The 50,723-nt window shown below is 35.0% G+C and carries 45 protein-coding genes (1 of these 45 running past the window's edge); 34 read left to right on the top strand and 11 right to left on the bottom strand.

The genetic code is table 11. The features are described from left to right. Positions 1 to 268 precede the first annotated feature (268 nt). The 3 genes from LACWKB10_RS04125 to LACWKB10_RS04115 are packed head-to-tail and all read left to right on the top strand — an operon-like array spanning position 269 to position 4,702. Positions 269 to 1,018 carry an ABC transporter ATP-binding protein gene (locus LACWKB10_RS04125; RefSeq protein WP_034979027.1) on the top strand — a complete coding sequence of 250 codons (750 nt, stop codon included), beginning with the start codon at positions 269 to 271 and terminating at the stop codon, positions 1,016 to 1,018. A gap of 11 nt (positions 1,019 to 1,029) precedes the next feature. Further along, positions 1,030 to 2,835: an FtsX-like permease family protein gene (locus tag LACWKB10_RS04120; protein WP_034979022.1), complete on the top strand. Its 1,806-nt coding sequence runs from the start codon at positions 1,030 to 1,032 to the stop codon at positions 2,833 to 2,835. 52 nt (positions 2,836 to 2,887) lie between these two features. Further along, on the top strand, positions 2,888 to 4,702 hold the full coding sequence (locus tag LACWKB10_RS04115; protein ID WP_034979019.1) for an FtsX-like permease family protein: 1,815 nt from the start codon (positions 2,888 to 2,890) through the stop codon (positions 4,700 to 4,702). A gap of 250 nt (positions 4,703 to 4,952) precedes the next feature. Here the strand turns inward: LACWKB10_RS04115 and LACWKB10_RS04110 are convergent, their stop codons facing one another. Continuing rightward, positions 4,953 to 6,203 (bottom strand): MFS transporter, encoded by a 1,251-nt coding sequence (locus LACWKB10_RS04110; RefSeq protein ID WP_034979017.1) that lies wholly within the window; start codon positions 6,201 to 6,203, stop codon positions 4,953 to 4,955. Positions 6,204 to 6,303: 100 nt separating this feature from the next. Here LACWKB10_RS04110 and LACWKB10_RS10110 point away from each other — a divergent pair, with 100 nt between their 5' ends. Together LACWKB10_RS10110 and LACWKB10_RS04100 are read left to right on the top strand one after the other, a co-directional pair. Beyond that, on the top strand, positions 6,304 to 6,495 hold the full coding sequence (locus tag LACWKB10_RS10110; protein WP_152560557.1) for a helix-turn-helix domain-containing protein: 192 nt from the start codon (positions 6,304 to 6,306) through the stop codon (positions 6,493 to 6,495). Between the two features lie 17 nt (positions 6,496 to 6,512). Further along, on the top strand, positions 6,513 to 7,136 hold the full coding sequence (locus LACWKB10_RS04100; RefSeq protein ID WP_081945339.1) for a hypothetical protein: 624 nt from the start codon (positions 6,513 to 6,515) through the stop codon (positions 7,134 to 7,136). Between the two features lie 137 nt (positions 7,137 to 7,273). Here LACWKB10_RS04100 and LACWKB10_RS04095 read toward each other — a convergent pair whose 3' ends face one another. Beyond that, positions 7,274 to 7,528 (bottom strand): hypothetical protein, encoded by a 255-nt coding sequence (locus LACWKB10_RS04095; RefSeq protein ID WP_034979012.1) that lies wholly within the window; start codon positions 7,526 to 7,528, stop codon positions 7,274 to 7,276. A 671-nt stretch (positions 7,529 to 8,199) separates the two neighbouring features. Here LACWKB10_RS04095 and LACWKB10_RS04090 point away from each other — a divergent pair. From LACWKB10_RS04090 to LACWKB10_RS04050, 9 genes are all read left to right on the top strand, one after another. Beyond that, on the top strand, positions 8,200 to 9,792 hold the full coding sequence (locus LACWKB10_RS04090; RefSeq protein WP_034979011.1) for an ABC transporter ATP-binding protein: 1,593 nt from the start codon (positions 8,200 to 8,202) through the stop codon (positions 9,790 to 9,792). A 139-nt stretch (positions 9,793 to 9,931) separates the two neighbouring features. After that, a complete protein-coding gene (locus tag LACWKB10_RS04085) occupies positions 9,932 to 10,780 on the top strand; it encodes a helix-turn-helix domain-containing protein (RefSeq protein WP_052060280.1) in 849 nt (282 codons plus the stop codon). 525 nt (positions 10,781 to 11,305) lie between these two features. Next, complete coding sequence (locus LACWKB10_RS04080) at positions 11,306 to 12,775, top strand: hypothetical protein (protein WP_034979010.1); 1,470 nt, start codon at positions 11,306 to 11,308, stop codon at positions 12,773 to 12,775. 413 nt (positions 12,776 to 13,188) lie between these two features. Next, positions 13,189 to 14,391 carry an ABC transporter substrate-binding protein gene (locus LACWKB10_RS04075; protein ID WP_122051836.1) on the top strand — a complete coding sequence of 401 codons (1,203 nt, stop codon included), beginning with the start codon at positions 13,189 to 13,191 and terminating at the stop codon, positions 14,389 to 14,391. Between the two features lie 27 nt (positions 14,392 to 14,418). Further along, positions 14,419 to 15,297, top strand: a complete 879-nt coding sequence (locus tag LACWKB10_RS04070) for a branched-chain amino acid ABC transporter permease (protein WP_034979008.1) — start codon at positions 14,419 to 14,421, stop codon at positions 15,295 to 15,297. A gap of 8 nt (positions 15,298 to 15,305) precedes the next feature. Next, complete coding sequence (locus tag LACWKB10_RS04065; protein ID WP_034979007.1) at positions 15,306 to 16,262, top strand: branched-chain amino acid ABC transporter permease; 957 nt, start codon at positions 15,306 to 15,308, stop codon at positions 16,260 to 16,262. A gap of 2 nt (positions 16,263 to 16,264) precedes the next feature. Continuing rightward, positions 16,265 to 17,047 carry an ABC transporter ATP-binding protein gene (locus LACWKB10_RS04060; RefSeq protein WP_034979004.1) on the top strand — a complete coding sequence of 261 codons (783 nt, stop codon included), beginning with the start codon at positions 16,265 to 16,267 and terminating at the stop codon, positions 17,045 to 17,047. Beyond that, a complete protein-coding gene (locus LACWKB10_RS04055; RefSeq protein ID WP_034979002.1) occupies positions 17,048 to 17,758 on the top strand; it encodes an ABC transporter ATP-binding protein in 711 nt (236 codons plus the stop codon). Positions 17,759 to 18,114: 356 nt separating this feature from the next. Then, the gene (locus LACWKB10_RS04050) at positions 18,115 to 19,317 is read left to right on the top strand and encodes an ABC transporter substrate-binding protein (RefSeq protein WP_141639339.1); all 1,203 of its coding nucleotides are present in this window, start codon (positions 18,115 to 18,117) and stop codon (positions 19,315 to 19,317) included. A 118-nt stretch (positions 19,318 to 19,435) separates the two neighbouring features. Here the strand turns inward: LACWKB10_RS04050 and LACWKB10_RS04045 are convergent, their stop codons facing one another. The 3 genes from LACWKB10_RS04045 to LACWKB10_RS04035 are packed head-to-tail and all read right to left on the bottom strand — an operon-like array spanning position 19,436 to position 21,609. After that, positions 19,436 to 20,245, bottom strand: a complete 810-nt coding sequence (locus LACWKB10_RS04045) for a bifunctional 2-polyprenyl-6-hydroxyphenol methylase/3-demethylubiquinol 3-O-methyltransferase UbiG (protein WP_052060279.1) — start codon at positions 20,243 to 20,245, stop codon at positions 19,436 to 19,438. Positions 20,246 to 20,271: 26 nt separating this feature from the next. Continuing rightward, positions 20,272 to 20,916, bottom strand: coding sequence for a histidine phosphatase family protein (locus LACWKB10_RS04040; protein ID WP_034978998.1), 645 nt, complete (start codon positions 20,914 to 20,916; stop codon positions 20,272 to 20,274). 24 nt (positions 20,917 to 20,940) lie between these two features. Continuing rightward, a complete protein-coding gene (locus LACWKB10_RS04035) occupies positions 20,941 to 21,609 on the bottom strand; it encodes a M57 family metalloprotease (RefSeq protein ID WP_052060278.1) in 669 nt (222 codons plus the stop codon). Between the two features lie 203 nt (positions 21,610 to 21,812). Here LACWKB10_RS04035 and helD point away from each other — a divergent pair, with 203 nt between their 5' ends. Beyond that, positions 21,813 to 24,107, top strand: a complete 2,295-nt coding sequence (gene helD, locus LACWKB10_RS04030) for an RNA polymerase recycling motor HelD (protein ID WP_034978996.1) — start codon at positions 21,813 to 21,815, stop codon at positions 24,105 to 24,107. 9 nt (positions 24,108 to 24,116) lie between these two features. After that, positions 24,117 to 24,566: a GNAT family N-acetyltransferase gene (locus LACWKB10_RS04025; RefSeq protein WP_034978994.1), complete on the top strand. Its 450-nt coding sequence runs from the start codon at positions 24,117 to 24,119 to the stop codon at positions 24,564 to 24,566. Between the two features lie 15 nt (positions 24,567 to 24,581). Here LACWKB10_RS04025 and LACWKB10_RS04020 read toward each other — a convergent pair whose 3' ends face one another. Then, on the bottom strand, positions 24,582 to 25,154 hold the full coding sequence (locus tag LACWKB10_RS04020) for an SGNH/GDSL hydrolase family protein (RefSeq protein WP_034978993.1): 573 nt from the start codon (positions 25,152 to 25,154) through the stop codon (positions 24,582 to 24,584). A gap of 95 nt (positions 25,155 to 25,249) precedes the next feature. Between LACWKB10_RS04020 and coaA the strand changes: the two genes are divergently transcribed. From coaA to efp, 3 genes are all read left to right on the top strand, one after another. Continuing rightward, positions 25,250 to 26,164 carry a type I pantothenate kinase gene (coaA, locus tag LACWKB10_RS04015; protein ID WP_034978991.1) on the top strand — a complete coding sequence of 305 codons (915 nt, stop codon included), beginning with the start codon at positions 25,250 to 25,252 and terminating at the stop codon, positions 26,162 to 26,164. A gap of 74 nt (positions 26,165 to 26,238) precedes the next feature. Beyond that, positions 26,239 to 27,228: an ornithine cyclodeaminase gene (locus LACWKB10_RS04010; RefSeq protein ID WP_034978988.1), complete on the top strand. Its 990-nt coding sequence runs from the start codon at positions 26,239 to 26,241 to the stop codon at positions 27,226 to 27,228. Between the two features lie 197 nt (positions 27,229 to 27,425). Next, the gene (efp, locus tag LACWKB10_RS04005) at positions 27,426 to 27,998 is read left to right on the top strand and encodes an elongation factor P (RefSeq protein ID WP_034978986.1); all 573 of its coding nucleotides are present in this window, start codon (positions 27,426 to 27,428) and stop codon (positions 27,996 to 27,998) included. An 84-nt stretch (positions 27,999 to 28,082) separates the two neighbouring features. Here efp and LACWKB10_RS04000 read toward each other — a convergent pair whose 3' ends face one another. The 3 genes from LACWKB10_RS04000 to LACWKB10_RS03990 all read right to left on the bottom strand — a co-directional run bounded on the left by LACWKB10_RS04000 (position 28,083) and on the right by LACWKB10_RS03990 (position 30,414). Beyond that, positions 28,083 to 28,625 (bottom strand): AraC family transcriptional regulator, encoded by a 543-nt coding sequence (locus tag LACWKB10_RS04000; protein WP_152560556.1) that lies wholly within the window; start codon positions 28,623 to 28,625, stop codon positions 28,083 to 28,085. An 83-nt stretch (positions 28,626 to 28,708) separates the two neighbouring features. Further along, on the bottom strand, positions 28,709 to 28,960 hold the full coding sequence (locus tag LACWKB10_RS03995; protein WP_034978981.1) for a hypothetical protein: 252 nt from the start codon (positions 28,958 to 28,960) through the stop codon (positions 28,709 to 28,711). Positions 28,961 to 28,971: 11 nt separating this feature from the next. Beyond that, the gene (locus LACWKB10_RS03990; protein ID WP_034978979.1) at positions 28,972 to 30,414 is read right to left on the bottom strand and encodes a sugar porter family MFS transporter; all 1,443 of its coding nucleotides are present in this window, start codon (positions 30,412 to 30,414) and stop codon (positions 28,972 to 28,974) included. A 621-nt stretch (positions 30,415 to 31,035) separates the two neighbouring features. Between LACWKB10_RS03990 and LACWKB10_RS03985 the strand changes: the two genes are divergently transcribed. From LACWKB10_RS03985 to LACWKB10_RS03945, 9 genes are all read left to right on the top strand, one after another. After that, complete coding sequence (locus tag LACWKB10_RS03985) at positions 31,036 to 32,436, top strand: sugar porter family MFS transporter (RefSeq protein ID WP_034978977.1); 1,401 nt, start codon at positions 31,036 to 31,038, stop codon at positions 32,434 to 32,436. A gap of 38 nt (positions 32,437 to 32,474) precedes the next feature. Further along, positions 32,475 to 33,389, top strand: coding sequence for a myo-inosose-2 dehydratase (gene iolE, locus LACWKB10_RS03980; protein WP_034978975.1), 915 nt, complete (start codon positions 32,475 to 32,477; stop codon positions 33,387 to 33,389). 156 nt (positions 33,390 to 33,545) lie between these two features. Next, complete coding sequence (locus tag LACWKB10_RS03975) at positions 33,546 to 35,408, top strand: FAD-dependent oxidoreductase (protein WP_052060277.1); 1,863 nt, start codon at positions 33,546 to 33,548, stop codon at positions 35,406 to 35,408. Positions 35,409 to 35,525: 117 nt separating this feature from the next. Then, positions 35,526 to 36,239, top strand: a complete 714-nt coding sequence (locus tag LACWKB10_RS03970; RefSeq protein WP_034978973.1) for an isocitrate lyase/phosphoenolpyruvate mutase family protein — start codon at positions 35,526 to 35,528, stop codon at positions 36,237 to 36,239. Then, positions 36,229 to 37,104 carry an oxaloacetate decarboxylase gene (locus tag LACWKB10_RS03965; protein ID WP_034978971.1) on the top strand — a complete coding sequence of 292 codons (876 nt, stop codon included), beginning with the start codon at positions 36,229 to 36,231 and terminating at the stop codon, positions 37,102 to 37,104. The genes LACWKB10_RS03970 and LACWKB10_RS03965 overlap by 11 nt, the downstream gene beginning before the upstream one ends. A gap of 14 nt (positions 37,105 to 37,118) precedes the next feature. Next, positions 37,119 to 38,282 carry an MFS transporter gene (locus tag LACWKB10_RS03960; protein ID WP_034978969.1) on the top strand — a complete coding sequence of 388 codons (1,164 nt, stop codon included), beginning with the start codon at positions 37,119 to 37,121 and terminating at the stop codon, positions 38,280 to 38,282. Positions 38,283 to 38,403: 121 nt separating this feature from the next. Continuing rightward, complete coding sequence (locus tag LACWKB10_RS03955; RefSeq protein ID WP_034978967.1) at positions 38,404 to 39,426, top strand: Gfo/Idh/MocA family protein; 1,023 nt, start codon at positions 38,404 to 38,406, stop codon at positions 39,424 to 39,426. A gap of 27 nt (positions 39,427 to 39,453) precedes the next feature. Continuing rightward, positions 39,454 to 40,317, top strand: coding sequence for a sugar phosphate isomerase/epimerase (locus LACWKB10_RS03950; protein WP_034978965.1), 864 nt, complete (start codon positions 39,454 to 39,456; stop codon positions 40,315 to 40,317). Between the two features lie 19 nt (positions 40,318 to 40,336). Then, positions 40,337 to 41,188: a TIM barrel protein gene (locus LACWKB10_RS03945; RefSeq protein WP_034978963.1), complete on the top strand. Its 852-nt coding sequence runs from the start codon at positions 40,337 to 40,339 to the stop codon at positions 41,186 to 41,188. A 405-nt stretch (positions 41,189 to 41,593) separates the two neighbouring features. On the opposite strand, the gene LACWKB10_RS03940 is transcribed toward LACWKB10_RS03945, so the two are convergent. Together LACWKB10_RS03940 and LACWKB10_RS03935 are read right to left on the bottom strand one after the other, a co-directional pair. After that, a complete protein-coding gene (locus LACWKB10_RS03940; protein WP_034978961.1) occupies positions 41,594 to 42,442 on the bottom strand; it encodes a TIM barrel protein in 849 nt (282 codons plus the stop codon). Positions 42,443 to 42,453: 11 nt separating this feature from the next. Continuing rightward, entirely contained in the window at positions 42,454 to 43,311 is an 858-nt protein-coding gene (locus LACWKB10_RS03935) for a TIM barrel protein (protein WP_034978959.1), read from the bottom strand. A gap of 389 nt (positions 43,312 to 43,700) precedes the next feature. Here LACWKB10_RS03935 and LACWKB10_RS03930 point away from each other — a divergent pair, with 389 nt between their 5' ends. The 6 genes from LACWKB10_RS03930 to LACWKB10_RS03905 form a co-directional block, all read left to right on the top strand. Further along, positions 43,701 to 44,552: a PRD domain-containing protein gene (locus LACWKB10_RS03930; RefSeq protein WP_034978957.1), complete on the top strand. Its 852-nt coding sequence runs from the start codon at positions 43,701 to 43,703 to the stop codon at positions 44,550 to 44,552. A gap of 12 nt (positions 44,553 to 44,564) precedes the next feature. Continuing rightward, positions 44,565 to 46,439, top strand: a complete 1,875-nt coding sequence (locus LACWKB10_RS03925) for a glucose PTS transporter subunit IIA (RefSeq protein WP_034978955.1) — start codon at positions 44,565 to 44,567, stop codon at positions 46,437 to 46,439. A gap of 14 nt (positions 46,440 to 46,453) precedes the next feature. After that, positions 46,454 to 47,881, top strand: a complete 1,428-nt coding sequence (locus LACWKB10_RS03920) for a 6-phospho-beta-glucosidase (RefSeq protein WP_034978953.1) — start codon at positions 46,454 to 46,456, stop codon at positions 47,879 to 47,881. Between the two features lie 220 nt (positions 47,882 to 48,101). Further along, on the top strand, positions 48,102 to 50,231 hold the full coding sequence (locus LACWKB10_RS03915; RefSeq protein WP_034978952.1) for a BglG family transcription antiterminator: 2,130 nt from the start codon (positions 48,102 to 48,104) through the stop codon (positions 50,229 to 50,231). Continuing rightward, positions 50,188 to 50,643 carry a PTS sugar transporter subunit IIA gene (locus LACWKB10_RS03910; protein WP_034978950.1) on the top strand — a complete coding sequence of 152 codons (456 nt, stop codon included), beginning with the start codon at positions 50,188 to 50,190 and terminating at the stop codon, positions 50,641 to 50,643. The genes LACWKB10_RS03915 and LACWKB10_RS03910 overlap by 44 nt, the downstream gene beginning before the upstream one ends. Then, on the top strand, positions 50,640 to 50,723 hold the beginning of the coding sequence (locus LACWKB10_RS03905) for a PTS sugar transporter subunit IIB (protein ID WP_034978948.1). The gene runs 195 nt beyond the window's last position; the window shows 84 of its 279 coding nt (coding positions 1-84); its start codon is at positions 50,640 to 50,642; the stop codon falls past the right edge of the window. Before LACWKB10_RS03910 ends, LACWKB10_RS03905 begins: the two co-directional genes overlap by 4 nt.

Below are 50,723 nucleotides of genomic sequence, written 5' to 3'. Positions count from 1 at the left end.
TGAATGGTCTGGTTGAGGCGGTATTCACTGCAATTGTGACACCAATTATTGTGACGCCTCTCAACAAGGTGCTGCGCAGAGTGGGCTAAGAGAATAGAAGTGTTTTTAAGAAAAACTTAATATTCTTAATTGACCGTTAAAATAAGGAAAAAGTATTCAGATAAGTCTTTCTAACTCGGAAAGGCTTATTTTTTTATTGACAAAAGTTAGAAATACAATTAGTGTATTAGATAAATAGTACAGAAGTATTGCGAAGAGGATCTTACAAATGACTGAAATTTTACGAGTAGATCAAGTTACTAAGACATACGGCAAGCGGGGCGAAAAGCAGTACCAGGCTCTCAAAGGCATTAATTTTGCGGTTAATTCAGGTGAATTTGTGGCCATTATGGGCGCCTCTGGTTCCGGTAAAACAACTTTGCTTAACATTTTGTCAACTTTGGACAAACCGACAACAGGCAATGTTTTTATTAACCATGAGGATAACAGCACTTTAAATGCCAATCAATTAGCTGACTTCAGAAGTAAGCAAATCGGCTTTATTTTTCAGGACTTTAATTTGCTGGAAAATTTAACTAATCGGGAAAATATTGCCTTGCCTTTAAGTTTAAGGGGTATTTCTCCCAGAAAAATTGATCCGCTGGTTGATAAAATTGCAACTAGACTAGGCATCAAAGAAATCCTGCCGAAGTATCCCGCTGAAGTATCAGGTGGGCAAAAACAGAGAGTGGCAGCTGCCAGGGCATTAGTACATGAACCTGCAATTTTGCTTGCCGATGAGCCGACGGGTGCCTTAGATTCAAAGAGCGCTCGCGAATTGCTCTATACTATGGCAGATTTGAATCATAACGATGGCATTACCACTCTGATGGTTACACACGATCCGTTTGCTGCCAGCTTTGCCAGTCGTATTTTATTTATTAAAGACGGCAAGATTGGTGAGCAAATGTTGAAAAAAGGTCAGTCCAGACAAGAATTTTACCATCTATTAATCGACCACTTAGATACTGACGAATAAGGAGAACTAAAATGGTTTGGAAGTTGTCCTTAACGGGAATTAAAAGTCGTTTTAAAGATTATGCGGTTTTATTTTCCGGCTTGGTTGTTGCCAGCATGATCTTTTACATGTTCCTTACGATCACAATTAACCCCACTTTTATCAAAAATGATATTTCAGCACCAAGTAACTATGTTCGGTTCACTTTTGCCTTTGGTATTATCTTGCTGATAATCATTACCATGGTTTACCTGGTTTATGCCAATTCTTTTTTGTTGAGCATGCGCAAACATGATTACGGCATGTACATGATGCTGGGAGCTAAGAGTACCAAAATTGGGTTATTAATTTTTTTGGAAACTCTAATAACTGGCATTTTAGCTACACTAGTGGGTATTGTGCTCGGATTTGGCCTCACTGCCATAGTGTCACAGCTGTTGATATCTCGCTTAGGGTTGACGGTGAAACATTTTGCTGTTGTTTTACCAAACGCTATCATTTGGACGATTATCTTCTTCATTATCATGTTCTTATTCGGAGCTTTGAAAAATGTCCGTAAATTAACCAAGACGCCAGTAATTGAACTATTGCGCGATGACCAAAAGCCGGTTGCTTACAAACACCGGCCGGTCTTGCACTGGATTCAAGGAATACTTGGTCTGTTACTTTTAGCTGCAGGCTACTTTATTTTGGGTCTTCCAGGCGGTGCTATTTTATTTATTATTCCAGCAGCGCTGGTGACAATAGTCGCTGGTTCCTATTTCACATTTAACGCTTTTTTCAGCGCCTTAATCGGATTTTTGCTTAACCGCAGAAGCTTTTCTTATCATGGCATCCGGGTATTTACTCTAGGCCAGTTGAAATTTCGATTGCATGATTATACGCGAATTTTGACAGTTGTTTCATTGCTTTTTGCCTTGGCACTTGGAGCTATTACTGTAGGGCTTAACTTCAGCACGCTCAGTGAGCAACTTGAAGACAATTTTTATTACGACACTACTATTATCAGTGACTCTCCCAAAGTTGAGCAGGCTAAAAATAAACTGACGATTACCCGCGAGCAAACCTATCATTATAAAGAACAGGGTAAATATTTGTATTTTAACCGCAGTGAATTTAACAATAACCCAGTCAAAAACGTCAAGTTTTACATGAAAAATGGCAAACCGGCATACAAGAAGGTCAATTTGCCTACTGAGAAATTGGACGTCCCAGCAACATACGCTAATAATGCCTTTGGCGCTATGGTTCCTGATGGTATTGCTAAAATTATTCGCCTGGTTTCACCTAAAAAATGGACCGAGAAAAAAGGACAAGACAAGTTTGTCAGCTTTGTAAAAGTGAAAAACTTTGATCAGGATTTCCCCACCATATTAAAATTGCAGAAACAACAACTGAAGGAAAATTCTGCTTATTCGTATATTTATACTTCCAGCAAGGCAGGCAGTTTCCAGTTAATCAAGAATTTCAGCAGCGGTTTTGAATTTATGGGCTTCTTTTTAGGTATTGCCTTTCTAACCATGCTGGCTTCAACCCTGATGTTCAAGGTGTTAAGTGGTGCTGCTAGTGACAAGGTGCGCTACCAAATGTTATTTGAAATTGGCACAAGGGCAAAAGTTTTGCGTCAATCCATTAAAAATGAAATTGGCGTGCTGTTTCTTCTGCCCGGCGTATTAGGCGTAATCGATGTGCTCTTTGGCTTGAGGCTGTTTAAATTGCTCTTGCCACATCCATACCAGAACTTATGGATTCCTTTTACAATTTTTATCGTGCTATACCTGATTTATTACTTATTAACCGTAAAACTATATGAAAAAATCGTTCTGGAACGTGAGTAAAATTGGGAGCAGTAAGTAGATTCTTGTTTTTAATTAAAGAAAAGGAGCAGTAATGATTTGGAAACTGTCTGTGACGGGGATTAAAAATAGGCTAAAAGATTATCTGGTATTATTTTCTGGTTTAATTGTTGCCAGCATGATTTTCTACATGTTCTTGTCAATTGCTACTAACCCTGTATTTATTAGTAAAGATGTCTACGGTAGAACGGCATACCTGACTTATATTTTTACCTTTGGCATTATTTTGTTAGTAATCATTACATCGGTTTATCTTGTTTATGCCAATTCGTTTTTGTTAAGCATGCGTAAGCATGACTATGGCATGTATATGATGCTTGGAGCCAAAAGCACGCGGATTGGTTTACTAATTTTTTCTGAAACTCTGCTAACCGGCTTTTTAGCAGTTCTGCTGGGAATACTACTGGGGCTGGGGTTGACAACAATAGTTACCAAGGTGCTGGTAGGTAAGTTAGGGCTAGAAATTACTCACTTTAAGGCAATATTACCCAGCGCAATAATAGGGACTTTGCTTTTCTTTGTTATTATTTTTCTCTTAGGTGCACTGAGCAATGTGCACAAACTTACACATACTCCGGTAATTGATCTTTTACACGAAGATCAAACTCCCATTATTCTTAATCATCATCCAGTTTTGCGGGGAATTGAAGCAATTTGCGGTGTGCTTTTGCTGGCAGTCGGTTACTATGTAATGACTCTGTCCACCAGATATATTTACTTTCTTATTCCCACCGCCTTAGTAACTATTATTGCTGGCTCTTTCTTCGTCTTTAATGGCGTCTTTACAGCTATAATTAATTATTTACTTAATAAAAAATCTTTTTCATATCGTGGTATTAATGAATTTACTCTTGGTCAGTTGAAATTTCGTTTGCAAAGCTACACCAAGATATTAACTATGATTTCAATTCTGTTTGCCTTGGCTTTAGGTGCAATTACCGTGGGACTTAATTTTGGCTCCATGAAGGATGAGACGCAAAAAAGCTTTTATTATGATGCTACAATTGTTAGTCAGACGCCAGCAGTTAAAAAAGCAGAAGCGAAATTAACCATTACTAATAAGCAGACTTATCACTACAAAGAAAAGGGGATGCATCTTTACTTTAACCGCGCGGAATTTGAAAAACAGCCGCTGAAAGAAATAGAAATCTATTTTCATAACAATCAAGACAATTTACCTACATATAAAGTGAAAACACTGGTTACTGCCGAACTGGATAAACCGGAAACAGCTGCCAATAGCATTTTTAGCCAAATGGTGCCTAACGGCATTCCTAAGAAAATTAAGCTAGTTTCACAGCAAAGATGGAATACACTTAGTGGTCAGAAAAAATTCGTCAGTTATATTAATGTCAAAGACTTTGTCCATGATTTCCCAGTGATTAAACAAATTCAAAAAGAGCAACTAAGGGAAAATCGCAATTATCAAGATATTTACCTTTCTTCAAAATCATATAACTATAGCAATATGATTGGTTTTACCAGTGCGTTTGAATTTATGGGCTTTTTCTTAGGAATAGCATTTCTGACTATGCTCGCTTCGACGTTAATGTTTAAAGTTTTAAGTGGTGCCGCTAGTGACAAGGTGCGCTACCAGATGCTACATGAAATTGGAGCCAGGCCACAATTATTACGCAGTTCAATCAGAAAAGAAATTGGTACTTTGTTCACCATGCCTGCTATTTTAGGCATAGTAGATGTCCTTTGTGGCTTACAACTATTTAAAACATTGCTGATATCTCCATACCATAATATCTGGATTCCATTCACAATATTTATTGTGCTTTATCTGGGCTATTACTTGTTAACAGTTACGTTATATGAAAAAATTGTGCTCACAAATAAATAATTATAAAAAGACCGGATTTTGAAATAAATTTTCAAAATTAAAATAGTAACTCTTTAATTGGTGGGAATTCACGCAACATCTCATGAAAAAATAAGCCCAATATTTTGGGCTTTTTCTTGTGGATAAATTTAATTTCACAAAATCTTAATTTGGGGACGCTTTTATCCCTAGTATGCGAAAAATTGGTATAGGTTCCATTATTTAATGTTGGATTGATCTGGATTTTTTTAGTAAAAACATCAATAAATTTTTATGCAATTTCAGTTTGTTTTGTTTTGTTGACTTTTATCATTACAGTTAAAGTAACAGTGAAGACGATTGCACTAAGTCCTAGGACACCGTACAGGGCATAACTAACGTTGATTGTACCAGCTATGGTGGTAAATAATGTCGTCATTAATGGACCAGCGATTGCCAAGATTGTGTTTAAAAGCCCTGCTGAAGAAGATAATATTTTGCGATCTACGGAGACAACCAACCATTGCTTTAGCTTAGGACTGCTCGTACCAGCTAAGAAACCAAGAGTGGTCATTAGAATAAGGCAGAACACTATATTCTTATTTAGGATGACAGTAGCCATAATGGCACTACTAATAGTAGATAATAAAGATAGCTGGAAAAGCGAGGTGTTTTTAAGGAGTTTGGTGCCGACTGCACTGCCAAGAGCTAAACCAATTGCGGCAGCGGCTCCTAGAAGTGCGATGGTGAAACTATAACTGCCGATAAGCATGCTTTTGTTACCAGCAATAACGATAGAAATTAATGGCTGGACAGAACTGAGCAAGCCATTAAGCATAGCTACAACTAAAACAATCGTTAAAAGTCCGTGGGCTTGCCTTACTTGCCTCAATGATGAACCAATTGTGGCAAAGAAGTTTTGGTCATTTACCTCTTCCGTCTGTTCAGGCTGTTGCTTATGAACGTTCGTCCCAATGTTGGCATAGAGTAAGCCGGCTGCTAAGAAGGTCAGCGCATTGACAATGGCCAGTTCTGAGTATGACATGAAGAGCAGGAGCCCGGAACCGACGAATTGTGCGACCAACGTAATTAGTTGTGATACGCCACTGGTAAAACCCTGGGCTTCAGCCATTTCATTTTCACCGACGAGACCAACAATTAAGGGTGTTTGTAATCCACCAGAATACATGCCGGAGAGATCAGACACAAAGTTGAGTCCGATAACCATTAAAACTAGGCTCCAGCCGGCAATATTGGTGACAAATAGTAGGCCTACCAGCATGTACAGGGCAAAGCGGATGACTGCAAGCCAGACAATTACACGGTACTTGTTGTGCGTCCGGTCCGCCAGGTAGCCACTGAGACTTTGAATAAGGTCTGGAAGCGATTCGGTAATCGCAATCAAAGATAATGCTAGAGAATAATTTTTTAATTTGCTGGCATAAGTCATGAGAGCCAGGTAGAACAGAATGTTGCCTGCACCGGATAACCAGCTGGCGAGGGTGAATTTTCTGTAGTTTTTATTCTTTAAAAAAATGTTCATGTTTTTGCCTCTTTTCTTAACTATATATTTAGTATATTTTGGTTATAATGAAAAAGAGAGGAATGTCATATTTGACAGTTTAAAGTTAGAAGGAATAAAAATGACAATTGGGGAGTTGCTAAAAGATTATCGGATAAGTCAAAGAAAAACACAGAAACAATGGGCAAAAGATGTGATAAGCCCTTCATTCTATGCGAAAGTAGAAAAAAATTTAAGTCGGATTTCTGCCGAAGATTTAATTGAATTGCTACATTCTAATCAGATTCCAGTGATTGATTTTTCAATAAATTAAATCAAAAAGATAAGTCGATTAATCAACAAGAATTAGAAATAAATCGACTTATTAATGAAGCATATTACCAAAATTCAAAAAAAGAGTTGCAACAAATACGAGATGTAGTTGCTGAAGGTGAATTGCCTAATAAAAATGATGAATTACTTCTTATTGATGCCTATATTGCGGTAATTAGTAAAGACCTTACAATGCTAGATAAAGAAGTTATAGACAGAATGAAAGAAAAAGTTTTTAATATTTCTAATTTTGATGAAGATGGATTAATTATGTACTGTAATTTCATGAGCTTTTATGATTTGAATAGCAACTTATTGCTATCTAAAAGGATAATAAAACAGCTTGTTGGATCAAGCAGTGTCAGAATACAAGAAAAAATTTTGGCTATCATTATCAATATGCTGATTTTTTGCATTAGAAATAAGCGATTTGAAGAAACTGAGTCATTTGTTAATTATGCGGATCAAATAAAAACAAAACCGGAGGTATTCTTTTATAAGCTGCTGATACCAGCATTTTATAATATAGTTAAATATCAAGATAATCATGATAAAAAATATCTGGATGAAACAGAGATAATAATTGAAAGTATCAAATTAGCAGGAATGCCAGATTATGGTAAGGAGTTAGAAGAGTTTTAGTTGCAAATAAATAGACTTAAAAATGTCATATTTTATTTTGAAGTAACCCTCAAATTTAGGACAAATTTGGGGGTATTTTTATGTCTAAATTATTTAAACAAGATAAAATTGAGATCTGTCATCTTTGGCACAGCTAATTAATTTGCTTTTGCTAATTTTTTGGCATTTCTGAAGAATATTATCCACTCATAAATACATGCAATAACCGTTATTAGATAATCATACCAATGAAAAGCTTTTGAAAAGCCTACTAGAGAGAGAACAAACACGGCAATCAACGCTAAACTAAAAAATATAGGTTTAGCAATCGCCATATTATACTTAATAAGCCAAGTATCAATTGGCAGAAGCTCTAAAGCTAAAATAATTATTATTACTAAAGTAGTATTCATGTTATAGTCACACCTTTTAAATTATTTTAAAGATAAATAAATATGATTGTTCGTGCAGTCCAGTAAGCGACTGTCTTGTCAAAGTGTAAATATACAAAAAGGCAGTCCACTGGATTGCCTAGACGTCTAGTACGCCTCTTTCGCATGCAAAGATCGCACTTTATTTCTTCTACTGAAATTATAGCATAAGAACACATGATAGAATAGTGAAGTACGCCTTTCGATCCTCCCCGAAAAAAGGTGATAGCATGGGAAGGGTTGTACTTTTATTTCTTCTGAAGTGTTTACTACTAACCAGTCTAACGCCTGCATTGCGCAAGCTAGGACAAGATTTTGATAAATTAGCCAATTTAATCGAAAAGATGCTTCGGTTATTTAAGTAGTAATCAGAAAGAAATGGACTTTTGTCCTACCTCTTTTTGATTACTGCTTTATTTTTTATGTACCTTTTAAAGTTGCTAGCTACTTGGATTTAGCTCTACTTCAATTAATATACTATGTTAATCTACTTTGGTATAGGTGAAAGTCGATAGGAAATAAATTCTGTTAGCTTTTGGATTTGTCATATCCACCTTATTTGCGTCAAATATGACAGTTTTATTAATAAAAATAAAAAGGCAATTATATTATTTATATAAATAACGAAGGTTTTTTGAAAGGAAAAGAAAATCATGGTTTATAAATATTATTCGCATTTTAAGTTTTTTTGTTTAAATATTTTTGGATTAATTTCCAGTATGCAGAATATTGTTACAGCATACATTGTTGGTTCGTTAATTAATTTGTCAACAGCTAAAAATTTTGCAGCTATTCCAGTCTTTTTTGGTAAAAATATTTTGTTATTGATCTTAATTTTAGTCGCCACTTTAATTTTTGATTATCTTAAAGCAGACGCTGCTAAGCAGGTCAATACTAAGTTAAGGCTTAAAGTGATGAGGGGTATGCTCTCGGATGAGCAAGAAGATGCTTCTAATTTAGGTTTTTTAACTAATGATTTTAAACTTTTGGAAACAAATCGCTATGATGCTGAAATAGGAATTCTGATTTATTCATACACCGTCGTATTTGCTATGGCATTCGCTTTGTATCTAAATTGGCAGCTTACAATAATATTTTTTATTGGTTCGGTTATACCAACAATTGTTTCCACCTTTTTCCAAAAGCCTATTCAAAATGCTGCAGAAGCTTGGACAAATGCTAATGATAAATATGTTAATCAAACTAAAAATTTGTTATCTGGTACTGCTACCTTTAATTTATATGATAAGCAGGATAATGCAGTTAAACAAAATCAGTATAAAGTTAACCAATTAGAAGAAAAATTAGCCAAGATGAATGTGCTTAATACTAATACCAGTGCTTTTCTTAATGCAATTGCAATTATGGGTACTTATTTATTGCCGTTTGCAATTGGTATTGCATTAGTAATTAAAGGTCAAACTACTTTAGGTGCTCTTTTTGCAATAACGCAATTATCTAATTCATTTGTAAATCCAATTTTACAAATTTTGCAAGAACGAAATAATTTGTCTACTACAAAGCCAATTGTTCGAAAGATAAAGCAATATATACAAAAAGCAGATAATGTGGAGCGTGAACAAACCAATGATCCTACATTTAATGAACTACAAGTGCAAGACCTAGATTTAATGCGTCAGGATAAGGTATTAGCACAACATATTAATCTTGATATTAAGTCTGGCCAAAAAGTTGCGGTCATCGGACCCTCAGGATCAGGGAAATCTACGATGTTACAGTTTCTAATGTATGGTAAGTATGGTAAATCTAAAAAAATTATACTTGATCATAACGAAGTAGCGGCAGGATCGTTTACTAAGTTGTTTGCCTATTCCAGCCAGAGTGCAGTTATTTTTTCTGATACGCTTTGGTTTAATCTAACTCTAGGAGCCAATATAGCTAAAGAAAAAGTTCTTGAGGTATGTCAAGGACTACAGTTAGGACAATTAATTAAAGAAAAGGGATTTGATTATCAATTAGGTGACAATGCAGATCAACTATCTGGTGGCCAATTGTCCAGAATTGAGGTGGCACGGGCTATTTTAGCCAATCGACCAATTTTATTACTGGATGAAATTAATGCTTCACTTGATAAAACTTCATCAAAGGCAATTCACCAATATATTTTTGATTCAAACTTTACTTTTGTTGAAGTTATTCATCATTACGATCCAGAAGAACTGCAAAAGTATGATGTAGTTGTTGATTTTAATCAATACCAATTTAACGATAAGAGCCTGTCGTAGTCAGATAGATAATAACCCAATTTACCTCAGCATTATATAATCTTTATTTTTAATTTTATGATACTTTTATATTTTTTGATTATAATAAAATTAAAAAGTGTAATATTTGATAGTTAATCAAATAGTTGAGGAAATTTAAATGACAATTGGTGAATTACTAAAAGACTATCGCATTCAGCAAAAGAAAACACAAAGGCAATGGGTTAATGATGTGGTAAGCCCGTCATTTTATGCAAAAGTTGAAAAAAATTTAAGCAGCATTTCAGCAGATAATTTAATTGAGCTATTAAACGTTAACAAAATTTCATTAACTGATTTTTTTGGTAAGTTAAACCACCAGGCGAAGACCGTACATGACGAGAACCTAGAGATTGATAGAATGGTTAATGAAGCGTATTATCAAAATTCTGTGCATGATCTGCAACAAATACGAAATTTTGTTGCGGAAAGTGATTTTCCAAATAAAGAAGATAAATTAGATATAATTGATATCTTTATTGCAATAATTAACAAAAATCTTTCCAGTATTGATAGTGGCGTTATAGATAGATTGAAAGAAAGAACGTTTGATGTTTCTCATTTTAATTCTGATAGTTTAAGACTGTACTGCAACCTTATGAGTTTTTATGATTTAGATAGTAATTTATTGATTTCAAAAAGAGTAATACGTCAGTTTATTGGCTCGAGTAGCATTGATATTCAAAAGTTAGTTTTGTCTATAATTATTAATATGATGATTTTGTGTATTCGTAACAAAAGATTTGAAGAAACAGAATTTTATATTAGTAGTGAAAAACAAATCAAAACAAAACCAGATATATTTTTTTATAAGACTATTGCTCCAGCTTATGAGAATATAATCAAATATCATTATGACCAAGATCCCAAGTGTCTTGATAAAGTACAAACAATAACTGCAAGTGTGAAAATTGCTGGTATGCCCAGTTATGGTAAAGAACTTGAAGAACTAATGATTGCTAATAAATAAAATTTTTAAATGTCATATTAAACCATTAAGAGTTAAATATGACATTTTTTATATGCTTATATAAAATTGTAATAAACTAGAAGTAAATAGAAAGGAGTAAGAAAATTGAAAATTTATTACATAAATTAATTCTTATTGGGCTCAATTTAGATTAATTAGAAACATGGGAAAAATGTTTTGTAAGTTAAGCGAAGATTTAAAAATTATGTCTAAAGTAGATGATCATATTTATGAAGCATTTGTAGATGGATTATTTATAAAGTTTAGACCGGAAAAAAATTATAAAGATAAGTAAATTTTCTATAAAGAAATATGATAGGAAAAATGTTTTAAAAATAGCGATCAAGCTGGAGGAAATTGATACTAACAAAAAGCAATATTTAAAAAAGAATAATGGTTTAAAAAGCAAATATTAAAATATGTTCAAGAAACTGTTCAGGTCATTTAAAAAATGACAGCGCTAATTATAATTAAGTTAAAAGGTGGTCTGCTTGAAGGAGCTGAACAGAAAGTTTGGTGATCTTGATGCAAAAATTAAAAAATATGCGTGTTGGACTGATAGAACTTTGTGCGACATTTATTATTGGCGGTTTGATGATAATCGCCGGCATTATTTTAGGGTTGGATTTAGCTTCCTTAATTATTAAGTTATTTAGCGGTTTAATAAAACCAAATGTGCCGAATTTTAACGTCATTAACAGTTTCCTGCGGATAAATTCAGGCATGCAAGTGGCTATGTTACTGGCGGTTCTAATAATTGTTGGTGGTATAATAGTAACTTATAATTTAACCAGAACAATTTTAAAAAGTGTAGCTGCAAAAGAAGTTGAACCTGCAGTTCTTCAAAAACATTCAGGACTAAGAATAATTGAAATGATTTTAGGGTTGGTACTAGTAGTATCCGGCTATTTCATATTGAACTTGCCCATCCAAAGTCTGTTTAATCCTTTATTACCGGCATTTGTCACAATCGTGGCGGGTACTTATTTAATTTGTTACTCGTTATTAAGCTTGCTGCCTGCAACTTGGTTTAACAAAATTAAGTTAACTAAAGGAAAAACGCTGCTGGGACTTCATCATTATGCTGGCGTTTTTACTATCATTTCCTTACTTTTCGCCTTGACTATGGGCGCTCTTGCTTTAGGTCATGACGTTAATGCTTTTCCCCAAGATATTAAAAGGGGAACTTATTATGATGGTGTAATTGCCAGCAACACCGCCAATATTAAAAACGATGTGGCACAACTAAAAATTAAAAAGCAGCAAACTTACCATTATAAAGAAACAAAAGGGCACTTTTATTTTGTTCGTGATGAGCTGGCAGATAATCCAATTAAGTACGTCAGAAATACCGGCAGACGCAATTTTCAAGTCAAATCAATCAAGTTAGACCAATTGAATAAAAATTCTCTAGCGGGTACCAGTTTTCGCGAACTCGTTCCCAACGGTTTTAAAAATAAAACAATTGCACTTTGTTCAACTGCAGAATTAAATAAGGTTAAAGGCAATACTAAATATCTGACTTTGGTGCAGCTAAACAGTTTTGATAAAGACTGGCCATTTTTATTAAAAATTGAACATAAACAGGCTCAAAGTAGTCTTACCTATAGTCGTCTCTATAGCAGCTCGAAGGCGGCTACTTATCAGCTGATATTGGGGATGAGTAAAGAAATGAAGATCTTGGGCTACTCACTGGCATTTGTATTTGGTGCAAGCCTGATTGCGATCTTGATAATAGTAGTCAAAGCTGCTAAACGAGATCAGAAATTTACGAATGAAAGACTGGCTCAAAGAACATGGCAGAGCAAAACAGGGCTTTTATTCTTTATTCCCGCAATATTTGGGGTCTTTGATGTTTTGTTTGGCTTGAGATTTTTTGATCAGGTTTTGCCAACAGCATATTATGAAGTTTGGCTGCCAATAGTGCTCATGATTATAAGTTATTTCGTTTTATACGTCATTGTTGCATTTTGGCGAAAAAAAGCTGTATTTTAAAAAATCTAATTAGTAAAACGCACGCCGTCAACAGCGTGCGTTTGTTTTCACAGGCAAAGCAACAAAATTAATAAAAAATACTGAGAACTTAGATAAAAAAATTGCAAAATTTTCTTGACATGCTAATGTTCTTTTTTTATAATTCTAAGTATTAAATTAAATTTTGGGAGGCGATTTTAATGAAAGCTAAATATTTAAGTAAACGAACTAACATTAAAAATATTATTGCCCAGAGTTTAATTGCCTTGTTGTTGTCGTCTAGGACTTAGCATGATTAAATTACTTTTAGTGATTTTACATGAAAAGCCCTTGTTTGCGTCTTAATGAATGGGGCTTATCTAATAACTGATCTAAGCCTCATTCATTAAATGAATGAGGTTTTTAGTTACCAGACTATTGAAAAGGAGAAAATGATGGGTAAATTTTCAAAAAGATTGTTGCGTGTTCTGACAGTGGGAATGGCTGGCTTGGCACTAGCTGGCTGCTCAGTTGCAAAAAGTGGGGGGAGCAAGGGTACACACCAAGATAAAGATGTTGTCAAGGTTGGTATTAACATTGAGCTGTCTGGTACTGCTGCTGGATATGGCAGTGCTGAAAAGCAAGGTATAGTATTAGCAGCTTCTGAAATTAATAAAGCCGGTGGAATTAACGTCAACGGGCATAAAAAGAAGCTTAAATTGCTTATCCGTGATAATAAATCCGCAATAGCTACTTCGGCTTCGGTTGCTGCACAACTGGCAACTAAGGATAAAGTGGCAGCAGTTATAGGGCCAGCTACTACTAATTGTGGTACTGCTGAAATTCCTAATATTACCAAGGCTTCTGTTCCCGGCATTAGTCCATCTGCAACAGATCCAAACTATACCAGACAGAAAAATGGCAAGGTTCAGCCTTACGTCTTTAGAGCTTGTTTCCAGGATACTTTCCAAGGAAAGAGCGCTGCTAAATTTGTCACCGACAAATTGAAAGCCAAACGAGTAGCAGTTTATGCTGATAACTCCAGTGACTATGGTACTGGTTTAGCAAAAGCCTTTAAAGATACTTATAAAGGCAAGATAGTTGATAGTCAAACCTATTCTGCAGGTGATAAAGATTTCAATGCTGTTTTAACTTCATTTAAATCTAAGAAAATCGATGCTATTTATGTACCGGGCTACTACACAGAGTTGGGTTTGATCATCAAACAAGCACGGCAAATGGGTATTAAAGCTCCAATCGTTGGTGGTGACGGTATGTGTGACCCTAAACTTGTTCAAATATCAGGTGCTAAAAATGCAACCAATATTTACTACACTACACCATTTTCAACTAATGTAGCTGCCAAGAATCCAGATTCAAAAGCTGCTAAGTTTATCAAAGCATATAAAGCTCGCTACCATGCAGATGCACCTACATTTTCAGCATTAGCATACGATGCAGTTTACTTAGTAAAAACTGCTATTGAAGAACAAAAATCAGATGATTCGGTTAAAATTACTGAAGGTCTAGCTAAGATTAAAGACTTTGACGGTGTTACTGGCAGAATTACCATGGACAAATTCCACAATCCAGAAATGCCAATTGCTATTGAAAAATTGACTAACGGTAAAGTAAGCGACTCATTCCGTGTTGAGTAAATAAGAAAATGAAAGGAGTGCTTAAATTTGCAAACAGTTTTACAGCAAATCATTAACGCCTTGTCACTGGGTTCGATTTATGCCCTGTTGGCTTTAGGCTACAGCATGGTTTATGGCATTATTAATTTAATTAACTTTGCTCACGGCGATATTTATATGCTAGGTGCATTCTTTGCCTACTATGTGATTAATGCTTGGCATTTTAACTTTATTACAGCACTGCTTTCTGCAATGATTATTGGTGCAGTTTCAGGCGTAGTGATTGAGTATTTTGCTTACCGGCCACTACGTAAGTCGCCTCGTATAGCTGTACTGATTACGGCTATCGGCGTATCGTTTTTACTGGAAAATGGCATGTCATACTTTGTAGGATCAAATGCTCGCAGCTTCCCCCAAGTAATTGAACAGGTTAATTACAATATCGGTGGAGTGCAAATTTCAAATGTTCAGATTTTGATTTTGGCTACTGCTTTAATCTTGATGGTTTCATTGCAGGTCATTATTCAAAAGACCAAAATGGGTCGGGCAATGCGTGCAGTATCCGTAGATCCTGCTGCCGCTGAATTAGTTGGTGTTAATGTTAATCATACGATTTCATTTACCTTTGCTTTAGGTTCGGCTTTAGCCGGTGCTGCAGGTATTTTAATTGGAATGTATTACAACCAAATCGATCCTTTAATGGGCATGACACCAGGAATTAAAGCCTTTGTTGCTGCTGTGCTTGGTGGAATCGGCTCAGTGCCAGGAGCTTCTATTGGTGGCTTCTTAATCGGTATCTTGGAAACATTTTTCCAGTCTATCGGTTTGTCGGCATATAAAGACTCAGTTGTTTATCTAGTATTAATAGTCATTTTGCTTTTCTTACCTGCTGGTATTTTTGGCAAAAATGCTAAAGAGAAGGTGTAGGTGGCAAAATGAAATCTAATTGGAAATACATTTTGTCGTGGCTGTTATTAATGGTAGGCGGCTTTTACTTAATCAATGCGTTGATTATGGTTGGCGTGATAGATGATTTTATTGAAAACATGCTGGTTACGATTGGAATAAATATTATCTTAGCTACCGGTTTAAACCTCATTATCGGTTTTAGTGGTCAATTTTCTCTGGGTCATGCCGGTTTCATGGCAATTGGAGCATACGCTACCGCGATTATTACTCAACGCATGAGTAGCGAAGCTGGCTTTTTAATCTCAATGCTCGTAGGTGTGCTGATAGCCATTGTAATTGCTGCAGTTATTGGTACGGCAACTTTCATTCGTTTAAAGGGTGACTATTTAGCAATCGCAACTCTAGGAGCAGCTGAAATTATCCGCAATGTCATTAATAATTTGAAAATTACTGGTGGAGCGGCAGGGTTATATAATATCCCTCAACTATGCTCATGGCCGACTGTTTATATCTTGGTTTGTGTGACCACAATCATTTTGACAAACTTTATTCGCTCAAAAGATGGTCGGGCAATTAAAGCTGTTCGTGAAGACGAAATTGCTGCTGAAGCAATGGGTATTAATACTACTAAATGGAAGCTGGCTGCTTTCGTTTTAGGTGGTGCAACTGCTGCAATAGCTGGCAGTCTTCATGCCTCATTCTTGCAGACAATATCACCTTCAAACTTTGGCATTATGGAATCAATCTCTATCTTAGTTATTGTTGTTTTGGGTGGTGTTGGCAGTATGACTGGCACGTTTGTTGCAGCGATTGTTTTAGGCGTTTTAGATACCGTTTTACAAAGTTTCGGTGCGTTAAGGATGGTCATCTATGCTATAGTTCTGATACTAATCATGATTTTCAAGCCATCAGGACTTTTAGGTAACTGGGAATTCTCCCTTAAAAATTTAACCCGCCATTTTGGCAAAAAGGAAAGGAGCTAGATATGTCACACTTATTAGATGTTGACCACGTAGTGCGCAAGTTTGGTGGGTTAACTGCAGTTAATGATGTCTCACTTCATCTGGATAAGCACGAACTAGTTGCCTTGATTGGTCCTAATGGTGCAGGTAAAACCACTTTATTCAACTTGCTAACTGGAATGGTGCAAGTTACTAGTGGAAAGATCAACTTGCAAGTTGATGATAAAAATTATGATTTGACGCATAAAAGTGCTGTGCAAATTGCAGACTTAGGTTTATCCCGTACATTTCAAAATATTCGCTTATTTAAAGACTTAACTGTTATGGATAATGTCCTGACTGCAATGACAAATGAATACAAAGAAAACTTTTTAACAACAGTTTTTCGTTTACCCAGTTTTTATAAAACGGAAAAGGAAATGAAAGAAGCTGCGCAAAAGCTATTAGCAATCTTTGATTTAACGGATAATGAACAAACTTTGGCTAAGAACTTGCCCTACGGAACACAAAGACGCTTGGAAATAGTACGTGCTTTGGCTACTCACCCGCAGATTCTTTTCCTTGATGAACCTGCTGCTGGTATGAACCCAGAAGAAACAGCGGATTTGACTAATCTTATTAAGTATATTCAGAAGGAATTTCAGATCACAGTTTTGTTAATTGAGCATGACATGTCTTTAGTTATGAACCTGGCTGAAAGAATTTATGTACTTGATCAAGGCGAGATATTGGCTACCGGATCTCCTGAAGAAATCAAGGCAAATCCTAAAGTTGTTGAAGCATATCTAGGAGAGGGTGATGACTAGATGGCAATGTTAGAAGTTCGTGACCTGTCTGTAAATTATGGTGTTATTCAAGCTGTTAAGAATGTCAGTTTTGAAATTAACCAAGGTGAAATCGTAACGCTAATCGGAGCTAATGGAGCTGGTAAGTCAACTATTGTTAAGACAATTTCTGGCTTGTTGAAACCCAAAAGTGGTCAAATTTTCTACCTTGGTGAAGAAATAGATCACAAAAGTGCTCCGCAAATTGTCAGCGCGGGTATCTCCCAAGTAGCAGAAGGTCGGCATATTTTTGCCGGGATGACCGTAATGGAGAATCTGCAGATGGGTGCGTTTTTGCAAAAGAATCATGATGAAGTTTCAAAAACATACAAAGATATTTTTGAACGCTTTCCAATTTTGCAGAAAAGACGTAATCAGGATGCAGCTACCTTGTCAGGTGGTGAGCAGCAAATGTTGGCCATGGGTCGTGCCTTAATGGCAAAGCCAAAATTGTTGCTGCTTGATGAACCATCAATGGGTTTGTCACCCCTGTATATTCAAGAAATATTTAAAATTATTAAAGAACTAAACGAAAAAGGTACAACTATTTTGTTGATAGAACAAAATGCTAAACAAGCTCTATCTATTGCCGATCGTGGTTATGTATTGGCGACAGGAGTAGTGCAATTAAGTGGTACTGGTCAAGAATTGTTGGCTAACCCGGAAGTACAGAAAGTATATTTTGGTGGTTAGTGGTAATCAAGTTGTTGTAATGGCAATGATGTTAATTCATTGTTGAGTCACATAGTGAAAACTGTAGGGTTTACATAAAATTTTGAGGAGGTAATTACGATGGAAACGAAATATTTTAAACAAAAAAGTAATATGAATATCTTTCAAACTCAGGATTTAGTTGCCTTGTTGTTGGAGCGCAGGACTTAACATACATGAATTACGTGATGTAATTTAGTAGTTAAGCCCTAGTTTGCGTGTCAATGATTGGGGTTTAACTAACTGATAATTTAAGCCTCATTCATTGATTTGAATGAGGCTTTTTTGTGGTCAATTTTAGTTAAAGAATAGAAAGAATAGTTAGAAGGAACAAGATGATGGATAATATTAGTGGTATTAAAAAAATAATGAATGTTGTAATCACTGGCATGGCAGCTTTTATGCTGGCAGGCTGTACTGTTGCTAAAAGCAGTAGTGGGGATGGAACTAAGCAAGATAAAGATTCAGTCAAAATTGGCGTCAACATGGAGTTGTCTGGAGCTGCAGCTGGTTATGGCAACGCTCAAAAGCAAGGTATTCAATTAGCAGTTAGTGAAATTAATAAAAAAGGCGGCATTGATGTTAATGGTCGTAAGAAAAAAATCAAACTGATCATGCGTGACAATAAAACTGCTATTTCTACTTCTGCTTCAGTTGCAGCTCAATTAGCTACAAAAGAAAAGGTAGCGGCAATTGTAGGACCAGCAACTACTAATGCCGGCACAGCCGAAATTCCTAATATCACTAAAGCTAAGGTACCAAGTGTCAGCCCTTCAGCGACAGATCCAAATTACACTTTACAAAAGAATGGTAAAGTTCAGCCATTTGTTTTTAGAGCATGTTACCAAAATAATTTTCAGGGCGGTAGTGCAGCCAAGTTCGTAATGAATAACATTAAGGCAAAGAGAGTGGCTGTCTATACTGACAATTCAAGTGACTATGGTAACGGTCTTGCTAAAGCATTTAAGAAAACTTATAAAGGCAAGATAGTTGATAGTCAAACATTTTCAGAGGGTGACAAAGATTTTAACGCTGTATTAACTTCGTTTAAAGCTAAGAAAGTCGATGCTATTTACGTTCCTGGCTACTACACTGAAGTTGGCTTAATAATTAAGCAAGCGCGTCAAATTGGAATTAAGGCACCAATTGTCGGTAGTGATGGCATGGCTGATCCGAAGCTGGTACAGATTGCTGGTGCTAAAAATGCAAGTAAAATCTACTATACTACGCCATTTTCAACACAGGTAGCTGCCAAGGATCCAACTGCTTCTAAATTTATGCGTGATTTCAAGAACCGCTACCATGAAGAAGCACCAACTTTTTCTGCTTTAGCTTATGATGCGGTATATATGATTAAAGAAGCAATCGAAAATGAAAAATCTGATGATTCTGCAAAAATCACGAAGGGTCTGGAACAAATTAAAGATTTTACTGGCGTAACTGGGAAAATCACTGTAGATAAAGATCATAATCCTGAGAAACCAATTGCTGTAGAAGAATTAATTAATGGTAAAGTGGGTAAAACTTTTAAAATTGAATAAGACTTATTTTTAGGGAATAAAAAGGTTAGCTTTGCTAGCAAAGCTAACCTTTTTGATTGTATTAATACTGATTTTACAATTTTTGTGCAACTACTGAAAAAGTCAATGGAATCTGTGGTTAATCAGCTGGAAGTACCCAACCTTCTTGGTTTTTATCATAGATTAGTGATGGCAAAGACTTCCAATCACTAATTTTATGCTCTCCTACGTTTTTAATAGTTAAACCAGCAGCAATTAATGAATTAATAATTTCTGCAAAATCATGAGCCCAATTATGGTTTGTCTGATGCTTTATTTTGCCATTAGAGTTTGGTGTGTATGAAGCATCTGATTCATAAGTGATTTCAGTGCCGCTAAAGTAACCCAACTTAATTTCTAACCCGGCATTATCGAGTGCAAACAACAAAGGGTGATTGTCACGAATCATAAAAATTCCACCAGGAGCTAGGAGTTGAGCAATCGATTCTGCCCATGATTTTAATTCTGGCAGCCAAGTAATTGTACCTGCACTAGTCACAATTATGTCAAATTGTCCTAATTTTTCCGGGATAGCTTCTGCGGCATAGCGAGCATCACCTTCAACGTAAGTAATTGATGTGTTAGCCTCTTGAGCCAACTTGCGTGCATACTTTAGGGCAGCAGGTGAAAAGTCCAGACCGTAAACGTCTTTAGCTCCTAAGCGCGCCCAACTGAGCGTATCATCTCCAATATGACACTGCAAATGCAGTAGCCGCTTATTTTCAACTGAATTATGAGTCAAAAATGGTTTGAGTACGTCCAAATCACGTTTAACAGTTGTAGTTACAGCATTTTGGTCTTTAGCAAACTGAGTAAGATCGCCATAGCCACCATTTGCATGTACATCAGCGCGATCATTCCAGTTATTCAAGTTGTCAGCAACGTCAGACATATCATTTTTTGATTTCATAAAATGTTCTCCTGTTAATTGAGCCATCAGAGCTTTAATTTGTCATATGAAACAACTTTTTTCTCTTGCTCTGTCATATTCATCACTGTAATTGAAGCATTACGAGGTCGTTCTTTAATATCAAAATCGCTGTATCGATCTGCAATACTATGAATGGTAAAGCCGTGAGTTACGAGCAAAATATTTTCAGCTCCATCTAATTGACTGATTAATTTAAATCCCTTATTTATTCTGTGCCAATATTCTTTAGCATTTTCTGCGTCATGAAAAGGATCGGCTTCTTTAATCCAGTCTTTCACTGTGTCTAATGATTCATTTTTGAGCATTTCAGCATGGCTTTTATAACCGTGAGGACCACTGATCATTTGCCAAGCAGCATCTGAATCCATACCCTCAAAATAGCCGTAAAAATGTTCACGGAAAAAAGGAGTTGCGATATGTTGAATTTCATCACGGTTAACATTGTGTTTAATAATGATATCACAAGTGTCGCTGGCTCTTTTCATATCACTTGATAATGCAATATCAAAAGGCACATTTTTTAAAGCTTCACCAACTTGGTCAGCACCTGCTATTCCTTTTTCTGTTAGTGGCGTATCACACCAGCCTTGCATCTTGTTATAGCGGTTAATAAAGGTTTCACCGTGACGCACTATATATATTCTTTTCATTTTACTCCTCACAAATCTAATTTTTTATTCTTTGTATAACTTTTGAACATTTTCAACGTCGACAGGCTCAATTGGATACAAAGAACCGGTAGGATACATTACAGACACTCCATTATTATGTTTTAGTCCGATTGCATGTCCCAATTCATGTTCTACAGTATTTAAAATACGTTGGTAAGTATAACTATATGGTGAAAAATTCTGTAAGTAATAAATATTTAACCTGGTAACTGCGGAATACATGATTCCGGTTTTCACGTAATAATGAAAAGTAGTATAACCCGCATAATTGGTATTGGGGCTGTAAACCTGTTCAATCACGATATTAGCTTTTTTCTTGTTTTTGGTTTCAGTAAAAGTAAAGGCCTTGGTATCATTCCATGCATCAATTGCATCTTTAGTAGCTGAAATTAATTCTTCATTATCATTAAGATCAATGTAAACAGTGGCTTTAGGCTTTTTCCAGTGCCAAGAAGAAGCTATAGCAGCTGTATTCTTTTTCTTGGTCTTTTTAGTTTTCTTTGTTTTCTTTTTAGCTTTTTTTGCCTTTTTAGCAGTTTTCTTGGCATAAACAGTCTGAGAAGGCCAACTGAATACAGAATTATCAGCAATCGGAGCAATTGTACTTTCAATTGTAAAAGTTACAACCAGCGCACATGCTAATTTTGATAAAAAATGACAAAATTTTTTCATACCTTAATCAACTCCATTACCTTACATTATATAGGAAAAGTAGAAAAAGTTTCATAATTTACTGACTTTAACACATAAAATTATAATCGTTATCAGGAAATTTTTGCAGATTTCACTGTTTAGCAAAAAACGAATCCAAGGTTTTAATATAAACCGATTTCATGGTAAAATAGAATGCAAGTTTTGGAAAATTAGGTGAGTTTATGACAAAAGCGATGGATGATAGAGAATTTGAGCAAAAGCATCTTGATAAGATTTTAAAAATGATACGGGCTAAAAAAGCCGAGTTGTCCTCGTCAATTAAGTCCGCTGAAGGAGAGGCCCAAGATCTTAATTCACACTTTTTTGATGATGTAAAATTAGATTATGACGGCTATTCAACATCTATGGAGACTGCGTTGTCTATTCACCAGCAACAGCAACTGCTTGATGAACGTCAAAATGCTTGGCAGCATGCCGCAAAGCAACTAAGCACTGTTCAAAAATTAGAGCAAAAGCCATATTTTGCCAGAGTAGATTTTAAAGAAACCAATGAAAAACCGGAAACTATTTATATTGGTCTAGGTTCTTTTGCAGACAAAAATAATCATTTTTTGATTTATGATTGGCGGGCACCAATTTCATCAATTTATTATGATGGTAAGATTGGTAAGGTTTCTTATATGTCACCTGAAGGTGAAATTACCGTTGATATGACCAAAAAGCGGCAGTTCATGATTGAAAACGGCAAGATTATTAACATGTTTGACACCAATGAGTCTATTGGTGATCAGATGCTGCTGGAAGTTTTAGGTGAAAAATCCGGCACGCAAATGAAATCAATTGTGACAACGATTCAGCGTGAGCAGAACAAAATCATTAGGAACACCAGTGCAGACTTATTGTTTGTTCAAGGAGCGGCAGGCTCTGGTAAAACTTCTGCAATATTACAGAGGATTGCCTATCTGCTGTATCGCTATCGTGGCAACCTTACCAGTAGTGACGTCATCATGTTTAGTCCTAATCAATTGTTTAATGATTATATAAAAAATGTTTTGCCCGAGATGGGTGAACAAAATATGGTACAAATGACATACTGGCAATTTGTAGCAAGAAGACTACCGGGAATGACTGTTGAAAATTTATTTGATCAATTTGAAGACAGCAAAGCTGATTCTGCAATTAGTCAATTTAAGGATTCAACAAATTTCTTTAATTTGCTGCACCATTATGCTAAACACCTCAATAATCGAGGCGTAATTTTTAAAAATATTTACTTCCGCAATAAAAAGAAACCATTTTTTACAAAAGAAAAAATCAGTGAACTCTATTATTCATTTAATTCCAATTATAATTTGAGCAATAGAATTGATGCTACGCGAGAAGGATTAATAAAATCACTCAATCGCAAGATTAACAGCGAAACTAAAAAGGCCTGGGTGTCAGACGCCATCCAAAATCTTAGTCAAGAGCAGCTAAATGCTTTATATGATCGTCCAGACCAGGAGTTTGAATCAGAGGAAAAAGAAGAAAAATTCCTCAGTCGTAAAATTGTCGTGAAGGCACTTGATAAAGTTTTCCAGCAAATTAGACGGAATAATTTTATTAATATGCGTGCACAATATTTGAACTTTTTACGTGCTGTTCCTAAAATGACTGACCTAAGTAAATGGCGAATTGAAGAAGCAGATTGGCAAAAACATATCGAAGAAGTTAAGCAAAGTTTTATGAAGCATTATATTCATATGAATGATGTTTCGGCCTACTTATATCTTTATGATCTGATGACAGGCCGTCATGTAGATTATGAAATGCGTTATGCTTTTATTGACGAGATTCAGGATTATACGCCGTTTCAACTTTGCTATCTGAAATATAATTTTCCTCGCGCTAAATTCACGATGTTGGGTGATTTAAACCAGGCTATTTTTACCAAAGATGAAAGTAGAAGTCTGCTTAAGCAGATCAGTGGTTTATTTGATCCTGAAAAAACTGATGTTGTCCAATTAACTAAATCTTATCGTTCAACAAAACAGTTGACTGAATTTACCAAGCAAATCCTGCGACAGGGTGAAAAAATTGAATCGTTTAACCGTCAGGGTCCTAAACCAGCTCTGTGGCAACGTTCTGATGATACTGCTACAATCAAGGTTTTGGAACAAATATTAGATGAAAATACTCAGGCTAACATGACAACTGCAATTATTACCAAGGACTTGGCTAGTGCAAAAATTGTGGCAGAAAAGCTTAAAGAAGACAAAGTGAAAGCAACGCTAATTGCTACTGCCAATCAGCGCTTAGTTGACGGCACATTGGTCATCCCGTCATATTTAGCTAAGGGTCTCGAATTTGATGCCGTTATTATGTGGGCTGCCTCAAAAGAAAACTATCATCGCATTGATGAAACGCAGCTTGTATACACAATAACTTCTCGGGCGATGTACAAGCTTGATATTATTTATACTAACGAAAAGAGTCCACTTCTGGAAGTAGACCCGAAAACTTATATAGAAAAGTAGGAAGATTTTATGACTGACAGTGAAAAATTTACCTTCAGACGGGTTGCGCAAATGACAGGACGCGAAATGTTTTGTGTAGCTCGTTTACGAATAGATACGTTTGTAACCGAGCAGGAAATAACAGTACCAGAGCTTGATGACCAAGATTTAGACTCAATTCAGGTTTATTTGCTTAATGCAGAAAAAACAAATGCACTGGCCGTTTGTCGTATTTTTCAAGAAAATGGTAAGTGGATGTTAGGCAGAGTAGCAGTAGCTGCAGCAGCCCGTGGGCAAAAATTAGGAACCAAAATGATGAAGCATGTTCATGAATACCTGCATAATCAGGGTGCTGACCGACTTTATTGTCATGCACAATGGCAGGCAAAACCGTTTTATGATTTTTTAGGCTATCACACTGAAGGTGAGCCATTTGTAGAGGCTGGCATTAAGCATGTTATGATGTATAAAGATTTATAAAAATGATAACTTGCACTATATTTGTGCAAGTTTTTCTTTAATTGCCGTCACTACCAGATTTATTAAAATTCGATTTCCGATAGGTGTGAGATGTTGTCCATCTTCTTGATAATACGAAGATAAATTTTTCAACGGACAAAAGTTGGCGATTAAGTTAATAAAGGGGATATTATACTTGCGAGCACAATCTGCAGCAATTTGATTGTATACTTTCATATCTTCAAGATTATAGTATTGCATGATGTACTTGTTATTAGGATCTTCATAAGATGGACCTGCAATAATCATTTTAGCGCTACCGATATTTTCAACCATGTAATTCAGGTTCTTAGCATAATCAATGCTGCTAATGCCCCAATCACTTGACATGTCGTTTGTACCGTATTCGAGTACCACTATGTCGGCATCTTGCGGAATTAAATTTAGACGCTTCTTGCCTTCAGCAGTAGTGGCGCCACTTAAAGATAAGTTTATAATTTGCACATTTGCGCCTAATTCTTTTTGCACGCCAGTAGTTATGACATTAGTATCACGGCCAGCATGGTAGCCATTAAATAAAGAATCGCCAAATAGAATTATCTTTTTCATAGTTTTGCCTTTCTTTTTGATTAGAAGAATTAATTAGGAGACTTTATACTTTTATTTTACTATATTAAAGAACATAGAAATTTAAGGATATTAGAATGAAAAATTATTTACAATTTAACAGGGAAAAATGGCAGTCTTTTTCTGCCACTGAATCAGTTAAGATTACTAAAGAAGAACTGGCAAAGATAAAATCTTTAGGAGATATTATTAATTTAACTGATGTTCAAGAAGTTTACAGCAGTTTAATTAAGTATCTTTATTTAGTTTATCAAGGTAAACGGTCTCTGCAGCAAAAGCAAAGCGAGTTTTTGCAGCAGAAAGTTGCCAGCGCGCCTTTTATTATTGGTATTTCCGGTTCAGTAGCAGTGGGTAAATCTACCACAGCCAGACTTTTACAATTATTGCTTAGCCGGACATATCCTGATTTGAAAGTACACCTGATGACCACAGACGGTTTTATTTATTCTAATCAGGAATTAGAAAGACGTAATCTGACTGACCGTAAGGGCTTTCCTGAAAGTTATAATATGAAATTGCTTACCGACTTTCTGCAAGATGTATTGAGTGGCAAAAAAGATATTGTTTACCCACTTTATTCTCAGGAATTAAGTGACATTGTGCCTGGGGATTATGGCCATGTTTGTGAACCCGATATTTTAATTATTGAGGGCATTAATACGCTGCAGTTGCCAACCAATGGTCAAATTGTGACAAGTGACTTTTTTGATTTTTCAATTTATATTGATGCTCCTGAGGATCTGATTGAAAAGTGGTTTATGCAGCGTTTCGTCAGGGTAATGGAACTAAATAAAAATAATCCGCATAATTTTTATTATGAGATGGCTAATGGTCCCAGGGATGAAGCCTTAAAGTTTGCAGAGGAAACTTGGCAAATGGTGAACTTGGTCAACTTACGTGAATATATTGCTCCAACAAAGCAACGCGCCAATTTAATTTTGCATAAAACTGCAGGTCATGTTATTGATCAGATTTATCTTAAACAAATCTAATGTGTACCTTTACAAAGAGTAACTTATAATGGGCTTTGAAAGTGTGAAGTTAAAAGTAAATACAGGAGGAACAAATGTTACTGTTAAACAGAAGTGATATTGAAAAATGTTATTCCTTAAAAGACTGCATTGATGCAGTGGCCGATGCTTTTAAATATTTTTCTGCCGGTAAAGTAGACGTGCCGTTAAGAACTCAGATTCTTAAGCAAAATGGTAAAGATACCTTTTTGTGTATGCCGGCTTTTTGTGAAGAGTATGATGCGGCATGTGTGAAAGTGTTAAACATGTTTCCTGAAAATATTAATCAAGGCTTGCCTTCAATTAATGCTCAGGTGTTAAATATTGATACCAAAACTGGAGTAGTTAATGCTATTTTGGATGGTAATTATGTTACCCAATTGCGCACAGGTTCTGCTTCTGGCGTGGCGCTGAAATATTTGGCAAAAAAGAAATGCAGAAAAGGTGCATTAATTGGTACGGGAGGTCAAGCTGCTACACAGCTTGAAGCAATGCTGATCGTACGTGACTTAGATGAAGTTGCAGTCAGCGACCTTGATTTTGAACGTGCCCAAAAGTTTGCTGGGAAAATGCAAGAACAATTAGCGCAATACCATACCAAAATAACTGCAGTTAAGACAGGAAATGAAGCCGTGAAGGATGCAGATGTGATTATTACTGTTACGCCGTCAACTAAACCGGTTTATGATGCTCAATTTATTAAAAAAGGGGCAACTATCTGCGGCGTTGGTGCTTATCAGCCACAAATGGAAGAAACCCCAGCTGAATTAGTCGCTAAAGCAAATAAAATTTACTTTGACTCTAAAGATGCCGTTTTAGCAGAATCTGGCGACATAATTATTCCGTTAAATAAGGGCATGGTTTCAAATACTAGCTTTACTGGTGAGATCGGTCAAGTGATTAGTGGTGACTTAATTGGGCGTGAAAACGATAACGAAATAATTTTCTTTGAAACTGTTGGCATTGCTGCTCAAGACCTGATGGCAACGAAGTCTATTTATGATAAAGCCGCAAGGCAAAATGTAGGCACACAAGTTAATATGTAATTTCACTACAAATAAATATTTGGTTTATATTAAAATCATAAACCACTGATTTAGTGGTGTTGATAAAGTCCAAATTTTGTTATACTAATCATTATGAATGAGATTTATTTACTATTAATTAAAAAATTTGCTTTACCTCCAGCGTGGTTTTCTTAAAATCAGTAATTAATTCAGAAATAGATTTAAAGGAGTAAAAAATGGTACAAGCAATTAACTTAAAAAAGGGTATGGTCTTTAGTCAAGATGGCAAACTAATTCGTGTTTTAAAGGCTAATCACCATAAACCGGGAAAAGGCAATACAGTTATGCAAATGGATTTGCGTAATGTTGAAAGTGGTGCTGTGGTTCATAAAACTATGCGTCCAACCGAGAAAGTAGATTTAGTCGAAATCACCAAGAAAAATGCGCAGTATCTTTATAATGAAGGTGATATTTATACTTTCATGGATACTGAAACTTATGAACAATATGAGGTTTCAGCAGAACAACTCGGTGATGATAAACTTTACCTGATGCCTAATATTGAGGTTCAATTGGAGTTTGCTAATGACAGCAAGCTGCTTGGTGTAGAATTACCATCAACTGTCACAATGAAAGTAGCTCATACTGAACCGGGCATTAAAGGCGCTACTGTTACCGGTTCCGGCAAACCAGCTACTATGGAAACAGGTTTGGTAGTCCAAGTTCCCGACTTCATTAAGGAAGGTGAAGAACTGGTTATCAATACTGCAGAGGGTGCCTACAAGTCAAGAGCCGAAGGTGGCAAGTAATTTTTTAAAGATAAAATATAAGCTAACAAAGCACTTCACAAAATTATTAGTGAAGTGCTTTGTTTTTGATGTTTAAGTTAAAAATTAGTAATACTTTTTTCTGAACTGCCCAGGTGACATGCCTGTTGCTTCCTTAATTTTTTTATATAAATGGGATGCATCTGTGAATCCAGAAGATACAGCTATTTTTTCTAAGGGAATGGTTTTGTCTTTTACAAGTAAACTTTCAGCCTCCTTTATTCGTATTTTTAATAAATAATTGTGAAGACTCAAACCGGTATATTTCTTAAAATCACGTGCTAATTGTGAGGGACTCATTGAGCACTGTAAAGCAATGTCATTGATAGTGATTTTCTTATAGTAATTCTGATCCATATATTTAATAGCAATTTTAATATAATTGGGAGCAGAATGAAATTCACTGGAATGATTAGTAAGTTCGTGCTCTTGAGTAGCAAATAGGTCACAAACTAAACTGTAGGTTAGATTGGATAAAAAGGGATCATTTGTACCATCATAGTTTGTGGAAATTAACCGAAAAATTCGACTAAATAAGTTTTCAGTATTTTTGTACGGTGTAAAGACCGGAAGAGCGTTTTCAATAACTTCATTGAAAATCTTTTGCATAAAAGGACTGTTAAAGTGTAGAAAATAAAAATCACTATCTGTTACAGCCTTATAATAATTAAATTCTTTACAATCTAACAAAACTATTTGTTGCTTCGCAATGAACACCTGGTTACGAAAAAAAATTCCATTTCTCCCTTTTTGATATATATTATTAAAAAAGAATCCATAAAATCTCTTTTTACTTTATACGGGTATGTTACTTGATATTCTGCCCCAAACATAGGGTAAAAGAATATTTCATGTGCTAAATCGCTAGGATTATTAAAATAAATTCCTTTTTCTATAGTAACGCCACACTCATTTTGGGGAATAAAATCCGAGTATTTATTCATTTTGTTCCCTCTTATTTATCTGAACTTCGATTTATATGACGATTCTGAAAACAAGATTGAAGTTCTTCAAGAGATTTTCCTCTTGTTTCAGGGATAAATTTAATCGCATAAAATAGCGAAAAGATGTTTAGTATAGTAAATACAATAAAGGTATTACTAAAGCCAATATTAGTCAATAATATTGGGAATATATAACCTACTAAAAAATTCGATAGCCATAAAAAGAAAGTCGCAATTCCCATAGCCATCCCACGAATACTTTGTGGAAAAATTTCTGACAGAAGGACCCAAACAATGGGTGAAACTCCTCCTTGGAAAAACATAAGAAAAATAGCCATCAATAAAAGCATAACATATGGGAAAATTGGACTTTTAATTAATACCACCGAAAGTATGCTGATTGTCAACATCGTTATAGTAGTTCCACAAATTGCAGTTATTACCATTTTCCGTCTATCTATTTTGCCCATTAAATGGATACTGGCAATGGTTGCAAGAGTTGATATGACACCGTTACTAATATTTGCAATTAAAGCAGCAGAATGGCTAAACCCGGCATTGCTTAAAACAGTTGTGCCATAAAACATAATTATGTTTATACCAATAGCCTGTTGCATTACACCCAATCCAATACCAATCAATATCAGACGACGAATCCAGGGAATTTTTAAATCCTTAAAGGTAGCCTTTTTTTGTTTGCTGCTTAAAGCTAAAGACTGTTTAATTCTGACAATTTCAGCTTTTGCATCTTCTTTATTGTTACGAATCTTCTCCAAAACTGAAAGTGCCTGATCGTTTTGGTGTTTAGTTACTAACCACCTTGGCGATTCAGGTACTTTATGAATGCCAAATAAAAGCAAAATTTCCGGTATAAGACCCACAGCCAGCATGTATCTCCAAATACCACGATAGCTTCCCAGCATTACCCCAAATAATGCATTGATTATATAAGACAGTAATTGCCCGCTTACAATCATCAGTTCATGATGATTAACAAATTTGCCCCGTATTTCAGGTGTAGATAATTCTGCAAGAAAAACGGGACTAATGACTGACTCTGCACCAACGGCTAGCCCTAATAAAAAACGACATAAAATCATTACTAATGCATTTGGTGCAAAAGTACAACCTAAAGTGCCAAGAATAAAGATCCAGGCGGAATACATTAAAACTTTTTTTCTACCAAAATAATCTGAAAGTTTGCCTCCAATGACTGCACCAAAAGCAGCGCCTAGAGTGATACCACTAGTAACCAAACCTTCATCTGAAGCATTTAAATTAAGCTGGTCAGGTTTACTCATGAAAGAGAGAGACCCATTTGTGGCTCCAGTATCTATACCAAATAGCAAGCCACCTAAAGTAATTATCCAACCATAACGTTGTAATCTTTTTTGCTTATCTTTATTTATGTATACATCTGTTTGATTGGGAGATGTATCTTGTTCATTGTTCATTGAATCACCATATTCCTAATTTTAAAAAATCAAGTTATAAGTGATGCAATAACCAAAAATAGGCTCGTGAGTAATTTTTATCATTTTTTACATGCTATTTCAAGGGTATTCATTTTTTAAAAGAAAAATAAATATAATGAAAACCGCAACACATAAGAGATAAAAGAAGCTTATATGTTTTTAAAATATTTGTTAATGAAAGAGCAAACTTGATCAAAAAATACTTTTTTACTTAATAAAAAGATTAAAAGTACATTTTTTAAGCATGAAAATACATCCTTCTAATTTAAAATTGCTTTTTTAGCAGCGTAAAAACTACTTTTTTAAAAATATTTTATATATATTTTATTTATTAATATTATTATTAATACTAACAAAAAAGCTTTTTTATGCTTCTTTAAAATATAAAAAGTATAAAATGTATTTATTAATAAATAAAAGCGTTTGCAAAAGAAATAACGAACTTTACAGTATGTTCCAGTGATTGCAATCACTGAAAATAGAAAAATATTTCTATATTTCTTAGATTTTTATTATTTGCTCGTAATAAGAAATAGTCATATTAAAGTTTTAGTGTGCTTTAGTTGTTAAAGCACGTTACATAAAAAATGGAGATTGCAGATGCAAGAAGATAGTTATGAAAATAATCACCATGGTTATTTAGTTTTAGTTGCATGGATTGCATGTATGGGTGCCTTGTGTTTTGGCTTTGATACAGGAGTTGTAAATGGTTCCTTAGATTTCTTAGCTAAACCAAGCCAATTAAACTTGTCATCTTTTGAGCAAGGAGTCGTTTCCAGTGGTCTTACTTTTGGTGCTGCGTTTGGTGCCGTTTTTGGTAGCCCATTGAGCGACAAAATGGGCCGCAAGAAATTAATGATCTGGCTAGGTGTTTTGTTCACGCTTACAGGGTTAGGCTGTGGTTTTGCACCTAATACTGGTGTCTTAATAATACTAAGAATAATCATGGGATTGGCAGTTGGTGCAACTTCTGCTTTGGTTCCTGTTTATCTAGCGGAAATTTCACCGGCAAAAGAGCGTGGTAAATTTGTCAGCATGAATCAGTTACTAATTGTTGGTGGTCAAGGCTTATCATTTCTTATTAATGCCATTTTAGGCAATACGATTGGTGTCCACAATGCAGGTGTTTGGAGATTAATGCTGGGAATTACCGCAGTTCCAGGTATTTTACTTTGGTTTGGTATGTACTTAGTACCAGAAAGTCCGCAATGGTATGCCAATAAAGGAATGTTTGGCAAGGCATTACAAGCTTTGTATCGTGTTAGAACCAAAGCTCAAGCCGAAGCTGAAATTGATGAATTAAAAGAAAATGCTGCAGAACTAGAGCGGGAAAATGCTGAAAAAGCATCATTTAAGGATTTTAAAAAACCGTGGATTTTTCAAATTGTTATTACTGGTTCTTTACTAGGAATTTTTCAGCAATTCGCTGGTATTAACTCTGTAATGTACTACGGCACAAAAATTCTGACCTCTGCAGGATTTGGTAGTAATACGTCATTATATATGAATATTGCTAATGGCGTATTTTCAGTCATTGGTGCCATAGTTGGTATGTATACAGTTGATAGGCTGGGCAGAAAGCCATTATTGTTAATTGGCTATATTTTCTGTGCTCTGGCTTTGATAGTAGTAGCGCTAATTGGCAGTTTTGCGCTCCATACTTCTTGGGCTCCGTATGCTGTTTTGCTTATTTTGCTAGTTTATATAGTTATTGACCAAGGTACTTTGGGTCCTGTAACTTGGTTACTTAACTCTGAAATCTTCCCAGCCCGTTATCGCGGATTAGGAACCGGAATTACCATCTTCGTTTTATGGATGGCTAACTTCGTAGTAGGGCTTTTATTCCCAGTTATTCTATCAGTTTTGGGTATTTCATCTTTCTACATTTTTGCAGCTTTCTGTTTACTTGGGGCATGGTTTGTCAAAGTTAGAGTTCCCGAAACTAAAGGCGCTTCTTTGGATAGTATAGAGAAGTTCTTCCATAACAGATACGACAAATAAAAATTTAGTAAATAAAGAAATTACGAAGGAGAAAAATTATGTCTGGATATGATGTAAATAAAAATATAAAGTTAGGTATTTGTCCTATTGGCTGGCGTAATGACGATATTCCATCAATTGGTGCGGAAAATACTTTTCCTCAACTCTTAAGTGATGCCGCTTTAGCTGGCTTTAAAGGAGTAGAGATGGGTGGTTTCTTCCCAGGACCAGATGAAATTAATTATGAGCGCAAATTGCGCCACATTGAAATTGCTGGTCAATGGTTTAGTAGTTTTATCATTAGAGACGGGATTGAAAAAGCAGCAGCAGACTTTGAAGAACACTGTAAAAAACTGCAGGCTCTTGGTGCACATATTGCAACTGTTTCAGAGCAAACTTATTCCATTCAACAAACAAGTAAGAACATTTTTAAAGATAAACCATATTTTACAGATGAAGAATGGGAAAAAGTGTGCGCTGGTTTGAATAAGTATGGTGAAATTGCTAAAAAGTATGATGTTAAAGTTGCATACCACCACCATTTAGGTACTGGTATCCAAACTTTGGCTGAAACGAAGAGACTAATGGATAACACCGATCCTGACAAAGTTGGCCTTGTTTTTGACACTGGTCATGCCTATGTTTCAGAAGGTGATGTCATGCCTATGCTTAATGAATTTGTCGATCGCGTTGTTCATGTTCATTTTAAAGATGTTCGTAAAAATAAAGAAGATGATTCAAGAAAGAAGGGTTTGTCCTTCCAAGATTCATTCATGAATGACATGTTTACCGTTCCTGGTGATGGCAGCATTGACTTTAAGCCAGTATTCAAGACCTTGGTTAATCATCAATATACCGGCTGGATTATGGTTGAGGCCGAGCAAGACCCTAAGAAGCATAATCCATTTGAAATGGCATTAAAAGCTCATAAATATATGGAAGATGAGTTATTTGCGCCGTACCAAAATAAATAAGAGTTAGATAAAGATAAATTTAAATGAATTAAAAGGCATGCTTATATTACTTATACACTTAATTTATAACAGAGCACACTTGTTTAATTTGATTTTATTAAGTTAGTTTTCGCCTAAATTGCCTTTTTATAAAAAATAGTGAGGTTTTTAATATATATGATTATTGATAAGTCCATTAAATGGGATAAAGTCTACGATGTAGTAGTTTTAGGATTCGGTGGCGCAGGTGCCAGTGCAGCTAGGTTTGCTGCAGATAATGGTGCAAAAGTACTTCTTGTTGATAAAGCACCTGAAGGTCATGAGGGAGGCAATACTAGGTATTCAGGTCAAAATGTTGGTTATACACCAGACCCGCAAAAATTCAGAACCTATTATAAAGCCCTTGCACAAGGTTTTCACATTGATGAAGATGTAGAAGACACTGTTATTAACGGTTTGGCAAACATGAAAGATTACTTTTCTAAATACTTGGAAGTTAAACCTTTTGTATTTGGTGAGCATCCGGATGACAACCCGTTGTCTCATACTGCAGATAACCAAACTACTGCCACTCACCCAGAATTTCCTGATTCTTCAGCATCTGAACTAATGACAGTTCATAATGGCATGTTTGATTCAGCTTTATGGACTGTCCTAAGGGAAAGAGTTTTAGATAGAGTTGACAATATTGATGTCTGGTATGGATCACCAGCAGTTCACATTATTCAAACTCCTGACAAGACAGTAGTTGGTGTCCAAATTAAAAGAAAGGGCAAAATTAGAAATATCGGTGCCCGTAATGGTGTCGTTTTGTCAACTGGTGGTTTTTCAAACAGTAAGATTAAGATTCAAGACTTTATTGGTGAACATCATTTAGCTCCTGTTGGTACTCTTTATAATACCGGAGATGGTATTGATCTTGCGGTTGAAGCTGGCGCCAGATTATGGCATATGACAACTTATAACTCTGCCGGAATTGTAGGAGACTTGACTTTGCCTGTTAAAGAAGGAGAACGCAGCGTTTTCCAGCCAGCAGATATTGATGCCAAAGAAATGTACACTGGCAGCATTTTTGCAGTTGGCGATGATGGTACGAGATATTGTCGTGAAGACATTTTCAGTATTGAAGGCTGGTTTTATAATCATGGTCAATGGCGTACACCTCAGGCTCCTATCAAGCCGTACGTTATCTTTGACCAAAAGCAGTATGAAAGACTGGCGCAAATTGATCATGTTCCATATAAGCGTGCACTAAAGAACTTCTTAATTAGCGCAAATAGTGTTGCGGAATTAGCTGCAAAAATTGATGTGAAACAAGAAACACTGACTACGACAATTGATACTTTTAATTCCTATGCCGAATCGGGTAATGACTTAGACTTTCACAGAGCAGCTGCGACTTTAGAAAGATTTGATACTTCTGATACCATTTATGCTTTGCCAATGGTTCAATCTATTGCTCAAACTCATGGTGGTCCTAAGAGAAATGGCAAAGCTGAGATCATGGATCCATTTAACAATGCCATACCACACTTATATGGTGCAGGGGAACTGGGTAGTAACATTGTCAGAATTTATCAAGGTGGAGAGAATCTGGCTGACTGCTTGATATTTGGGAAAGTCGCCGGAGAAAATGCCGCTAAAGCTAAACACGATAAAGATGATCTGTTTGATAATGGTAATGATGTTGCTACAGGTGCTTCAGCTAAGGAAGATCCTGATCTAGCAAGTGATTTAAAGAGAAAATACACTTTTGAGCTTGGTAAGAACCAATATCTTGGTGTAAGTTCTGCCGGTATGGGTAATGATATAGTGGTGCGAGTTACTGTAGACGACAATCAAAATCTTAAAAACATTGAAGTTTTACAAGAAAGCGAAAGTGAAGACTACGGTAAGAGAGCAGTTAAGGCTTTACCAAAAATTATGGTAGAGAAAAATACTTATGATGTTGATGCAATTTCTGGTGCATCATCTTCCAGCAGAGCTATGAAAGAAGCTGTTAAGCAGGCTTTAGATACAGCTAAAGAAAAAAATAAATAAAGTATAATCTTTTAGCAAAATGTGATTTATAGAACTCGTAGTTGACTTTTTCAGAATGACCCAATATACATTCAGAAATTAATCTCTGCGAGTTTTTTTAATAATTGGAGAAGAATAATGTTAAAAGGAATAATACCTGTAACTATCTCTGCCAACTTAATTAAAAACTTGGGAAGCGACCAACCGCTTTTTGTCAGTGGTAGATTACTAGCCATGATGACATTAGGTAAAGATAATGAAGGCTTAATTACTAGGCGTGAGTATTTGCAATATTTTAATACTCTCAGTATAGAAACAAAAGCTGCTTTAATTGCAGATGGTCAGTCTGGTTTTGGCAATGAACTTAGTGCCTGGACTACTGCAAAAGAGTTAGGAAATGCAGGTGCACAATATTTGGTACTTAATGATCAAAAATGGCCAGCCAAATCTGTTGAAGTAACTGGAACAACATCGGACAAGATTTTCATCAATATGGTTAAAGCAGCAGTAGCAGGTGGAAAAGATTATGATTTACAAATTATTCCTAAATTAGAAGGAATAAAAAAATATGGTTACTCAAAACTTGTAAATAGAATTGAATTGCTTTTAAAAATGGGAATTAAACAGATTATTGTTGCTAGACTTAACAGAAAAGAATTGGCGCAATTAAAAGAGGAAAAATTTTTCTCAAAAATAGGAATTGAATTGGACAATTCAGACTTAGGCATAAAAGAGGTCAAAAGCATTAAGCCCAAATTTATACTGCCCGTAGAATCTGCTATCGCCACTACTTTAAACGCAGAGCAACAGTTGTATGAATTTTATAGTAGGGAGAACAATCATGAAGAATAAAGGCAAAACGATGCGCTTAATGTTTAAAAAGCTGATTCATAATAGAACAAAAATCCATAAAATACCTGTAGCTGGAGACGGATTATCAGCCAAAATATGTGAAAAAGCAGGTTTTAAGGCGATTAATGTAACTGGATCTGCGACCAATTTCGTATATGGCAAACCTGATATGGGCTTTGCTGATTTCTATACGTTATTCGATCAAGCTAGCAAGATCATTGAAAATGTTTCTATTCCTGTCTTATGTGATGTGGGCACTGGACATGGTGCAAAAGAAAATATTGCACGAACGACGCGTAGTTATGAAGCAATTAATGCGACTGGAATTTATCTTGATGACGGTGTTTGGCCTAAGAGATGTGGTCAAATGGCTGTGACGCAGATAGCACCAGTTTCTGAAATGGTGGAAAGAATACATGCTGCAATCGAGGCTAGAAAAGACCCTGACTTTGTAATTATGGCACATTCTTCAGCTAGGGGAGTTTGTGATATTAAAGAAACTATTGCCAAATTGCGTTCTTATTGTGCAGCAGGCGCCGACATGCTATATATTGACAATGTTTCATCTGAAAAAGAATTACAGCAAATAGCAAAAGAACTCTCAAAAGTACCACTATTAGTAAAGTCTGACAATTTAGCGAAAATTCTTAGTTGGAACGATCTGTTTAAAATGGGTTATAGCATGGCAACTTTCAAAGAAGAAGCAATCTATGCAAGAGCAAGAGGTGAGCAAGAAGTTTTAAAGCAAGAAAAGAGTAATACCACTGCTGTTTCACCAGAAAAAGAAATTATTAGTGTACAAGCATTCAAAAAATTGGTTGATACTGAGCAAATGGACAAGCTTGAAAAAGAATTTACTTTGTAAACTGGGATAATAATATGAAAAAGAAACAACGGGTAATTAAGTTTATCATTATTATTATTTTATTTTGGTTTGCACAATATGTTTATGTTCCATACCAAACACCGTTTTTAACTGCTATTGATGTTTCAGCTGGTTTTATCGGAATTGTAGTCGGAGCCTATGGCTTTTCTCAAATGTTATTGAGAATTCCTTTGGGAATGCTGGCAGACTGGCATTTAAATCATAAGTTGCTAATTACATTAGGAACATTATTAGCTGGTTTGGCTTCAATCATAAGAGTACTTTTTCCTAATAGTATTGGCTTTTTGTTCGGTAATATCTTTTCAGGAATTGCTAGTTCAACCTGGCTTTCTTTTATGGTTTACTTTTTAAAATTACGTTCAGATGTGAGCAAAGTAGAAAATATGGGCATTCTGGTAATGGCAAATAACATAGGCATGCTTCTGGGTTTTGTGATTTCAAGTTTATTTTATACAAAAATCACCATGAAAGGCTTATGTATTTTAGGTCTCTTAGCTGGTATTTTATCCTGCATTATGACTATAACATTACCAACTTTTCAGTTCAGTTATAGTTCTGGAAAGAAATCTTTTATCAACTTAATTAGCCTCTTTAAAAATAAATGTTTGCTAATCTGTGGTGTATTAGCTTTTATTCAACAAGGAATACAAATGGCTACTACCATGTCTTTTACCAGTCAGGTGATAAAAGAAATCAATGCACCGTCTTATGCTGAAGGATTGTCTTCTATTATTTATATGTGTTCGGCCGTTTTGTTTGCTCGCTTAACTTCTTCGAAGTATATTGCTAAGTTCAGTGATCGAAGTATTTTAATAGTCAGTTATATCTTACTGGCGCTCTATTGCTTTACTATTCCTTTAGCGAAACAAGTTTATTTAATATATTTGTTACAGATTATCCCCGGAGTTGGCACCGGAATATTGTTTGCCATTCTTAATGCAACAGCAATTTCTAACGTGCCACAGAAGTCACTTTCAACAGCAACTGGCGTTTTTCAGTCTATTTACGCTTTGGGAATGACACTCTTTCCCATTTTTGCTGGACAATTACGCGCAAAATATTCAATGAATATTTCTTTTATAGTTATGGGTATTTGGGCTTTAATGGGAGGCTCTATTGTGATTATTTTTTGGTCAAAAATAAGTAAAGATAATTAGTTGTTTTTTACATTTTATGAATATTTATATACATTGAGGCTCTAACTAAAAGCTCTATAATGAAATTTGTAACAAGTGAGCGAAAGCGCTTACTAATACTAAAATATATAGGAGGAATATTATGACACTTAGAATTGGTATTATTGGCTGTGGCTATAAAGGTTCAGACCATATTGACCGTGTCGCTAATAGAATTAATGGCGCCACTTTGGCAGGTGTAGCTGATATTAAACAAGAACTAGCTGAAAAATATGCTCAAAAATATAACTGCAAGCATTTTGAAACAGGTGAGGAATTAATCGAATCACCTGATATTGATGCCATTATGGTAGTCACACGTCCGCATGATACCCATGTACCTTTTGTTTTGAAGGCTCTTGAAGAAGGAAAGTATGTCTTTAGTGAAAAGCCGCTTTCAACTTCAGCAGATGATTGTAAACGTGTTGTTGAAGCAGAAACCAAAATTGGTAAAAGATTAGTTCAAGTAGGTTTCATGCGTCGCTATGACAATGGCTATCGTCAAATCAAGAAAGCTATTGATGAAGGAACTTATGGCAAGCCATTACTTTTGCACATGACACACAGAAATGAAACAACAGTTTCCGACTACTATGATAATGATGCAATTGTTGAAACAGCTATTCACGAATGTGACATTATGCACTGGTTAGTTGGTAGTGACTATGACAAAGTTTCATGCTTTATTCCTAGAGCACAAACCAAGTACACTCATGAAGGTTTGCATGATCCACAAGTGATGACATTTGATACTAAGAATGGTATTCATGCTGATCTAGAAGTATTTGTTAATAATCATAACAGTTACGATATTAACTGTGAAGTTGTCTGTGAAGAAGGAACTATTGCATTAACCAGTCCAATTTTCACTCAAGTAAAAACTCAAGAAAGAGCACAGACTGCCATTCCACAAAATGATAGTTTTCGTTTTCGTCAAGCCTTTGATTCAGAAATTCAAGATTGGGTAAATGGTGTATTGGCTGATCATCTTAACCCAACAGCTCCAACAACTTGGGATGGCTTAATGGCATGTGTAGCTGCAGATGCTTTAGAGAAATCACGTGACAATGGTTTTGTCAAAGAACCAGTAGTTTTGCCTGAAAGACCAGATCTTTACAAAAATTAATAATTAAAAAAGGAAAAAGAGATTTTTATGAAATTAGCATATGATGCTTCAATGTTTCGTGATAGCACACCACTTCACGAAACGATTGACAAGGTAGCGGAGCTAGGGTACAAATATCTGGAATTAGCTCCTAGAACTGATTTCTTCTGGTTTTATCAATATCCTAAAGCAAATTCCGCTATGATTGCAAATGTTCGCAAATGGTGTAAGGATGCTGGAGTTGAAATTTCATCCCTGGTTCCCGTCCAGCAATGGTCCTCTCCTAACGAACAGGAAAGACAAGCTGCTGTTCGCAATATGAAGAGGACAATTTGGCTTGCCTCTGAACTTGGGGTTGATACCATCAATACTGAATTTTCTGGGGATAAGTATAATTCTGTTACTTCAGAAGGTCAGTGGTATAAATCCATGGAGGAATTGCTTCCTATTTTTGAAAAGGAAGGAATTAGACTTGAAATTCAAGCCCACCCAAATGACTTTATTGAATCCAGTTATGCTGCTGCACAGCTTATTCGCTCACTTAACTCTGATAATGTTGGCCAAGTATTATGTTCAGCACATGCCTTTTACTCTGATGGTGGTAAAGGTGATGTCAGAAAACAAATTTTAGATTCAAAAGATGTATTAAGTCATGTTCTAATTGCAGATACGTTTAATTTTGCTGGCTCTTTCGGATTAAGATATACTATTAACCCGCCTGGTGCTCCAGTAACTATTCACCAACACTTAAATCCTGGTGAAGGCGAAGTTGATATGGATGCTTTTTATTCTACGCTTCGTGAAATTAACTTTGATGGAATTGTGACCAACAATGTGTTTATGTGGCCTGATCGTATAGAGTGGTCAAACGAAAAAACCTTGAAATCTATTAAAGATGGACTCCACATTTAATGAAAGGAGGAATACCTAGATGCTCACATATAATGACTTCTGTATTAATAGAAAATCTGCCCCTGGATTAGATTTAAAAGACTTTATTAACATGGTGGCTGATCTTAATATTAAATATATTGAGTTGCGTAATGATATAACAGGTGAAGTTGATAATTCTACCATTTTAGATGGCTATCAATCTGAGGAAATTAAGCAGTTACTTGATGAAAAAAATATCCAAGTTGTAGATATAAATGCTCAGGGGAATATGGATCTGGCAGAGAACTTAGAAGAAAACCTGAAAAGTCTTAACGAAATGATCGATATTGGCAAAGTTCTGCACGTTAAAAATATTTTGTTCTGTCCAGTTAGAGATGCAAATGACAAGAGAACAAGTGAAGAACGTCGTCAAGGTGCTATCAATAATATGAAGGCATACTCTAAGCTCCTAAAAGAAAATGGCATGAGCGGTTTGCTTGAGCCTTTGGGATTCTTGGATTCATCATTAAGAACGCCTTGGCTTGCACAAGATATCATTAAAGCTGCCAAAGTCGATAACTTTAAATTAGTAGCTGATAATTTCCACTATTATTTAGCTGAAGTTACTAAAGAGGATTTTGAAACTAAAGTGGATCCTAAAATGGTTGGTTTAGTTCATTTGAGTTCAGTTGTTAACCAAAAGCCACGTGAAGAATTAGGTGATGCTGATCGGATTCTGGTTACTCAGAATGATATTATGAATGCATTAAATCACGTAAAAATGTTTGAAGAAAGTACATATAATGGCTTATATTCTTTTGAACCGTTTTCTCCAGACTTGTATAAATGGGATGCAGAAAAAGCAAAGAAAGAAATTGTTCGTAGCATAGATCTAATTAATGCCCAATAATAAAACGAAATATATATCTCTCAAACAAATCCAATTCGTTTATCTCAAAATAACTTTCAGTAAGAATATTGAACACTGAAATTAAGTGTTCAATATTTTTATTTTGCACTAATTTTACTTTTTAGAAGAGCATTATGTTAGCAACTTAGTTAACCATTTCAAATAATAGAGATATAACCGATATCTAAGTATATTATAAAGAGGTCGGGATACCTAGACCTATTTGGAATAGTGATACTTTAGTTCTCGAATCAGGAATTTTTAATATTTTGAAATAAAATTTCTTTTGATTTAAATATAATAAATAATAGTTTACTTATCTTTGAAACATGAAAAAACTGTTGATAGCTTCTTAAGCAAGTTTATCAACAGTTTTTGAATTTAAGCGTTTGTAGATCTGATCTTTTAACCAGCGATAATTTTATCAATGCTGTCTGAAATTTCTTGTTTACACTTATCATAACTCCAGTTATTGATTTCAGGTGCACAAGGCTCAAATGAATAAAGACCGAAATAGTTGCTCTCTTTAAACCAATTTGCTTGTTCAATAGATTTCATTACGTCTTCTTCATTAGTAGATATGAAGTAACGATCAGCATCGTCTGCTTCTTCTGGAGATTTTTTAGAAGTAATAGAACTTAGATGAATTAAACCAACACGGTTGACATCTACCTTTTCGTCAAAATCTTTTTTAGTAACTTCTGCCTTGTAATAATGGAAAGTATCGGCAATTAACTTAAAGTTTTTAGCATCCGCTTCTTGTAAAACTTTTTGTGCAACCCATGGGAAGCGTAATGAAGAGTCGCCAAATCCTAAAGGCTCTACTAGACCATTAACGCCCACAGTTCCAAGAATATCTGAATAAATTCTAATATTATGAACTAGATCATCAAATTTTTGTTCATCAGTACGAATATCATCTGCATTCCTGATAGGAGTAAACAAAATATGATCAGCACCAATTTTTTGTGCAATTTCAGCTAATTCGGAAACTCCCTTTAATTTTGTATTCAAGTCACTGCGATCATCAAGATTAAATTCGGCTGAAATATTTGCTACATGAACATCATAATTGCGCTGCAAATTATTAAATTCTGCAATGCTCAAATCATCCAAAAAATTGCTCCCGTGGTGTATGTCTGTTCTTAATTCTATATTATGAACTCCGACATCATTAGCTAATTTTACAAAGTCGGGCAGAGATAAGCCTCCTGCACAGCAGCGATTAATACAAAAGTCATTTAGTTCCAACATAATAAATCCTCCTAAATATTTTTAATCAGGTTAATGCTCTTGATAAGATTTTTCTTTGCAGTTTCATAATCCCACTTGCGAAGTTCGTCTGAGAATGGCTCAAATGAAAATAGACCATCAAATTTGCTATTTGAAAACCATTTAATAGTGTCAAATGCATTGATATTATCATGATTTGGATCATTTAAAAGCACACGATTTTGATCAGTCAATTTAGATTTTGGCATCTGAATTTCAATTGTACTCATATGGATGAGACCAACTTTATTAACATCAAGCTTATTATCTAAATCATTACGTGTGACACCGCCCATAAACCAGTGAAATAAATCGGCTACTACTTTAAAATTGGTTGCACCAGCTTCTTCGATAATATCAATAGCTCTAAATGGGGTTCTGATTGAACTTTCAGGGAAACCTAATGTTTCAAATAAACCAGACATTCCTTTATCTTGAAGTCTTTTTGCAAATTCTTTAATAGTTTTAACACCTTCATTAAATTTTTGGCTGTCACTTCTATCGTCGTGCTTGTCCATTACCGGACAGAAAAGAATTTTTTGGGTCCCAATTCCCTGAGCGATTGTAATCATCTCATCGAGATCATTTAAATTACTGTCTTTCTGGCTCAATAAATCCGTATTACCGAGTGAATTTATATCTTCAACCTGAACGTCGTATTTTTGTAATAGATCATTAAAATCTGAAATACTCATTCCATCCAAAATATTTTTGTTGTCAGGTTCTTTACCTAGATCATTTCGCAATTCCACATGTTTGATCCCTAATTCACTTGCTAGTTTAATAAAATCAGCAAGTGGTAAACCAGGTGCTGATTTACGATTAAGACATAAATTTGAATTATTAATCATATTAAATACCTCCATTTATAAAAGCGTTTTCCATCTTTAATGGTAGATAATAAAAAATAGAAGGTAAATGTAAAAAAGACGCAGGTATGTGTACGAATCTAAAAGGAAAGATAAGAGGTCTAGAAAAATTTTGATGGAAGAATTTAGTTTTTACTAGCTACACTTTTATTTAATCTGAGAAAATGAAGCCAAACTTTACTGGCACAAAAATCAAGCAAATATACGAACTCAATAAATATTTGTCTGATTTTTATTTGAAAGAGTTTACAAGAAATGATATACTTATATCCATTAAGGACGTTACTTTTTACAAGGCGTTACTTACAGTTTTTTGATGAGCTGTGGGTAACGCTTTTTTTATAACGTTTTTTGGAAAAGAGGTGGAAAAATTGTGGATTTTGAAGAATAACTTGAACAACAACGCTATTCTAGTTGAAGATCAGTCAAAAAATGAACGAATAATTTTAGGTAAAGCAATTGGCTATGGGAAAAAGATTGGCAGTGTTATCGACCTTGAAAAAGCTCAAATAGAAAAAAATTACGTTATATTTGACCATGATTCCGTTAAGGCATTTCAAGAATTAATAAAAAGGATTGACGATGCCAGTATTGAATATGCACGTCAAATTATTCAAAAAGGTGAGCAAGAGTTAAATCTCAAGTTCAATGACATGTTACTCTTGACTCTTTCTGATCATATTAGTTTTATGCTAAAAAGGGTCAAGCAAAATTTGAGCTTTAAAGCTCCATTAGAATGGGATGTTAAAGTTATTTATCCTGAAATTTTTAAATTTTCTGAAAATGCTGTTGAATTTTTACGCGAACAGACAAAACTTGAGGTTCCACATTCAGAGGCAACTTATATAGCTTTGCATTTGATTAATGCTAATTTCTCAATTAATGACATGGATACAACTATTTCCAGTACCAAAATTATTGATCAGGTTTTGGCGATTGTTTCTGATTATTACCAGAAAGATTTGAAAGAAGATTCATATAGTTATAAGCGCTTTATCAATCACTTAAGATATTTTATTTTGCGTGAACTAAATCATGAAACGTCCGATTCAAAAAATTCAATTTTAAAGGTTATAGAGGCTAAATATGCCAGTGATTTTCAGTGTGCAGAAAAAATTAAAGCTTTTTTGCATAACAAATATCACTGGCAGATTGGGGAGGATGAAATGCTTTATCTAACCTTACATCTTAACCAATTAACACTTGTTGATAATAAAAAATAATATGGAGTAAAAATGAAAAAAATAGATAAAGAAGCAAAAACGATCTTGAAATATGTTGGTGGATCGGAGAATGTTAATAGTTTGGTTCATTGTGCTACAAGACTTCGTTTTGTATTGAAGGATAACAGTAAAATTAAGAAAGATGAGTTAAATAAATTACCGAGTGTTTTAAGCGTCGTTTTGAGTGGTGGGCAATGCCAGGTTGTAATTGGTCCCAATGTAACTGAGTTTTATGATGTTATCAAAAAGATGATGGGTGGAAAAAATAATTCTGAAGCAGAAGATAAGCAGGATGAAAAGTTTTCACTAACAAAAGTTATTTCCGGTGCATTTTTGCCTTTAATATCCATTATGGCAGGGGCAGGAATGGTCAAAGCTTTATTAACAGTGTTAACGACAGTTCACTGGCTATCACCTACTAGTACACTATATTTAGTTTGTTCAGCTGCAGGTAATTCTATTTTTTATTTTTTACCGGTATTTTTAGGTATTACACTATCTAAGCAATTTAAGGCTGACCCATTCGTAGGAGGTGCGTTAGGTGCAGCGTTACTCGAGCCTAATTTTACAGGACTAATAGGAAAACATGGACTGCATTTATTTGGATTAGACTTAGATCCGATTGATTATTCAATGACAGTTTTTCCAATCTTTGTAATTATTGCTGTCTATGCTTTACTTAATAAATTGCTGAAAAAATACATCCCACAACAATTACAATTATTTTTAAACCCGATGATTTGTTTGCTTTTATTGGTTCCGGCAACTGTTTTAGTGTTTGGGCCATTTGGGACCAATGTAGGTAACTGGATTTCAGCAGCAATTATGTGGTTATTTGGTAAAAGTAGGTTAATAGCAGGATTAGTATTAGGCGCTTCTTATCCATTCTTAACTGTTTTAGGACTACATTGGGGTTTTACGCCAATTACTCTGCAAAATTTAAAAGCCGTTGGTGGAGATGTAGTAGAAGGAGTTAATGTTTGTGCTGTCTGGGGACAAATAGGAATAGCTCTGGGTACTTTTCTTTATAGTGTTTATAAGCAAAAAAACACGAAACTGCGTGGCGTCTCAGGTTCGACGGCTATTACAGGAATTTTTGCTGGTGTCACTGAACCAATTTTATATGGTTTAATTATGCAGTCAAAGCGTTTAATGATAATTACTGCCATCGCTGGTGGCGTTGGTGGAGCGGTCAGTGCATTATTTCATGTTATGATGACCTCCTATGTCTTTCATAATATATTTTCTATATTTATGTTGTCATATAAACCAATTGGTTTTATGGTTTTAGGTTCAGGTATTTCACTTGTATTGGGTGTTCTTTTGACCTTCTTTTGGGGATTTAAAGACCAAGATACGGATTCAGATGAAATGGCAGCTGACCTCACTCAAGCAGTAAATAAAGATCAAACAGTAGAAAAAAATGATCATCAGGCTTTAGTAATCACTTCTCCATTTTCGGGTAAAGTGCTTAATCTTGCAGATGTTCATGATGAAGTTTTTGCAAATGAGAGTATAGGCAAGGGAATAGCTGTTATTCCTAATTCTAATAAAGTAACAGCACCTTTTAATGGTCAAGTAATTACTGTTATGCCTACTAAGCATGCCATTGGATTACGCAGTGATACAGGCGTTGAGCTTCTTATACATATTGGACTTGATACTGTTAATTTAAATGGTAAATATTTTAACGCTTTAGTAAAAAATGGCGATAGGGTCGAACAGGGACAGGAAATTTTAGAAGCAGATATGGAAAAGATAAAAAAAGCTGGTTATACGCTCGAATCACCAATTATTATTACAAATCCTGAAAAATACCAAATTGATGTTAGCGTTAAGGAAGATGATATTATTCATACTCAGGATCAAATTATGTTTGTACAGTAGGAGATAAACTGCAAATGGAAAATAATTTTTTATGGGGTGGAGCTCTATCTGCTAACCAGGTCGAGGGCGCATATCTAGAAGACGGAAAAGGATTGGATATTTCAGATTTACTAACTGCAGGAACTGCAACAATTAAGCGGAAAATTACAACGTCTGTTAATGAGAACGAGTATTATCCTAATCATAAGGCCATAGATTTCTATCATAACTATGAAGGTGATATTAAATTAATGGCAAAAATGGGCTTTAAGTGCCTGCGTGTCAGCATTAATTGGTCAAGAATCTTTCCACATGGCGATGAAAATGAGCCTAATGAACAAGGATTAAAATTTTACCATAACTTATTTGAGACGATGAAGCAATATAACATTAAGCCCATCATAACATTGTCACACTTTGAAATGCCTTATTATCTGGTAGAAAAATTTGGCGGGTGGCGTAATCGCAAGTGCATCGCATATTTTGTGAAATTTGCTAAAGTTTGTTTAGACAATTTTATGCAATACACAAATTATTGGCTGACGTTTAATGAAATAAATAATCAATATTTAGTAGAAAATCCTCTTTTCCCATACACTAATTCCGGCTTAATTTTTAATGCAAATGATAATAAGCGTGAAATCATGTTCCAAGCCGTTCATAATGAGTTTGTTGCGGGAAGTCAGATTGTGAAATATGCTCATTCTTTAAATGCCAACCTTAAGGTAGGCTGCATGGTGGCTGCTTCACCCTATTATCCCAACACTCCCAACCCAGAAGATATTCTGAAAGCGCAAAAGTTAAACCAATATCAAATGTTTTTCTCTGATGTACAGGTACGGGGCAGATATCCTAATTTTATTTTAAAAGAATGGCAGGAAAAGGGTTATCACATTGAAATCACTGATAAGGATTTAGACGATTTAAAACATGGATGTGTCGATTACATAGGTTTCAGTTATTATTTATCAAGTACTGTGAGTGCAGACCCGAATAGAAAAAGAATTGGTTCTGGCAATGCTGCCAGTGAAGATACAGTTGTCAATCCGTATTTACAGAAAAACAAGTGGGGTTGGACTGTTGATCCGATTGGGCTGCGAATATGGCTAAATCAAGTTTATGACCGATATCAATTACCATTGTTTTTAGTTGAAAATGGTTTAGGTGCCGAAGATAAACTAACGTCAGATTATAAAATACATGATCCATACCGTATAAATTATTTAAAAGATCATATTATTGAAATGAAAAAAGCAATTGAAATTGATGGAGTCCCTGTAATTGGGTACTTGGTTTGGGGATGTATTGATTGTATTTCATTTACAACAGGCCAAATGTCCAAACGATATGGATTAATCTATGTTGATTTAGACGATAGAGGCAAGGGTACGCTGAAACGTTATAAAAAGGATTCATTTGATTGGTTTAAAACCGTTATTAAAACAAATGGCAAGAAGCTTTAAAATTTTTGCTAAATCGTAAGAATTGAATGGAATATTATTTTTAAAAACATAATTCTGATTTGTAATCTGAATTATGTTTTTTTTATACAAATTGGACTAGTTAGACAACATCTAAATATGTATATGAAAGTGTATCATTTTTCAGTTTTAAATGTGCAACAAGTTTCATTGCACTCACTTTATTATTTATTTGAGAGTTAGAAAGCAGGTGAAATATATCTTGTTGTATCACGAATACTTGTTACTAAAGATGTTAACAAATTCGAACTCTTTATTAAGTATTAGCCAGATAACTAATAAACTTCAAATAACTAAAAGAACTGCCTATTCAGCTATTAACGGGTTAAACGAATGGCTTGAGCTGCATGATTTAAATAAGATAATGACAGTTAGAAATCATGGCTATTTTGTTCAACCATACGAAATCGCTGAGATTGAGAAGGATCTTAAACATGATTTGCAGCAGGGAAAAGTCAAGTTGCCTCAATCGGTTAGAGTAATAGCAATTGAGTTTGCTCTTCTTTGCAGAAATAATAGGGTTACTATTGAATATTTAAACTCTCTAAACGGAGTAACGAGAAGAACCACTCAGAGTGACTTAGCGAAAGTTAAAAAAGACACTGAAAGCAGAAATTTGAAGTTAGAGTTAGAAAAAAATGGCTATTTAATCACAGGTTTAGAGGAGGAAATTCGCAAATTTGCTTTACAAAAACTAGCTAATATTCAAGGAACAATGATTTTTGATAAGATTGCTCCATTTTTGAGTTTAGAAACTAAGGAAAAAGTAGAAATTGAGCAAGTACTTTTAACGGTTGAACAAAATATTGGTTGCTTATTAACGGATGAGTCAGTTTTTCAAGTTAAAGAGTACATCTGTTTTTCAGTTAAGAGATACAGAAATGGGCATTTTTTAAAAAATAGCAGGAATAAAAAAATTAAAGGTAGCGGTAAGTTCGAACCTTTAATTCGTAATTTGCTGACCTATCTGGGAATTTCTGCAGAGCATTTAAATGCTGAAAGTCAGCTTCTCTGTAAAATAATTGATTCAAGGCAAATCAGCAAAATTAGCAAAAATTTTGAATCACAAGAAATGTCAAATATTGCGGCACAAATCATCAAGCGCTTTTCAGTAATTTCTGGAATTGATTTGGTAAACAATAAGAGCTTGCAAAATGCACTGACAACACATTTGGTAGCTGCTCAAAGAAGAGTTTTATACAATGTTCAATTTTTAAATTCAAGCTTGTTAAATGTCAGAAAAAAGTATCCAGAAATTTATCTTTTAACTAAAGAAGCCATTCAGCCCTTTGAGCAATATCTAAAAAAATCTTTGACCGCTGATGAAATAGAATTGATTGCAGTTTACTTTGGCGGAGAAATTGAACTGCTAAAAAATGCAAAAAGTCAAAGTACTAAAGAAAAAATTACTTTGGTATGCGGCAGTGGAATTGGGACGTCCCGCCTTTTAAAAATTCAACTGGAAAAAATGTTTCCTGATCAGTTAAAGATAAAGGTTATTACAAAGCAAGATTATGAAAAACAGACCCGAGTTCATGCAGATTTGGTTATTGCCACTTTACCAGTAACTAATAAAGGTGCTCCAATTGTAAATATCAATCACATTCTAACTGACTATGATTTACAAACAATCAGACAGCATTTGGCTTCTAAAGCTCAAACTTCGTCTTCTGTTCATAATTCTCCAGCCGTTAAAACAACGCAAATTTTAGACATAGTCAGTGAATATGCCCATGTGAAGGACTTTAATGGCTTGACAGCAGCCTTGCAGAGCTATTTTTCTCAAAAAAATGTTCCTTATAAAAAAGAACAAAACCATTTACCGTGCTTAAGTGAAATCTTGCCAGAAAGAAGAATTGCTTTTGAAAATGGCACTTATTCTTGGCAGGAGTCAGTAAAAGTCACTGGAAAGCTACTTGAAAAGGATCATATTGCGGATGAAAAGTACACTCGTAAAATGTGTATGCAAATAGAGAAGTACGGACCATACATGAAAATTATGGATAATGTCATGTTGCTACATGCAAAACCAGATAACCCCACAAGATTTTCTGTGCCAGGTATGAGTCTAGTTTGTTTTACCCCGCCTGTTAAATTTAGCAATGATATAAAAGCAAAATATGTTTTTAGCCTTTATGCACCAAATTCTAATTCTCAATTGAAGGCGCTAACACAATTAACTGAAATTTTTTCTAATAGCAGTTTATTAGAAGAATTTGAACATGCCGAAAATGCACCTACTTTTATTAAACTCTTTGAATCCGTAGAGAAAGGAGATGAAAAATTAAGTGACACCACTAATAGACCCGAAATTGATTCAATTGAATGTTAGCGCAAAAGATTGGCGTGATGCCATTTTAAAAGCAGGTCATCCCCTTGTTAAAAATAGTTTGGTGACAGATAACTATTTGAAAAGCGTCATTAAAATAGCAGAAGAAATGGGACCTTATATCGTATTTATGCCTCATGTTGCTTTATCGCACGCCAAGATAGAAGATGGGGCATTAAAAGATGGAATAGGATTGACTGTTTTAAAAGAGCCAGTCCCTTTTCATAACAAAGATAACGATCCAGTTAAATATATTTTTACTTTAAGTTCTACAAAAGCAAACGGACATCTGGATCAAATGGCACAGCTGGTTAACTTGCTCTCAAAAAATGACTTTTTTGAAACAGTTAGTCATGCAAATAATGTGCAGGAAATAATTAATTATGTAAATGAATGTGAAGGAGAAGAAAAATGAAGAAAGCAATAATAACATGTCGGGCTGGTATGGGTACCAGCACAATGTTAACAGTACAAGTTAGAAATGTGGCTAAAAAA

The organism is Lactobacillus sp. wkB10, from assembly GCF_000760615.1.
GTDB classification, from domain to species: domain Bacteria; phylum Bacillota; class Bacilli; order Lactobacillales; family Lactobacillaceae; genus Lactobacillus; species Lactobacillus huangpiensis.
Note: the sequence above shows the minus strand (reverse complement) of the source record. Positions and strands in the feature narration are given on the sequence as shown.

Excerpts from the sequence above, each read along its gene's own strand:
- LACWKB10_RS04045 (WP_052060279.1), bottom strand. The coding sequence starts at position 20,245 with ATGAAATCAAAAAATGATATGTCTGACGTTGCTGACAACTTGAATAAC.
- LACWKB10_RS03960 (WP_034978969.1), top strand. The coding sequence starts at position 37,119 with ATGAAAAAGAAACAACGGGTAATTAAGTTTATCATTATTATTATTTTA.
- LACWKB10_RS10110 (WP_152560557.1), top strand. The coding sequence starts at position 6,304 with ATGACAATTGGGGAGTTGCTAAAAGATTATCGGATAAGTCAAAGAAAA.
- coaA (WP_034978991.1), top strand. The coding sequence starts at position 25,250 with ATGAAAAATTATTTACAATTTAACAGGGAAAAATGGCAGTCTTTTTCT.
- LACWKB10_RS04000 (WP_152560556.1), bottom strand. The coding sequence starts at position 28,625 with ATGCAAAAGATTTTCAATGAAGTTATTGAAAACGCTCTTCCGGTCTTT.
- LACWKB10_RS04040 (WP_034978998.1), bottom strand. The coding sequence starts at position 20,916 with ATGAAAAGAATATATATAGTGCGTCACGGTGAAACCTTTATTAACCGC.
- LACWKB10_RS03970 (WP_034978973.1), top strand. The coding sequence starts at position 35,526 with ATGTTAAAAGGAATAATACCTGTAACTATCTCTGCCAACTTAATTAAA.
- LACWKB10_RS03965 (WP_034978971.1), top strand. The coding sequence starts at position 36,229 with ATGAAGAATAAAGGCAAAACGATGCGCTTAATGTTTAAAAAGCTGATT.
- LACWKB10_RS04110 (WP_034979017.1), bottom strand. The coding sequence starts at position 6,203 with ATGAACATTTTTTTAAAGAATAAAAACTACAGAAAATTCACCCTCGCC.
- LACWKB10_RS04095 (WP_034979012.1), bottom strand. The coding sequence starts at position 7,528 with ATGAATACTACTTTAGTAATAATAATTATTTTAGCTTTAGAGCTTCTG.
- LACWKB10_RS03940 (WP_034978961.1), bottom strand. The coding sequence starts at position 42,442 with ATGTTGGAACTAAATGACTTTTGTATTAATCGCTGCTGTGCAGGAGGC.
- LACWKB10_RS03935 (WP_034978959.1), bottom strand. The coding sequence starts at position 43,311 with ATGATTAATAATTCAAATTTATGTCTTAATCGTAAATCAGCACCTGGT.
- iolE (WP_034978975.1), top strand. The coding sequence starts at position 32,475 with ATGTCTGGATATGATGTAAATAAAAATATAAAGTTAGGTATTTGTCCT.
- LACWKB10_RS04020 (WP_034978993.1), bottom strand. The coding sequence starts at position 25,154 with ATGAAAAAGATAATTCTATTTGGCGATTCTTTATTTAATGGCTACCAT.
- LACWKB10_RS04035 (WP_052060278.1), bottom strand. The coding sequence starts at position 21,609 with ATGAAAAAATTTTGTCATTTTTTATCAAAATTAGCATGTGCGCTGGTT.
- LACWKB10_RS04125 (WP_034979027.1), top strand. The coding sequence starts at position 269 with ATGACTGAAATTTTACGAGTAGATCAAGTTACTAAGACATACGGCAAG.
- LACWKB10_RS03955 (WP_034978967.1), top strand. The coding sequence starts at position 38,404 with ATGACACTTAGAATTGGTATTATTGGCTGTGGCTATAAAGGTTCAGAC.
- LACWKB10_RS04075 (WP_122051836.1), top strand. The coding sequence starts at position 13,189 with ATGGGTAAATTTTCAAAAAGATTGTTGCGTGTTCTGACAGTGGGAATG.
- LACWKB10_RS04060 (WP_034979004.1), top strand. The coding sequence starts at position 16,265 with ATGTCACACTTATTAGATGTTGACCACGTAGTGCGCAAGTTTGGTGGG.
- efp (WP_034978986.1), top strand. The coding sequence starts at position 27,426 with ATGGTACAAGCAATTAACTTAAAAAAGGGTATGGTCTTTAGTCAAGAT.
- LACWKB10_RS04065 (WP_034979007.1), top strand. The coding sequence starts at position 15,306 with ATGAAATCTAATTGGAAATACATTTTGTCGTGGCTGTTATTAATGGTA.
- LACWKB10_RS03990 (WP_034978979.1), bottom strand. The coding sequence starts at position 30,414 with ATGAACAATGAACAAGATACATCTCCCAATCAAACAGATGTATACATA.
- LACWKB10_RS04055 (WP_034979002.1), top strand. The coding sequence starts at position 17,048 with ATGGCAATGTTAGAAGTTCGTGACCTGTCTGTAAATTATGGTGTTATT.
- LACWKB10_RS04090 (WP_034979011.1), top strand. The coding sequence starts at position 8,200 with ATGGTTTATAAATATTATTCGCATTTTAAGTTTTTTTGTTTAAATATT.
- LACWKB10_RS04085 (WP_052060280.1), top strand. The coding sequence starts at position 9,932 with ATGACAATTGGTGAATTACTAAAAGACTATCGCATTCAGCAAAAGAAA.
- LACWKB10_RS03985 (WP_034978977.1), top strand. The coding sequence starts at position 31,036 with ATGCAAGAAGATAGTTATGAAAATAATCACCATGGTTATTTAGTTTTA.
- LACWKB10_RS04025 (WP_034978994.1), top strand. The coding sequence starts at position 24,117 with ATGACTGACAGTGAAAAATTTACCTTCAGACGGGTTGCGCAAATGACA.
- LACWKB10_RS03945 (WP_034978963.1), top strand. The coding sequence starts at position 40,337 with ATGCTCACATATAATGACTTCTGTATTAATAGAAAATCTGCCCCTGGA.
- LACWKB10_RS03950 (WP_034978965.1), top strand. The coding sequence starts at position 39,454 with ATGAAATTAGCATATGATGCTTCAATGTTTCGTGATAGCACACCACTT.
- LACWKB10_RS04120 (WP_034979022.1), top strand. The coding sequence starts at position 1,030 with ATGGTTTGGAAGTTGTCCTTAACGGGAATTAAAAGTCGTTTTAAAGAT.
- LACWKB10_RS04080 (WP_034979010.1), top strand. The coding sequence starts at position 11,306 with ATGCAAAAATTAAAAAATATGCGTGTTGGACTGATAGAACTTTGTGCG.
- helD (WP_034978996.1), top strand. The coding sequence starts at position 21,813 with ATGACAAAAGCGATGGATGATAGAGAATTTGAGCAAAAGCATCTTGAT.
- LACWKB10_RS04050 (WP_141639339.1), top strand. The coding sequence starts at position 18,115 with ATGGATAATATTAGTGGTATTAAAAAAATAATGAATGTTGTAATCACT.
- LACWKB10_RS04115 (WP_034979019.1), top strand. The coding sequence starts at position 2,888 with ATGATTTGGAAACTGTCTGTGACGGGGATTAAAAATAGGCTAAAAGAT.
- LACWKB10_RS03920 (WP_034978953.1), top strand. The coding sequence starts at position 46,454 with ATGGAAAATAATTTTTTATGGGGTGGAGCTCTATCTGCTAACCAGGTC.
- LACWKB10_RS03995 (WP_034978981.1), bottom strand. The coding sequence starts at position 28,960 with ATGAATAAATACTCGGATTTTATTCCCCAAAATGAGTGTGGCGTTACT.
- LACWKB10_RS04010 (WP_034978988.1), top strand. The coding sequence starts at position 26,239 with ATGTTACTGTTAAACAGAAGTGATATTGAAAAATGTTATTCCTTAAAA.
- LACWKB10_RS03925 (WP_034978955.1), top strand. The coding sequence starts at position 44,565 with ATGAAAAAAATAGATAAAGAAGCAAAAACGATCTTGAAATATGTTGGT.
- LACWKB10_RS03975 (WP_052060277.1), top strand. The coding sequence starts at position 33,546 with ATGATTATTGATAAGTCCATTAAATGGGATAAAGTCTACGATGTAGTA.